The sequence below is a fragment of the Leisingera sp. ABM4_060 genome (genome assembly GCF_056158765.1).
In genome coordinates this window covers 3,355,001-3,410,465 of record NZ_JBSWTX010000001.1, presented here as the reverse complement: position 1 = coordinate 3,410,465, position 55,465 = coordinate 3,355,001, and the positions used below count along the sequence as shown (strand labels likewise).

55 protein-coding genes, 1 tRNA gene and 2 rRNA genes (2 of these 58 cut by a window edge) are annotated in these 55,465 nt (G+C 62.7%); 32 read left to right on the top strand and 26 right to left on the bottom strand.

Annotation, left to right across the window (positions count from 1 at the left end; genetic code table 11):
- On the top strand, positions 1–464 hold the 3' portion of the coding sequence (gene cbiB, locus ACXAEH_RS16380) for an adenosylcobinamide-phosphate synthase CbiB (RefSeq protein WP_475034262.1). 448 nt of this gene lie to the left of the window's left edge; only the last 464 of its 912 coding nucleotides appear in the window; its start codon lies off the left edge, out of view; it ends in the stop codon at positions 462–464.
- Positions 465–510: 46 nt separating this feature from the next.
- Positions 511–1,680, top strand: coding sequence for a lytic murein transglycosylase (locus ACXAEH_RS16375; RefSeq protein ID WP_475034260.1), 1,170 nt, complete (start codon positions 511–513; stop codon positions 1,678–1,680).
- 319 nt (positions 1,681–1,999) lie between these two features.
- On the opposite strand, the gene ACXAEH_RS16370 is transcribed toward ACXAEH_RS16375, so the two are convergent.
- The 4 genes from ACXAEH_RS16370 to ACXAEH_RS16355 all read right to left on the bottom strand — a co-directional run bounded on the left by ACXAEH_RS16370 (position 2,000) and on the right by ACXAEH_RS16355 (position 7,779).
- Positions 2,000–2,344: a hypothetical protein gene (locus tag ACXAEH_RS16370; protein WP_475034258.1), complete on the bottom strand. Its 345-nt coding sequence runs from the start codon at positions 2,342–2,344 to the stop codon at positions 2,000–2,002.
- A gap of 71 nt (positions 2,345–2,415) precedes the next feature.
- Positions 2,416–2,883: a YbjN domain-containing protein gene (locus ACXAEH_RS16365; RefSeq protein ID WP_475034257.1), complete on the bottom strand. Its 468-nt coding sequence runs from the start codon at positions 2,881–2,883 to the stop codon at positions 2,416–2,418.
- 66 nt (positions 2,884–2,949) lie between these two features.
- On the bottom strand, positions 2,950–6,405 hold the full coding sequence (locus ACXAEH_RS16360; protein WP_475034255.1) for a chromosome segregation SMC family protein: 3,456 nt from the start codon (positions 6,403–6,405) through the stop codon (positions 2,950–2,952).
- A gap of 165 nt (positions 6,406–6,570) precedes the next feature.
- Positions 6,571–7,779 (bottom strand): aminotransferase-like domain-containing protein, encoded by a 1,209-nt coding sequence (locus tag ACXAEH_RS16355; RefSeq protein WP_475034253.1) that lies wholly within the window; start codon positions 7,777–7,779, stop codon positions 6,571–6,573.
- Positions 7,780–7,934: 155 nt separating this feature from the next.
- Between ACXAEH_RS16355 and ACXAEH_RS16350 the strand changes: the two genes are divergently transcribed.
- Both ACXAEH_RS16350 and ACXAEH_RS16345 read left to right on the top strand, forming a co-directional pair.
- Positions 7,935–8,705: a FadR/GntR family transcriptional regulator gene (locus tag ACXAEH_RS16350; RefSeq protein ID WP_475034251.1), complete on the top strand. Its 771-nt coding sequence runs from the start codon at positions 7,935–7,937 to the stop codon at positions 8,703–8,705.
- Positions 8,706–8,885: 180 nt separating this feature from the next.
- Positions 8,886–9,233, top strand: coding sequence for a hypothetical protein (locus ACXAEH_RS16345; protein ID WP_475034249.1), 348 nt, complete (start codon positions 8,886–8,888; stop codon positions 9,231–9,233).
- A gap of 78 nt (positions 9,234–9,311) precedes the next feature.
- On the opposite strand, the gene ACXAEH_RS16340 is transcribed toward ACXAEH_RS16345, so the two are convergent.
- The 5 genes from ACXAEH_RS16340 to ACXAEH_RS16320 form a co-directional block, all read right to left on the bottom strand.
- Positions 9,312–9,869: a F0F1 ATP synthase subunit B gene (locus ACXAEH_RS16340; protein WP_475034248.1), complete on the bottom strand. Its 558-nt coding sequence runs from the start codon at positions 9,867–9,869 to the stop codon at positions 9,312–9,314.
- Positions 9,870–9,873: 4 nt separating this feature from the next.
- A complete protein-coding gene (locus tag ACXAEH_RS16335; protein WP_475034247.1) occupies positions 9,874–10,401 on the bottom strand; it encodes a F0F1 ATP synthase subunit B' in 528 nt (175 codons plus the stop codon).
- A gap of 83 nt (positions 10,402–10,484) precedes the next feature.
- A complete protein-coding gene (locus ACXAEH_RS16330) occupies positions 10,485–10,721 on the bottom strand; it encodes a F0F1 ATP synthase subunit C (RefSeq protein WP_008553903.1) in 237 nt (78 codons plus the stop codon).
- Positions 10,722–10,809: 88 nt separating this feature from the next.
- Positions 10,810–11,610: a F0F1 ATP synthase subunit A gene (locus tag ACXAEH_RS16325; protein WP_039132155.1), complete on the bottom strand. Its 801-nt coding sequence runs from the start codon at positions 11,608–11,610 to the stop codon at positions 10,810–10,812.
- 40 nt (positions 11,611–11,650) lie between these two features.
- Complete coding sequence (locus ACXAEH_RS16320; RefSeq protein ID WP_175392902.1) at positions 11,651–11,995, bottom strand: AtpZ/AtpI family protein; 345 nt, start codon at positions 11,993–11,995, stop codon at positions 11,651–11,653.
- A gap of 99 nt (positions 11,996–12,094) precedes the next feature.
- Between ACXAEH_RS16320 and ACXAEH_RS16315 the strand changes: the two genes are divergently transcribed.
- Positions 12,095–12,670, top strand: coding sequence for an NUDIX domain-containing protein (locus ACXAEH_RS16315; RefSeq protein WP_475034245.1), 576 nt, complete (start codon positions 12,095–12,097; stop codon positions 12,668–12,670).
- Here ACXAEH_RS16315 and ACXAEH_RS16310 read toward each other — a convergent pair.
- The gene (locus ACXAEH_RS16310) at positions 12,638–13,537 is read right to left on the bottom strand and encodes a DMT family transporter (protein WP_475034243.1); all 900 of its coding nucleotides are present in this window, start codon (positions 13,535–13,537) and stop codon (positions 12,638–12,640) included. The genes ACXAEH_RS16315 and ACXAEH_RS16310 overlap by 33 nt on opposite strands.
- An 88-nt stretch (positions 13,538–13,625) precedes the next feature.
- Here ACXAEH_RS16310 and ACXAEH_RS16305 point away from each other — a divergent pair, with 88 nt between their 5' ends.
- A complete protein-coding gene (locus tag ACXAEH_RS16305) occupies positions 13,626–13,961 on the top strand; it encodes an ArsR/SmtB family transcription factor (protein ID WP_475034241.1) in 336 nt (111 codons plus the stop codon).
- 64 nt (positions 13,962–14,025) lie between these two features.
- Here the strand turns inward: ACXAEH_RS16305 and ACXAEH_RS16300 are convergent, their stop codons facing one another.
- On the bottom strand, positions 14,026–14,928 hold the full coding sequence (locus tag ACXAEH_RS16300) for a DMT family transporter (RefSeq protein ID WP_475034240.1): 903 nt from the start codon (positions 14,926–14,928) through the stop codon (positions 14,026–14,028).
- Positions 14,925–15,803 carry a LysR family transcriptional regulator gene (locus tag ACXAEH_RS16295; protein ID WP_475034239.1) on the bottom strand — a complete coding sequence of 293 codons (879 nt, stop codon included), beginning with the start codon at positions 15,801–15,803 and terminating at the stop codon, positions 14,925–14,927. Before ACXAEH_RS16295 ends, ACXAEH_RS16300 begins: the two co-directional genes overlap by 4 nt.
- Positions 15,804–15,930: 127 nt before the next feature.
- Between ACXAEH_RS16295 and ACXAEH_RS16290 the strand changes: the two genes are divergently transcribed.
- Both ACXAEH_RS16290 and ACXAEH_RS16285 read left to right on the top strand, forming a co-directional pair.
- Positions 15,931–16,512, top strand: coding sequence for an FMN-dependent NADH-azoreductase (locus ACXAEH_RS16290; protein ID WP_475034237.1), 582 nt, complete (start codon positions 15,931–15,933; stop codon positions 16,510–16,512).
- Positions 16,513–16,631: 119 nt separating this feature from the next.
- A complete protein-coding gene (locus tag ACXAEH_RS16285) occupies positions 16,632–17,384 on the top strand; it encodes an aspartate/glutamate racemase family protein (protein WP_475034235.1) in 753 nt (250 codons plus the stop codon).
- Here the strand turns inward: ACXAEH_RS16285 and ACXAEH_RS16280 are convergent.
- Positions 17,381–17,908 (bottom strand): prolyl-tRNA synthetase associated domain-containing protein, encoded by a 528-nt coding sequence (locus ACXAEH_RS16280; protein ID WP_475034233.1) that lies wholly within the window; start codon positions 17,906–17,908, stop codon positions 17,381–17,383. The two genes, ACXAEH_RS16285 and ACXAEH_RS16280, sit on opposite strands and share 4 nt — an antisense overlap.
- 109 nt (positions 17,909–18,017) lie before the next feature.
- Positions 18,018–19,925: an elongation factor G gene (locus ACXAEH_RS16275; protein WP_475034232.1), complete on the bottom strand. Its 1,908-nt coding sequence runs from the start codon at positions 19,923–19,925 to the stop codon at positions 18,018–18,020.
- A 277-nt stretch (positions 19,926–20,202) separates the two neighbouring features.
- Between ACXAEH_RS16275 and ACXAEH_RS16270 the strand changes: the two genes are divergently transcribed.
- The 11 genes from ACXAEH_RS16270 (at position 20,203) to ACXAEH_RS16220 (ending at position 27,941) form a co-directional block, all read left to right on the top strand.
- Positions 20,203–20,730, top strand: a complete 528-nt coding sequence (locus ACXAEH_RS16270; RefSeq protein ID WP_475034230.1) for a hypothetical protein — start codon at positions 20,203–20,205, stop codon at positions 20,728–20,730.
- A 165-nt stretch (positions 20,731–20,895) separates the two neighbouring features.
- The gene (gene ffh, locus ACXAEH_RS16265) at positions 20,896–22,428 is read left to right on the top strand and encodes a signal recognition particle protein (RefSeq protein WP_475034228.1); all 1,533 of its coding nucleotides are present in this window, start codon (positions 20,896–20,898) and stop codon (positions 22,426–22,428) included.
- A 3-nt stretch (positions 22,429–22,431) separates the two neighbouring features.
- Complete coding sequence (locus tag ACXAEH_RS16260; RefSeq protein ID WP_475034226.1) at positions 22,432–22,977, top strand: GNAT family N-acetyltransferase; 546 nt, start codon at positions 22,432–22,434, stop codon at positions 22,975–22,977.
- Between the two features lie 149 nt (positions 22,978–23,126).
- Positions 23,127–23,693 (top strand): GNAT family N-acetyltransferase, encoded by a 567-nt coding sequence (locus ACXAEH_RS16255; protein ID WP_475034225.1) that lies wholly within the window; start codon positions 23,127–23,129, stop codon positions 23,691–23,693.
- A 61-nt stretch (positions 23,694–23,754) separates the two neighbouring features.
- Positions 23,755–24,357: a GNAT family N-acetyltransferase gene (locus tag ACXAEH_RS16250; protein ID WP_475034223.1), complete on the top strand. Its 603-nt coding sequence runs from the start codon at positions 23,755–23,757 to the stop codon at positions 24,355–24,357.
- Between the two features lie 114 nt (positions 24,358–24,471).
- Entirely contained in the window at positions 24,472–24,780 is a 309-nt protein-coding gene (locus ACXAEH_RS16245; RefSeq protein WP_475034221.1) for a chorismate mutase, read from the top strand.
- Between the two features lie 61 nt (positions 24,781–24,841).
- Positions 24,842–25,210 (top strand): 30S ribosomal protein S16, encoded by a 369-nt coding sequence (gene rpsP, locus ACXAEH_RS16240; RefSeq protein WP_475034219.1) that lies wholly within the window; start codon positions 24,842–24,844, stop codon positions 25,208–25,210.
- 4 nt (positions 25,211–25,214) lie between these two features.
- Entirely contained in the window at positions 25,215–25,853 is a 639-nt protein-coding gene (bluB, locus tag ACXAEH_RS16235; RefSeq protein ID WP_475034217.1) for a 5,6-dimethylbenzimidazole synthase, read from the top strand.
- Positions 25,854–26,004: 151 nt separating this feature from the next.
- Complete coding sequence (gene rimM / locus ACXAEH_RS16230; protein ID WP_475034215.1) at positions 26,005–26,508, top strand: ribosome maturation factor RimM; 504 nt, start codon at positions 26,005–26,007, stop codon at positions 26,506–26,508.
- Between the two features lie 174 nt (positions 26,509–26,682).
- Positions 26,683–27,486 (top strand): tRNA (guanosine(37)-N1)-methyltransferase TrmD, encoded by an 804-nt coding sequence (gene trmD / locus ACXAEH_RS16225; protein ID WP_475034213.1) that lies wholly within the window; start codon positions 26,683–26,685, stop codon positions 27,484–27,486.
- Positions 27,487–27,605: 119 nt separating this feature from the next.
- Positions 27,606–27,941: a YegP family protein gene (locus tag ACXAEH_RS16220; protein WP_475034211.1), complete on the top strand. Its 336-nt coding sequence runs from the start codon at positions 27,606–27,608 to the stop codon at positions 27,939–27,941.
- Positions 27,942–28,037: 96 nt separating this feature from the next.
- Here ACXAEH_RS16220 and ACXAEH_RS16215 read toward each other — a convergent pair whose 3' ends face one another.
- From ACXAEH_RS16215 to ACXAEH_RS16205, 3 genes are read right to left on the bottom strand one after another with little or no spacing between them, the layout of a single operon-like run.
- Complete coding sequence (locus ACXAEH_RS16215; protein WP_475034209.1) at positions 28,038–28,697, bottom strand: hypothetical protein; 660 nt, start codon at positions 28,695–28,697, stop codon at positions 28,038–28,040.
- 54 nt (positions 28,698–28,751) lie between these two features.
- Positions 28,752–29,276 (bottom strand): hypothetical protein, encoded by a 525-nt coding sequence (locus ACXAEH_RS16210; protein WP_475034208.1) that lies wholly within the window; start codon positions 29,274–29,276, stop codon positions 28,752–28,754.
- Positions 29,270–29,656: a hypothetical protein gene (locus ACXAEH_RS16205; RefSeq protein ID WP_475034206.1), complete on the bottom strand. Its 387-nt coding sequence runs from the start codon at positions 29,654–29,656 to the stop codon at positions 29,270–29,272. Before ACXAEH_RS16205 ends, ACXAEH_RS16210 begins: the two co-directional genes overlap by 7 nt.
- 349 nt (positions 29,657–30,005) lie before the next feature.
- Here ACXAEH_RS16205 and rplS point away from each other — a divergent pair, with 349 nt between their 5' ends.
- The 4 genes from rplS to ACXAEH_RS16185 all read left to right on the top strand — a co-directional run bounded on the left by rplS (position 30,006) and on the right by ACXAEH_RS16185 (position 33,742).
- A complete protein-coding gene (rplS, locus tag ACXAEH_RS16200; protein ID WP_039132117.1) occupies positions 30,006–30,380 on the top strand; it encodes a 50S ribosomal protein L19 in 375 nt (124 codons plus the stop codon).
- Positions 30,381–30,391: 11 nt separating this feature from the next.
- Positions 30,392–30,613 (top strand): 50S ribosomal protein L31, encoded by a 222-nt coding sequence (rpmE, locus tag ACXAEH_RS16195; protein ID WP_039132115.1) that lies wholly within the window; start codon positions 30,392–30,394, stop codon positions 30,611–30,613.
- Between the two features lie 114 nt (positions 30,614–30,727).
- A complete protein-coding gene (locus tag ACXAEH_RS16190; protein WP_475034204.1) occupies positions 30,728–32,821 on the top strand; it encodes a DEAD/DEAH box helicase in 2,094 nt (697 codons plus the stop codon).
- 111 nt (positions 32,822–32,932) lie between these two features.
- Positions 32,933–33,742: a division plane positioning ATPase MipZ gene (locus ACXAEH_RS16185; RefSeq protein ID WP_475034202.1), complete on the top strand. Its 810-nt coding sequence runs from the start codon at positions 32,933–32,935 to the stop codon at positions 33,740–33,742.
- Between the two features lie 17 nt (positions 33,743–33,759).
- On the opposite strand, the gene ACXAEH_RS16180 is transcribed toward ACXAEH_RS16185, so the two are convergent.
- Positions 33,760–34,992 (bottom strand): adenylate/guanylate cyclase domain-containing protein, encoded by a 1,233-nt coding sequence (locus tag ACXAEH_RS16180; protein WP_475034201.1) that lies wholly within the window; start codon positions 34,990–34,992, stop codon positions 33,760–33,762.
- 51 nt (positions 34,993–35,043) lie between these two features.
- Positions 35,044–35,484 carry a MarR family winged helix-turn-helix transcriptional regulator gene (locus tag ACXAEH_RS16175; protein WP_475034199.1) on the bottom strand — a complete coding sequence of 147 codons (441 nt, stop codon included), beginning with the start codon at positions 35,482–35,484 and terminating at the stop codon, positions 35,044–35,046.
- A gap of 72 nt (positions 35,485–35,556) precedes the next feature.
- On the opposite strand from ACXAEH_RS16175, the gene hmgA reads away from it, so the two are divergent.
- The 7 genes from hmgA to maiA all read left to right on the top strand — a co-directional run bounded on the left by hmgA (position 35,557) and on the right by maiA (position 42,580).
- Positions 35,557–36,912 (top strand): homogentisate 1,2-dioxygenase, encoded by a 1,356-nt coding sequence (gene hmgA, locus ACXAEH_RS16170; protein WP_475034197.1) that lies wholly within the window; start codon positions 35,557–35,559, stop codon positions 36,910–36,912.
- Between the two features lie 103 nt (positions 36,913–37,015).
- Complete coding sequence (gene fahA / locus ACXAEH_RS16165) at positions 37,016–38,272, top strand: fumarylacetoacetase (RefSeq protein WP_475034196.1); 1,257 nt, start codon at positions 37,016–37,018, stop codon at positions 38,270–38,272.
- 84 nt (positions 38,273–38,356) lie between these two features.
- Complete coding sequence (locus ACXAEH_RS16160; RefSeq protein WP_019296669.1) at positions 38,357–39,307, top strand: MBL fold metallo-hydrolase; 951 nt, start codon at positions 38,357–38,359, stop codon at positions 39,305–39,307.
- A 200-nt stretch (positions 39,308–39,507) separates the two neighbouring features.
- Entirely contained in the window at positions 39,508–41,118 is a 1,611-nt protein-coding gene (locus ACXAEH_RS16155) for an FAD-dependent oxidoreductase (protein WP_475034194.1), read from the top strand.
- Between the two features lie 5 nt (positions 41,119–41,123).
- Complete coding sequence (locus tag ACXAEH_RS16150; RefSeq protein ID WP_475034193.1) at positions 41,124–41,339, top strand: DUF2783 domain-containing protein; 216 nt, start codon at positions 41,124–41,126, stop codon at positions 41,337–41,339.
- Positions 41,336–41,878, top strand: coding sequence for a VOC family protein (locus ACXAEH_RS16145; protein ID WP_475034191.1), 543 nt, complete (start codon positions 41,336–41,338; stop codon positions 41,876–41,878). The genes ACXAEH_RS16150 and ACXAEH_RS16145 overlap by 4 nt, the downstream gene beginning before the upstream one ends.
- 57 nt (positions 41,879–41,935) lie before the next feature.
- On the top strand, positions 41,936–42,580 hold the full coding sequence (gene maiA / locus ACXAEH_RS16140) for a maleylacetoacetate isomerase (protein ID WP_475034189.1): 645 nt from the start codon (positions 41,936–41,938) through the stop codon (positions 42,578–42,580).
- On the opposite strand, the gene pdxR is transcribed toward maiA, so the two are convergent.
- Positions 42,563–43,984 (bottom strand): MocR-like pyridoxine biosynthesis transcription factor PdxR, encoded by a 1,422-nt coding sequence (pdxR, locus tag ACXAEH_RS16135; RefSeq protein ID WP_475034188.1) that lies wholly within the window; start codon positions 43,982–43,984, stop codon positions 42,563–42,565. The genes maiA and pdxR overlap by 18 nt on opposite strands.
- Before the next feature lie 274 nt (positions 43,985–44,258).
- Here pdxR and ACXAEH_RS16130 point away from each other — a divergent pair, with 274 nt between their 5' ends.
- Both ACXAEH_RS16130 and ACXAEH_RS16125 read left to right on the top strand, forming a co-directional pair.
- A complete protein-coding gene (locus ACXAEH_RS16130) occupies positions 44,259–45,455 on the top strand; it encodes an MFS transporter (protein WP_475034186.1) in 1,197 nt (398 codons plus the stop codon).
- Positions 45,456–45,480: 25 nt separating this feature from the next.
- Positions 45,481–46,197 carry a type 1 glutamine amidotransferase gene (locus tag ACXAEH_RS16125; protein ID WP_475034184.1) on the top strand — a complete coding sequence of 239 codons (717 nt, stop codon included), beginning with the start codon at positions 45,481–45,483 and terminating at the stop codon, positions 46,195–46,197.
- A 60-nt stretch (positions 46,198–46,257) separates the two neighbouring features.
- Here the strand turns inward: ACXAEH_RS16125 and ACXAEH_RS16120 are convergent, their stop codons facing one another.
- The 6 genes from ACXAEH_RS16120 to ACXAEH_RS16095 form a co-directional block, all read right to left on the bottom strand.
- Positions 46,258–48,306 carry a molybdopterin-dependent oxidoreductase gene (locus tag ACXAEH_RS16120; protein ID WP_475034183.1) on the bottom strand — a complete coding sequence of 683 codons (2,049 nt, stop codon included), beginning with the start codon at positions 48,304–48,306 and terminating at the stop codon, positions 46,258–46,260.
- 132 nt (positions 48,307–48,438) lie between these two features.
- Positions 48,439–48,771, bottom strand: coding sequence for a hypothetical protein (locus tag ACXAEH_RS16115; protein ID WP_475034181.1), 333 nt, complete (start codon positions 48,769–48,771; stop codon positions 48,439–48,441).
- A 502-nt stretch (positions 48,772–49,273) separates the two neighbouring features.
- Positions 49,274–51,373 carry a calcium-binding protein gene (locus ACXAEH_RS16110; RefSeq protein ID WP_475034179.1) on the bottom strand — a complete coding sequence of 700 codons (2,100 nt, stop codon included), beginning with the start codon at positions 51,371–51,373 and terminating at the stop codon, positions 49,274–49,276.
- Positions 51,374–51,842: 469 nt separating this feature from the next.
- Positions 51,843–51,957 (bottom strand): 5S ribosomal RNA (rrf, locus tag ACXAEH_RS16105).
- Positions 51,958–52,165: 208 nt separating this feature from the next.
- A 23S ribosomal RNA gene (locus tag ACXAEH_RS16100) occupies positions 52,166–54,994 on the bottom strand.
- A 418-nt stretch (positions 54,995–55,412) separates the two neighbouring features.
- Positions 55,413–55,465 (bottom strand) — tRNA-Ile (locus ACXAEH_RS16095); it runs 24 nt beyond the window's last position.

Genomic DNA, 55,465 nt, shown 5'->3' with positions numbered 1-55,465 from the left:
CGCCCGCCTTCTGGTTCCTGATTGCAGGCCTGCCGGGGCTGATCATCTACAAGATGGTCAACACCGCCGACAGCATGATCGGCTACCGCAACGCCCGCTATGAGGACTTTGGCTGGGCCTCCGCCCGGCTCGACGACCTCCTGAACCTGATCCCGGCCCGGCTGACCGGACTGCTGATCGCCCTGGCCGGCGGCCAGTTGCGCCACTGGGGCGCCATTGCCGCCGACGCCCGCCAGCACCGCTCGCCCAATGCCGGCTGGCCCGAGGCCGCCATGGCCCGTGCCCTGGGCACCTCGCTGGCGGGCCCGCGCTCCTATGACGGGCAGATGCGCGAGTTCCCCTGGGTCAACGCAGACGGCACCAAAAGCGCCAATGCCGAGACCATCACCCGCTCAGTCGCGCTTTTGTGGCAGGCCTGGGCGCTGGCCTTGACCCTGGCAGTTGCCATTGCCGTGATTTTCTAGCACATAAGGTCTTGTGGGAGCGGTAAGACCAAGGAGCGCCAGAACCATGCGCCTATTGCCCTTCGTCCTCGCAGCAAGCTTGCTGCCTGCGGCGGCAACAGCCCAATGCGGCGGCGGTTTTCAGAATTTCGTCAAGCTGATGAAGGATGAGGCGGTGCAGGCCGGCTATGATGCCGCCACGGTCAACGCCTTCTTTGCCGGCACCCGCCAGGACAACCGCGTGCTCAAGGCCGACCGCGGCCAGGGGGTGTTCCAGAAACCCTTCATCGAGTTTTCCCGCCGCCTGATTTCGCAAAACCGCCTGAAGCGCGGCCGCCAGATGGCACAGAAACACGACGGCACCTTCCAGCGGATCGAAAGCACCTACGGCATCGACCGCGGCGTCCTGCTGGCCTTTTGGGCGTTTGAGACCGACTACGGCGGCTACCAGGGCGATTTCAACACCCGCGACGCGCTGGTCACCCTGGCACATGACTGCCGCCGCCCCGGGCTGTTCCGCCCGCAGGTATTCTCGGCACTGGAGCTGTACAGCCAGGGCAATTTCGATCCCAAGCGCACCACCGGTGCCTGGGCAGGTGAAATCGGCATGGTGCAAATGCTGCCCGGCGACATCTTGGCGCATGGTGTCGATGCCGATGGTGACGGCCAGGTCAGCCTCAAGACCTCGGCCCCCGACGCGCTGATGTCCGGCGCCCGGATGCTGTCGCACCTCGGCTGGCAGCCAGGGCAGCCCTGGCTGCAGGAAGTCACGATCCCGCAAGACCTGGATCTGTCACTGACCGGCACCGGCCGCAAGAAATCGGTGGCGCAGTGGCGGGAGCTGGGTGTTTCCGCCCGCGACGGCAGGCTGCCTGAGAAATCCATGCGCGCCTCGCTGCTGCTGCCGCAGGGGCACAAGGGGCCGGCCTTCCTCGCCTACCCGAACTTCGACGTCTACTTCGAGTGGAACCAGAGCTTCACCTATGTGCTGACCGCCGCCTATTTCGCCAACCGTCTGCAAGGCGCCGAGGTCTATGACGCCGGCAAGCCCGAAAGCGGCCTCTCCGGCGCCCAGATGAAGCAACTGCAGCAGAAACTGCAAGCGCGCGGCCATAACGTCGGCGACATTGATGGCATCCTGGGCGCCCGCACACGGACTGCGGTGCAAAAGGAGCAAGCCCGCCTTGGCCTGCCCGCCGACGCCTGGCCCACCCCGGCGCTGCTGCAGCAGCTGTGAGGCGGGCGCTGCGTTTGCAAATCGGCAACTTCTGGGCTATAAACTTGCCTATGGAAAAGGTTGTTCAGTGTCCTCACCGAACAATGCGCCGGGTAGAGTTGCCGCTCTACCCGGCTTCTTATTCCGGGATCAAAGATGCTCCAGAACAAGTTTCAGGATGGAAACCAGCAGCGCAGCCGCTGTCAGCCTGACCATCCATTTGGAAAAGGTGTTTTGATCCAGTGTCATCACCTCCTTTCACCGCACGCGTTGCGGCTCGTTCAAATTAGAGGCAATTTGTTAGGAGCGCATTAACCCGGCGTGCGTCCAGGTCAGCCTGCTAGCGCACCGGGAAGCGCTCGCCTTTTTCGGTGATAAGGATCACCCGGCTGCCGTTGCGGACATACAGATCGCAGCGGGCAAACCCGTTGGCAAAGTCCACGCAGATGCTGCCATCGCCGGCAATCCGGTAGGTGCCCCAGGCAGTGCCGCCGCCGTTCTCCGGCGAATAGGTATAGGAATAGACGCCGCCGCTGCCATAGAGCAACTCGCCGCCGTCATAAAAGCGGAAGGACTGCCCCGGCAGCGCCTCCAGCTCCTCAGCGGCAAAAGGCCTGTCGCCGGGCTTCAGCGTCCATTCGCCGGCGGCAGCACTGCTGGCCAGCATGCAAAACAAAAGGGGCATGATCCGTTTCATGCCCCCCACACTAGCGATTGATCCGGCAACACGCTGTCACGTTCCAGTGACAGCCGGGCTCACCAGCCGATGAACTCTTCGAAGTCCTGCATCGAGCGGTTCCAGATGCCGACGGCCTGGGCGAAATCATCCGCGCTCATGCCGTTGCCGCCCAGGAACACATCCATCTCGATCCGGGCCGAGCCCTCTTCGGAGATATAGCCGCGCGCAAAGCGGTTGTCGCTGTTCCATTCGTTGATCTTGGCCAGCCGCACGCCGCCGTCGGTTTGATAGCCCGAGAAGAACTGGATCGCGGTACAGTTGGTGTTGCTACTGCAGCCGTAGTAGTAAACCGAGAAATCGTTGCCGTAGTATTCGACTTTGAGGTTCGGGTCGCCGACGCTGTCGGTGGTCACTTCCACCGTTGCGCCTTCATCCTTGAAAAAATTCGCCACGCTGTCGCCGGTCTTGGCGACCACATTCTGGGCCGCGGCGGCCACCGGCATCATCAGCACCGCGGCGGCGGCAATTGCTTTCAGCTTATTCATTTGTCACTCCACCAAAATTATCACTTTGCCAGGCAGCAGCGCCGATCCCCGCGGCGCCGCCTGCCCTTAAGCTACCATCGCCTCTGCCTTCTTCAGGTCAACCGAAACCAGCTGGCTGACGCCCTTTTCCTGCATGGTGACGCCGAACAGCCGGTCCATCCGCGCCATCGTCACCGCGTGGTGAGTGATGATCAAAAAGCGGGTGTCGGTCTGGCGGCACATCTCGTCCAAGAGGTCGCAGAAGCGGGTGACGTTGGCATCATCCAGCGGCGCATCGACCTCGTCCAGCACACAGATCGGCGCCGGATTGGACAGGAACACCGCAAAGATCAGCGCCATCGCCGTCAGGGTCTGCTCGCCGCCTGAGAGCAGCGACAGGGTCGACAGCTTCTTGCCCGGCGGCTGGCACATGATCTCCAGGCCCGCATCCAGCGGGTCGTCGCTTTCGACCATGACCAGATTGGCCTCGCCGCCGCCGAACAGATGAGTGAACAGCATGGCAAAGCTGTTGTTCACCTGCTCAAACGCGGTCAGCAGCCGCTCGCGGCCTTCGCGGTTGAGGCTGGCAATCCCGTCGCGCAGGGTCTTCACCGCGCCTTCCAGGTCCAGCTTCTCGGCCACCAGAGTATCATGCTCGTTCTGCACGCCGCGGGCGTCTTCCTCGGCGCGAAGGTTGACCGCACCCAAGCCGTCGCGCTGCCGCTTGTAGCGGTCCACGTCGTGCTCCAGGTCGTCCGATGCCGGCATCTCGTCCGGCGACACGCCGAGCTTCTCCAAGAGCGCCTGCGGGGTGATCTGCTGCGCCTCGATGATCCGCCCCGCGGCCTGTGTCACCGCATCCTTGGCGGCATCGCTGCGCGCCTCAGAGCGCGCCCGCGCTTCGCGCGCCTCTGAGGCCAGCCGCTCGCATTCGCGCTCCTTGTGGACCGCCTCGCGCAGCTCGGCCTCCGCCGCGATCAGCGCTTCGGTCGCAGCCGACTTGCGCACCTCGGCCTCAGAGATCGCCTCGTTCAGCTCTTCCCGCTTTTCCGCGATTTCCGCCGGAACCGCATTGGCCTCCTCCAGCTCCTCCTGCGAGGCTTCGCGGCGTTCGGCCAGCTCCTCGATCCGCGCTTCCGCGCTTTCCAAGCGGTGGCGCCAGCCCGACAGCTCCTTGGTCACTTCCTGCGCGCGCTTGGTGCGGGCCTCGCCCTCGCGGCGCAGCTCGTCGTGGCTGGAGCGGTGGGTCAGCATGGTGATCCGCGCCGCTTCAACCGCCTGCTTGATATCCTCAACCGCAGTGCGGGCCTGGTCCAGATCGCCCAGATCCCCCAGCGCCTTCTCCGCCTCTTTCAGCTGCAGGCCGGCGTTCAGCGCATCTTCGGCATGGCGCGACACCGCAATGCCCAGGGTTTCCAGTTTGGCCTCGGCCAGATTGCGGTCGGCCTCGGCACGGCTGAGAGCACGGGCCGCATCGGCCACCCGCTGATCCGCAACCCGGCGCGCTTGCCGCGCGTTCTGGTCGGCCAGCGTCACCTCTTCGAGCTTGCTCAGCAGCATCTCATGCGCCGCGCGGGCGCCGTCGGCCGTCGCACTGACGCGCTCCATCTCCTGCTTCAGCGCTTCCAGCTTGTTGAGCTGCTCCAACCGCAGCGCTGCCGCGCTTGGCGCATCTTCGGCCCAGGCGCGATAGCCGTCCCAGCGCCACAGGTCGCCCTCAGCCGTCACCAGCCGCTGGCCCGGGCGCAGCTGCGCCTGCAATCCCGCCGCCGCATCGCCATCCACCAGCCCGATCTGCGCCACCCGGCGCGACAAGGCATCGGGGCCGGACACAAACAGCGCCAAAGGCTGCACGCCCTCCGGCAAGGGCGCATCGCGGTCATAGCCGGACAGGGCCACCCAGCCGGTCGGCCCGTCCCTGTCCGCCAAGGGCGCCCGCAAATCGTCAGCCAGCGCCGCACCCAGGGCCTTCTCATACCCCGGAGCCACGCTCAGCTCATCCAGAACCTGGCCGCCTTCGGCGGTGTCGCGCTCCACCAGCTTGGCCAGCGCGGTCACTTCCGCGCGCAACGCGCCCAGCTCGCCCTCAGCCTCAGACCGCTGCGAGCGTGCCTCCGCCTCGCGGGCCTGGGTCTCGGTGCGCGCCTCATCCGCTGCTGCCAGCGCCTCTTCGGCCATCTCAGAGGCTTCACGCGCCTCCTCCTCAGCCGTCACCGCCGTCTCGAACTTCTCAAACGCCAGCTCCAGCGCCTCTTGCGCCTCAGCTTGGGCGCCGCGGGCTTTCCCCGCCTCGCTCTCGGACCGGGCCAACGCCCGCTGGCCATCCTCGACCGCGCGACGCGCAGACTGGTGGCGCGCGGCCAGGCGGGCCACATCCTCTGTTACCTGCGCCAGATGATCTTCGCGCGCCTGCAGGATCGAGCCCGCATCGCGCGCCAGTTCCGCGGCCTCCACCAGCTTGCCGTCATGCCCGTCGCCGGCCTTGGACAGCTCCCGCTGTTCCCACTCCAGCCGTTCGATGGTTTCGCCTGCGTCCTTGTTCAGGCCCGCCTCGCGTTCGATGTCGTTGCCCAGCTGCACAATCCGGTTGCTGAGCCGCTCGATGGTCTGGCGCGCCTGCGCTTCCTGATCACCCAGCGAGTCGCGCTGCACCGCCAGCCGCTGCAGGACCGCTGCCGCAATGGCCTCCTCCTCGCGCAGCGGAGGCAGTTTTTCCTCAAAGGTGCCGCGCTGCGCCGCGGCCGCGCGCACCAGCGCCTCGGCCTTGGCGGCCTGCTCGACCCGCACCCGCAGCTCATCCTCCGATGCCAGCCGTGCTTCATCCGCCTCGCGCCAGCGGCGGTAGAGCAGCATGCCCTCGGCCAACCGCAGCTTCTCGCCGATCTCGCGGTAGCGCTGCGCCTGCCGGGCCTGCTTGGCGAGCTGCGCCAGCTGCGCCGCCAGCTGCTCGATCACGTCATCCACGCGCAAGAGGTTGGCCTCGGTGTTTTTCAGCTTCAGCTCCGCCTCGTGGCGGCGCTGATAAAGCCCCGAAATCCCCGCCGCCTCCTCAAGGATTCTCCGCCGTGCCTTGGGCTTGGCATTGATCAGCTCGGCGATCTGCCCCTGCCGCACCAGCGCCGGCGAATGCGCGCCGGTCGAGGCATCGGCAAACAGCATCTGCACATCACGCGCCCGCACGTCCTTGCCGTTGGATTTATAGGCGCTGCCCACATCGCGGGTGATGCGGCGCACGATCTCCAGACCGTCGGCATCGTTGAAGCCGGAGGGCGCCAGCCGTTCCGAGTTGTCGATGTTGAGGCTCACCTCGGCAAAGTTGCGCGCCGGCCGCGAGGAGGTGCCTGCAAAGATCACGTCCTCCATGCCGCCGCCGCGCATCGCCTTGGCGCGGGTTTCCCCCATCACCCAGCGCAATGCCTCCAGAAGATTGGATTTGCCGCAACCGTTTGGACCCACAACCCCTGTCAGCCCGTCGGCGATGACCAGTTCGGTGGGATCAACAAAGCTTTTGAAGCCGTTCAGCCTGAGCTTGGAAAACCGCAAAGCTGCCCCTTCGTGATTCCGTATCGAGAAAGTTCAGCGGTTCCTACCCGTTGAGTTAACGCTCCGCACCCCCAAATCGGGGCGAATTCGCCTCAATCGCCACCATATCTTGTGGATAACCCCGGCGAAGCGGCGGTGTTTTGCCCAGTTGCAGATTGACAGGCTTCAGACGGACCGCAACAGCCGCCCCAGCCGGGCAATTCCCTCTTCAATCGCCGCATGATTGGAGTTGGAGAAACTCAGCCGGATCGTATTGGCACCGCTGCCGTCGGCAAAAAACGCCTGGCCGGGGACAAAGGCCACCCGCTCCGTCTCCAGGGAGCGGGCCAGCAAGGCTGCTCCGTCCATATTTTGCGGCAGTGCCATCCAGACAAACATGCCGCCCTCGGGCCGGGTCCACTCGACCCCCTCCGGCATATGTTCGTCCAAGGCCGCCAGCATCACATCGCGGCGGCGCTGATAGACCGCGTGCAATTGCTCGACGTGTTCATCGAAACAGGCCTGGGCCACCGTATGCACCGCCATCTGATTGATCGTTGACGTATGCAGATCCGCCGCCTGTTTCAGCAGCACCATCTGCGCGATCACCGGCTTGGCGGCCACCGCCCAGCCCAGCCGCAGCCCCGGCGACAGGGTCTTGCTGAACGACCCGCAATAGATCGTGCGGCAGCCTTCGATCGAGCCCTTCTGCTCCATCTCCAGCGCCAGCACAGGCGGCACCGGCGTGCCGTCATAGCGCAGCGACTGATAGGCCGCGTCTTCGATCACCGCACAGTCCAGCGTGTCCGCCAGTTCCAGCAGCCGCAGCCGCCCGGCCCGGTCCAGGGTCTCGCCGGTCGGGTTGGCGAAGTCCGGCGAGAGATAGGCGAATTTCACCCTGCTGCCCGCCTCCGCCGCAGCCTCGGCATAGTTTTCGGCCAAGCGGTTGGTCCTCAAGGCCAGCCGGTCATAGCGCGGCTCATAGGCGTTGAAGGCCGCCAGTGCCCCCAGGTAGGTTGGCCAGCCGACCAGTGCCGTGTCGCCCGGCGACAGGAACAGCTTGCCCAGGTAATCCAGCGCCTGCTGCGAGCCAGAGGTAATCAGCACGTTGTCCGCATCGCAAGCGATACCGATCTTTGCCATCTCCGCCACGATCCATTCGCGCAGTGGCAGATAACCCTCGCTCACCGAATACTGCAGCGCCAGCGCCTGGCGGTCCGGCGTCAGCGCGGTCTTGAACGCTTCGGCAAACTCATCCGCCGGGAACAACGCCGGGTCCGGAATGCCGCCGGCAAAGGAAATAATGTCCGGCTGATCCAGCAGCTTCAGCAGCTCGCGGATTTCCGAGGCCTTCATGCGTGTGTTCCGGGTGGCAAAAATCTGATCCAGCTGCATGGCTCTCTCCCCGCTCATGATCTAGCGTCACGCTACGGGCGCGCAAATTAATGTCAACAATGCTGACCTATTGTTACAACCTTCGTGAACAGCCCGCCTTGCGACGCCCTGCCAAGCGTGGTCATATGATTTGACCAATTTTCACGAGCCCGCCTATGCCGTTCCAGAAAGTCCAGCCCGAGAAACTCTCTGCCTCCGTCGTCAAACAGATCGAGCAGCTGATCCTGCGCGGCATCCTGACACCGGGCGAGCGCCTGCCGTCCGAGCGCGAACTGGCCGAGCGCCTGGGCGTCTCCCGTCCCTCCCTGCGCGAGGCCATCGGAGAGCTGCAGGAGCGCGGTCTACTGACCTCCAAGGCCGGCTCCGGCGTGTTTGTGGGGGATGTGCTGGGCTCGGCCTTTTCGCCTGCGCTGATCCAGTTGTTCGCAACCCATGACGAGGCGGTGTTCGACTACCTCTCCTTCCGCCGCGACATGGAAGGCCTGGCGGCCGAGCGGGCGGCCCGCTTTGGGTCGGATTATGATCTGCAGGTGATCCAGACGATCTTCGAAAAGATGGAAGCAGCCGGCAACCCGGCAACCTCCGAGGAAGCCGCACAGCTCGACGCCCAGTTCCACTCCGCCATCATGGATGCCAGCCACAACGTGATCATGCTGCATATGATGCGCTCGATGTTTGACCTGCTGCGCGAGGGCGTCTTCTACAACCGCCGCATCATGTTCCAGCAGCACACCACCTATGAGGCGATCCTGGAGCAGCACCGGGCCATCAACACCGCCCTGCAGGCCCGCGACCCGCAAGGAGCCCGCACCGCGGTCGAGGCGCATCTGGACTATGTGAAACAGGCCCTCACCGACCACCAGCGCGCCGAGCGCAACGCCGAAGTGGCAAAGCAGCGGCTGGAGCATGAGACGGGTAAGGGGTGACCTAAAGATCGATGGCAGCATTGCGGGACAATGCGGCGTTGTACTTTCGCAAAGTAATCAGCCCGACATGGTGCTGGCTTTTTTTGATGGTATTTTCGGGCAGGTAGGATTTAGAAAAAGGTTACTTCAACAGTGCTAAAGCAACTTCTGCGTTCGGAAATAAGAAAGCGCTTTCCTGAAATGGAGATCGAATTTGGCGGCGAGGATTTAAGCATTATCGCAATAGTTCCGGCCGTTCATGCTTCTTGGAAGCCAATTGTTATCCGTGACGACGGCCATGAAGTGACCGTGTTCTACGGAGATTTTACACATGACCATTACAAGTACTACGGAGAAGACGCGTCTGTCGCCTGCAAGGCACAGACTATTGCAGAAGACGTCATTGAAGACCTCGCGATGGTGTTTGATGATCAAGTTGAGTTTTGGCGTACCAGCTCCTCCGGCGGAATGGGACCTATTGGATCGGGAAAGACATTCTCAAAACTACAAATCAGCGCCAAACTTTGGTCAGGCAAGGACAGCCCTTAGGGTCTCTAGACATTCCCAAAAACAAAAAACCCGGCCGCATGGACCGGGTTCTTTTAACTTGTCGGGATCAGCCAGCGCTTAGTGCAGCTTGGCGTCCACATCCGCGATGGCGGCGTCGATCAGCTTGTTGGCCTCGGTCGCGGTCATCTGCTTGGAGATCACCTGGTCCGCAGCGGCAACAGCGATTGCAATCGCCTGGTCGCGCACTTCCTTCACAGCCGAAGCTTCTGCCGAGGCAATCTGCTCCTGCGCAGCCGCCAGACGGCGGGCGATGGAGGTTTCCAGATCCGCTTTGGCCTGCTCGGCTGCACGGGCAGCTTCGTCACGGGCGGCAGCCACGATCTGATCGGCCTGGGCCTGAACTTCCTGCTGCTTGCGCTCGTAGGACGCCAGAACGGTCTGGGCCTCTTCACGCAGGGCGCGCGCTTCGTCCAGTTCCTTCTGGATGCCTTCAGCACGGTTGTCGAGCTGGCCAGCCAGCAGCGACGGCACCTTGGCAAACAGCAGAATGCCGATGAACAGCAGGAATGCCAGCGCAACAACCAGGTTGGTGTTGGACAGGTCCATGCCGCCACCGGCCGCAAATGCGGGCGATGCTGCGCCAAGGGTCAGGGCAAGAGCGAGAATATTGCGCATGTCCTTATCCTTTCGTCCGCTCGGCAACTGCCGCGGCAATTGCGTCTGCGTCTGCGGAACCGCCCAGTGCGGTCACCAGCTCAGCAGCGGTATCGGTGGCAACAGCCTTCACGCTTTCCAGCGCGCCGGCCTTGATGTCGGCGATAGCCTTTTCGGACTCGGCCGCCTTGGCAGCGATCTGCTCGTCTGCTTTGGCAATTGCCTCGTCCAGCCCGGCCTGGATTTCTGCGCGGGTCTCAGCAGCGATGCGCTGAGCCTCGGCACGGGCATCCGCCAGAGCTTTGTTATATGCATTTTCGGCCTCGACAGCCTTGGCTTTCAGGTCTTCAGCCGCGGCGAGGTCGTTGGTGATGGTCCCCTGACGCTCGGCCAGCACCGCTGCAATGCGGGGCAGCGCGACGCGCGACAGGATGAGGTAGATCACGACCAGGGCGACCACGAGCCAGAAGATCTGGTTCCCGAAGGTCGAGAAGTCCAGCTGCGGCATTGCGGAACCGCCGCCGTGTGCTGCCTCTTGCGTATTTGATGCCATGTCGTCCTCCCAGGAACTTGCCGTTACACCGGGCAGCGCAGGATCTGCACTGCCCGGCCGTAAGGAAATAGGTTCCTAAGGTCTTAGACGGCGAACATCAGCAGCAGAGCGACCAGGAACGAGAAGATGCCCAGTGCTTCTGCAAACGCGATGCCGATGAACAGGGTTGCGGTCTGGCCGGCAGCTGCCGACGGGTTGCGCAGAGCGCCTGCCAGGAAGTTGCCAGCCACGTGGCCCACACCGATTGCGGCTGCGCCGGAACCGATTGCTGCCAGGCCTGCGCCGACGAACTGACCGAGTTGTGCGATATCGCCTTCCATGATTTCTCTCCTTACGATGGAATGTGGTGATTTCTAGTTTGGGCAGCCCCTTGGGGGCGCTGCCCGGTAAGCTTTTCAGATCCTGGCCTTAGTGGCTCGGGTGCAGTGCGTCCTTCAGGTACACGCAGGTCAGGATGGTGAAGACGTAGGCCTGGATGAAGGCCACCAGAACTTCGAGTGCGTAAACTGCGGTGATGGCAAAGATCGGCAGGAAGCTGAACATGCCCAGTGCTGCGGCAAAGCCTGCGAACACTTTCAGAACCGCGTGGCCGGCCATCACGTTACCAGCCAGACGGATGGAGTGGCTGACGGGGCGCACGAAGTAGGAAATCAGTTCGATGATGGCCAGGATCGGGCGGAGCGCCAGCGGCGCGCTCGACACCCAGAACAGGCCCAGGAAACCAACACCGTTCTTGACGAAGCCAACCACGGTCACGGTCACGAACACCAGCGCCGCGAGAACCGCAGTCACCGCGATGTGCGAGGTGGTGGTGAAGGAGCCGGGGATCAGGCCCAGGAAGTTGGCCATCACGATGAACATGAACAGGGTCATGATGTAGGGGAAGAACTTGACGCCGTCCTTGCCGGCCACGTCCTCAACCATCTTGTAGATGAAGCCATAGGCCAGTTCCGCAACCGACTGGGCGCGGCCCGGCACGATGGCGCGGCGCGAGGAGCCCAGAACCAGCAGCGCGAACACGGCGGCAACGGCCAGCGCCATCCACAGGGTCACATTGGTCGGGGTGTACCAGGAGATGTGATCGCCGAACAGCGCGCTCACCTGGAACTGATCCATCGGGTGGATCGCCAGCTTTGCTTCCGCCGGAGCGAAAATCAGACCCGACACAACCACCAGTGCCAGAGCTGCGAAAAAGAAAATTTTGCCCATCGGTCCGCTTCTCCTGTCGCCGGTCGCTGATCCCGTCGGATCAATCCCGGTCTTGCGCATTTTTGTCGGCCTCTTCGGCCAGTTTCTCTTTCTGGATCTCCTGCGCGGTGCGAAGCATCGTCTTCACCCCAGCCGCCAGGCCCAGCATTATGAACAGCACCATGAAGATGGGCAGGGTTCCAAACAGGTGGTCCAGCCCGTATCCGATGCCAAAGCCGATCCCGAGACCGGCCACCAATTCGATCACCATCCGCCAGGCCTGGTTGGCCAGGGAATAATGCTCATCCGCGCGCGGCTTGGGCTCCTGGGCCTTACGCGCCGCCGCCAATTTCTCCTCCAGCTGCGCCATGCGCTGCTTTTGGTCGTCATCGGTCACGGGCGCCATCCTCACGCGAATTTCTACGGAGGGTGCTAAGGCCAAGGGGCGAAGGAGTCAATTACAAGGATTGAAGATTCAGAGCATGCGTAAGCATCTGTTTTCACTATGTATTTAAAGGGAGTATCAATACCGCGCCCATCTGCCGCGCCGCCGGTTGGTGCCAAACCCTGGGGAATCCGATATTCAACCAAAAGGTTGATTTTAGATTTCCCCCGCCTGTGTTCTGGTCTGCTGCCGTTTCCCAGCCTGAACACAGCCGTCAAATTGGAGACCAATGTGGCTGATTACGCCTGCGCCCTGATCGTGACCCAAGACCGCTTGCTGCTGGGCCGCCGTGCCCCCTACCGGAAAACCTATCCGGACAAATGGGATGTGATCGGCGGCAAGGTTGAGCAGGATGAAAGCTTAGAGACCGCATTGACCCGCGAACTGGGTGAAGAGATCGGGATCACACCTCTCAGCGCTTCATTTTTCTGCACCCTGCCCGACACCCACCTCAGCGCCTCTGCGCCGCCCCGTTACCACGTCTATCTCGTCAAGGATTGGAGGGGCAGTCCGGCAATCTGCAATCACGAGCATACCGAGCTGAGATGGTTCCCCTTTATGCAGGCCGCCGCTCTGCCGGACCTGGCCCTGCCAGAGTATGCCTCAATGTTTTCGCGTTTGCGGCCTCTGTCTTAAACGCACGATCCGCCCGTCGATCAGCAGCAGCCCCAAGAGGATCGCCGCCATGCCCCAAAGATGCTCCGCCAGCAGCGTCTCGCCCAGGATGTACGTCCCAAGAAACAGCGCCGACACCGGCGCGATCAGCGTCGGCATGGTGATGTTGGTCGGCCCCACCTTGGGCAAGACCCAGTAAAAGGCGATAAACGCCGCAGAGGTCAGCACAAAGCCGATCACCAGCAGCGACGCCCAGGTCTCGGCCCTGGTGATCACCGGCAGCCCCTCGCTCCACAGTGCCAGCGGCGCGATTGCCGCGGTGGAACCGGTCAGCGCAATCGCCACCAGAACCACCGGCTCCATATCCCGGAAGCTGCGCGCGATATTGACAGAGAAGGCATAGCACAGCGGCGCGCACAGGGTGATCAGCACCGCCCATGCCTCGGACGGCTGCCCGCCCTCCAGGATCGGCAGCGACAGCAGCACAATGCCCAGGAAACCGCACAGGACCCCCAGCGACTTCAGCACCGTCGCCCGCTCGCCGCCGGGCCAGAAATGCGACACCACCACCGCCAGCGCCGGCGTGGTGGCATTGACGATCCCGGCCACACCGCTGGCGATATGCTGCTGGCCCAGCGCATAAAAGGCAAAAGGGCCGGCATAGCTGAGCGCGCCGAACCCGAACAGCGCCAGCCAGCGCCCCATGCCAGCGGGCACCTTCTTGCGCGCCGCCAGAACATAGATCCAGCAGCCCAGCGCGCCAAAGCCCACACGCCCCATGGAGACCGACAGCGGCCCCAGCTCGCGCAGCAGGATGGCGTTGAACATGAACGACATCCCCCAGCCGATGCCGAGGATGAAAATCACCAGCCAGTACTTCAATGCCATGCCGCCAATCCCCTCGCGCCTGAAAGGCGCCACCATGACGGCTCAGCACAGATTGTCAAACCTGCAGGCGATGGATAGGAGTGGAGGCATGAGTGATCCTCTCGACACCGTCTTTGCGGCCCTGGCCGACCCGACCCGCCGGGCGATCCTCACCATGCTGCTTGAGGACGACATGGCGGTGACCGATGTGGCCGAGCCGTTCGAGATGTCGCTGGCGGCCATTTCCAAGCATCTGGCCATCCTGACCCGGGCCGGGCTGATTGCACAGGAAAAGCGCGGCCGGGTGAAATGGTGCAAGCTGCAGCCCGATGCGATGCGGGCGGCGTCGGTCTGGATGCAGGGTTTCGGCCAGTTCGAACCGGTCAACCTGGATGCCTTCGAACGCTTCCTGGAATCGGAACTTGGCGAGGCAGAGTCCCGCTAGACCAGGCGCACCGGAAAAATGCGATTTTTCCGGACCGGAATCCGGACCGGATTCCGCGCCCGCTTCAAACCTTGGCGCGCAGCGGCTTGGCGTCGCCTTCCAGCAGCATCCCCAGCGCCACCACCGACATCGCCACCCCGATCAGCACCATGCCCGGCGGCGCGCCGCGGCCCAGCGCGATCTCCCACAGGATCACCCAGCTGGGGGTCAGATAGGTATAGGCCATCACCTTGGCCGCTGGCAGCCGCAGGGTGGCATACTGCAGCAGCACGAAGGTTGCGGAGCTTGCGCAAATGGCCAGGTAGAACAGCCCGATCCACACGATCAGCGGCAGGGCGGCCCAATCCGCCGCCATGATATCGCGCCAGCCAAAGACCAGCAGCACGGCGGCGCCCGCAATCAGCATGCCAAAGGTGAACGGCAGCGCCGGTTCGCCGCGGTTCAGCTTGCGCACCATCGGCGTGTAGATGGCATGCAGCACACAGCCCCAGAAATAGATCATCTCGCCCTGGCCGATCCCGAATGCCAGCAGCGTCCCGATGTCCCCCCGCACAATCACCCAGACCGCGCCCGCCGCCCCGATGGCCAGCGCCAGCGCCATCCAGCCCGAGGTCACCTGCCGCAGCAGCAGCCAGCCGAACACCGCGCTCATCACCGGCACCAGGGTAAAGACCGCCGAAGCGCTCACCGGTGCCGCCGTCTGCAGCCCGTAGAACATCAGCACGAAGTAACCTGCAAACAGCCCGCCCAGCACGGCAAAACGCCAGGGGGCCCGGTAATCTTCACGGTGGAACCCCCGCGTTGCCAGCACCGCCGCGCCGATGACAACCGCCGCAATCAGGAACCGCGCCGCGTTCAGCGCCGCCGGGGCAATCTCATTGGCCACCATCACCCCCAGCGAGAACGACCCCGCCACCAGGGCCGAGAACATCAGCATCGCCAGATGGCCGCGCAGGGCTTCGCTCACAGCTGCCAATCCTTCACCTGCTCCTTCAGGAACTTCAGAAAGGCCTGGACCTTGGTGGTGCGGTGCAGATCCACATGGGTCACCAGCCACAGGGCGCCTTCCCACTCCGGCAACGGCGCCATCATCTCCACCAGATCCGGCTGGCGGCGCGCCTCCCAGGCCGCCATGAAGCCGATCCCGGCGCCGCTGCGCACCGCTTCCTGCATGGTGAACCCGTTGGTGCAGCGGAACGCAATCGCCTCCTTCGGCGCATGCTCCCGCAGCCAGCGCGAAAACGGCGCCCGGCTGGTCTCGTCATCCTGGCCGATAAAGCGGTGGTTCGGAAAATCCTCCAGCCCCTTGAGCGCCCCGAAACGCTCCACATAAGCCTTGGAGGCATAAAGCCCCACCTGCAGCTTCATGAAGGGCTGCACCACATTGTCGGGCTGGTCCGGCGCGTTGCCGGCACGGATTGCCACATGCGCCTCACCGTATTCCAGCCGGAACAGCCGGTCGCCGGTCAGGTAGCGTATGATCAGACCCGGGTGCATGTCCTGGAACTCTTTCAGCGCCGGCACCATCATCGGGGCAAAGGACGCCAGCGAGGTCACCACCAATTCGCCCGAGACGTCGTCGCCCTGCCCTTTCAGCCGCCCGACCAGCTGGCTGAATTGGTCATCCGTCGCCTGCGCCACCCGCAGCAGATCCTGGCCCGCCTCGGTCGGCGTATAGCCGCGGGCGTGGCGCTGGAACAGCTTTACGCCCAGCCGTGCCTCGATGGCGTCGATGTGGCGGATCACCGTGGCATGGTGCACGCCCAGAACCTCGGCAGCACCGCTGACCGTACCCATGCGCGCCACCTGATAGGCGGTGCGGACTTCATCCCAGTTTTCCATGGCGGTCTCCCAGGTATTACCAAAAGGACATGCGCGCCAGCGCACAATTCATGTGACGAAAGCTGCGTTGCGTTCGAAAATGCAATATCCCAAATTCTTGTCAGCAACAAGCACAGGAACACGAAAAATGACCCGCACCGTTCTTCATATCGACTCCTCCGCCCGTTCCGAAGGTTCGGTCACCCGCAGCCTCTCGGCACAGATCGCCGCCCGCCTCGGCGCCGGCCAGGTGATCCGCCGCGATCTCGCCGCACCGCTGCCGCTGCTGGACGGCGCCTGGGTCGGCGCCAACTTCACCCCGGCCGATCAGCGCAGCGAGGAACAGAAGCAGCTGCTGTCCCTTTCCGACGCTCTGGTGGCAGAGCTGAAACAGGCCGATACCATCGTGATCGGCTCACCGATCTACAACTTCTCGGTGCCTGCCGCCTTGAAGGCCTGGATCGACCTGATCGCCCGCGTTGGCCTCACCTTCCAGTATACTGAAAACGGCCCCATCGGCCTGCTGGAAGGCAAGCGCGCCATCATCGCCGCAGCCTCCGGCGGCACCCAGGCCGGATCGGACATCGATTTTGCCACCACCTACCTGCGCCACGTGCTGGGCTTCATCGGCATCACCGATGTCGAGGTCGTGGCCGCGGATGCCATGTCGATCGACGCCGACGGCGCGCTGGCCAAGGCGCAAACCCAGATCGAGGCCCTGGCCGCCTGATCCCCTCGCCGGCAAAAGCCGCCAGCCTGCCCCCGGGCTGGCGATATTTTTTACGTTTGGCACCGCCCCCGCTGCCATGCAACTCTGCCTGAAACGGCAGTTCAAAGGCGGGCAGCGTGATGAAGAAGATCGGCATTCTCGGCGGTGTCGGCTGGGCCTCGACCCTCGACTACTACCGCGCCATCTGCGAAGGCGCCGGCCGCTTCTTTGCCGCCCAAGGCGCCCTTTCGCCGCTGCCTGTGCCGCCGGTCACCATCGAATCTGTGGTTCAGGCGCAAACCCGGTCCTTGCGCGGCCGCCCCGGCGATGAGGCCAGCTGGGCCGCCTTCGATGCCGTCTTCCGCGAGGCCCTGCTGACGCTGGAACGCGCGGGCTGCGACTTTGCCGTCATCGCCTCCAACACCCCGCACGCAAGGCTGCATGCCATCCGCGACGGGGTGATGATGCCCGTCCTCAGCATTTTTGATGCGGCAGCCGCGGCCACCGCCGCCACCGGCGCTGCCAACGCCCTGGTGCTTGGCACCGCCGTCACCATGCAGGCCCGCAACTATGCCGCCGTCCTGGCGGAACACGGGGTACAGGCCAACCGCCCGCTGCCAGGGGCAGAGATCGCCGAAATGCAGGCGATGATCGACGAGGATTTCCACGGCGGTGCCTCGGCCGCCGCCCAGGACCGCCTGCTGCGTTTCTGCAGCAAACACGCCCGGCCCGGCAGCGCCATCCTGCTGGCCTGCACCGAGCTGCCGCTTGCCTTCCCCGGTCATATCGACGACGTGAGCTTCGAGGCCGGCGGCTTCCTGTTCGTCAACCCGTCAGCCGCCCATGTTGCCGCGGCGCTGGATCAGGCGCTGGAAGACGAAGGCGCCGGTTAAACCCAGCGCACCTCAACACCTGCCTTCTCAAAGAACGCCATCACATCGGCGCGCTTCATCGATACCGTGCGGTCATTGACCAGCGGGTGCATATAGATCACGTCGGCCTCTTGCGCCTGCGCGTCCATATAGAAGGCCACACCCTTCTGCGCCCCGGTGATCATCGCCAGCGGGCTGACCGCGCCGGGGCGGATGCCGAGGTTCTCCAGCAGCCGGCAGGCCGAACCAAACGACAGATTGCCGATGCCCAGCTCAGCGCCCAGCGCCTTCAGGTCGATCTCCCGGTCCTGCTGCAGCGTCACCAGGTAGTTCCGCTTCTTCTTGTCCCGCAGATAGAGGTTTTTCAGCCGCAGCGCGTTTTCGCCGGGCACCATGAACTGGTCCTCGACCCCCTTGGCATCCTCGACCGTGCGCAACGGCACATGGCTGTGCAGGATATAGGGAAAGCCCCACTCATCCAGCTGCGCCAGCAGCGCATCCGAAGAAACAGGCAGGCTGTCCTGATAGGCAGATGAGGCGTCCATGATCTTGCTCCGCAAACCGTTTCCAATTTGCCAAGCAGATCGCGCGGAACTGCAGGGAATTGCAAGGGGCCCAGCGCCCCTTGCAGGTTGTTTTGCGTCACGCGGGGCCTCAGGCCTCGGCGAAATCAGCGCGCCGGGCCTCCTCATAGTGATCGAAACCGGTGCTGAACCAGCCGGTGCCGCGGGTATGGCTGGCAAGCGTGTTGCACAGCTCATCCTGCGCCGCCATCGGCAGCAGCGTCTCGAACACATCCCAGCCCGCGACGCCGTCTTCGGCTTCAAAGCCCAGGATCTGCCCCTTCATGCCGCTCACCACCGGCACCAGCCCGCCGGTGAACACAGACGGCACATGGATCTGCACCCGCATGATCGGCTGCAGCAGCGTGGCGCCGGCCTCGGCCATCGCCTCGCGCACTGCGTTCTTGCCTGCGGTGCGGAAGGCATAATCGGAGCTGTCCACCGAATGGTGCTTGCCGTCCTTCAGCGTCACGCAGACATCCACCACCGGATGGCCGTTGAGGCCCTGCGCCAGCGCCTCGCGCGCGCCGGCCTCGACCGAAGGGATGTAGTTCTTGGGCACCGCGCCGCCCTTCACCGTCTCCTCGAACACAAAACCACTGCCGCGCGGCAGCGGTTTCACCTCGATCACCACATCGGCAAACTGCCCGGCGCCGCCCGACTGCTTGCGGTGGCGGTGATGGATCTGCACCGGCTTGTTGATCGTCTCACGCAGGGCCGGCGGCACCATCTCCTCTTCGACCTCGACCCCGAACTCCTCTTTCAGCGTGTGCTTGATGCGGCGCATGTGCAGCGGCCCCTGCAGGCTGAGCAGGGCATGGCCGCTGGCCTCATCCTGGCCCACCTCCAGCGCCGGATCGATCTCCGCCAGCCGCTCCAAAGCGCCCGACAACCGCGCGTCGTCGCGCTCATGCACCGGGGTGATCACCCGCCGGAAGGTCGAAGGCCGCGGCTGCGCCCAGTCCGGCAGCGGCGCCGCGCCATCCGGCCCATAGGCATAGCCCAGGTTCAGATGGTCCGATTTCACCGCCTGCCCCACATCGCCGGCATCCAGGTGCCCGTTCGCACCGCCGGCCACTCCGCTTAGGGAGCCCAGCGCAGCGCCGCCCACCGGCACCCCGTTGTCCACATCCGAGCCCATGGCGCGCACCAGCACCGTCTTGCCCAGATGCTTGACCAGATCCGCCATGCAGCCAACCGCAACCACTTTGCCGTCCTGCGAAAGCCGCTCCAGTGCAACCCCCACATCCGGCGCCTCGTGGCGCAGCGACTTCATCAGCCGCAGGATGCCGTTCTTGTGCTCGCCCGAGCCCATCAGCGCCGGGATCAGGTCGTTGTGCTGCAGCACCTTGGTGGCCACGTCATAAACCTCATCCGCCATCACCTGCTGATCCTCGATCAGCTCTTCCAGCAATGTGTCGTCAAAATCCGCCAGCGCCTCCAGCAGTTCGGTCCGCGCTTCCTGCTCGCGGGCATACATCGCCACCGGCAGTTCAATCAGCGCCGAGGGCTGCCCTTCCTGATACTGCCAGGCGCGTTCGGAGATCAGATCCACAGCACCCACAACCTGGCCCTTCTCGCGGATCGGCACCTGCCGCAGAATGATGTTGTGGCTGCAATAGGCCTGCAGCGCGGCAACGATTTCCGCCACCCGGTCCGCCGCCTGGTCCATGCGGTTGACAAAAATAAAGGCGGGGATGCCCGCCTCCTCCAGCTTGCGCAGATACGGCGCGCTCAGCACCGCAGCGCCGGCGTCAGCCGGCACGCAGAGGACGGCAGCGTCGCTGGCTGCCAGTGCCGGCCCCGCCTGCGATAGATTGTCGGCGCCGCCCGCGATGTCGATCGCAGCCCAATCCTCGCCCATGAATGAAAAAGGCTGCAAAGCGGCGACGCCTGCAACCTCCTGCCGCTTGCCCGCAGCGCTGTCCAGATTGGCCAGCGCCGTGGCCAGCGTAGACTTGCCGGACTGCGACGGTCCCAGAATAGTGAAAACGCGCATGTTCTCAGATCCTCCCTTAGCTGATACGGCTGCCCGGAGAGGTGCGCGGCCCCATAGGGGCGCGTGGAATGCCTGCGCTGAAGATCTGCCTCGGATGCTCTTCCAAGCGGCCCGGCCGGTGAGTGGACGGCATGGGGCCAGAGTCCCGATGCTGCCCAAGCCACCCCCATTGAGTCAAGCGTGCAGAGGGCTCAGTTGCGCCACTACCTGTTCATATTTGACGCCAAAGCTGCCAGTTTCCCCTCACCGGGTTTGCGCGGCCCGCTAAGCTGGCCCCATGAAGATCACGCGCAACACCCCACAGCAGCTGATCCTCGCCGACACGCCATGGCTCATCGGGATCATGCTTGTCTTTTTCATCCTCGTCTTTGCAGGCGCAGGCCTCGGCATGCTCAGCCAGGGCGGCGACCTGATCTGGCCAGGTCTCCTCTTCACCTTCGTGGGCGGCGGCATGGGGGCATTGGCCTTCTGCCTGTTCGTGCGCCGGGTGCAGGTGATCTTCGACCGCCCCGGCGGGCGCATCGTGATCCGCCGCCAGTCTGTGTTCGGCTACAGCGAGATTGAGCACCGCCTGGCCGATCTCTCTCACGCCGAAGTTGAAACCACCACCAGCCGCAGCGAGGGCCGCACGCGCACGCTTTACCGCCCGGTTCTGGTGCTGGACACCGGCATGAGCGCCGGCCGCCATCCGGTGGTGCAGGCCTACACCAATGGCCGCGGCCCGCAGCGGCTGGCGGATGCGGTCAACGCATGGCTGCCGGCCGATGGCCCCGCAAAGGTTGACTCTGCCCCCCATTCCGCGTAACGCCTGCCCAAACATCCGGAAGCAAGTGAGTTTTCCGGTCCCTGCCCGTGCCAGGGATCGCCCCCCACCAGCGTTATACGCCCGTGGGGGCATTTGCGCATGGACCGCATGTCCCCTACATACGGGGGCGCCACATAACGTAACCGGCATCAGGAGGCCGCAGGCATGTTTGAAAATCTATCCGAACGCCTTTCCGGCGTCTTTGACCGGCTGACCAAACAGGGCGCCCTGAACGAGGAAGACGTCAAATCCGCCCTGCGCGAGGTGCGCGTCGCCCTGCTGGAAGCCGACGTCTCGCTGCCGGTTGCCCGCGACTTCATCAAGAAGGTGCAGGACCAGGCCACCGGCCAGGCGGTCACCAAATCCGTGACCCCGGGCCAGCAGGTGGTGAAAATCGTCCACGACGCGCTGGTCGACGTGCTGCGCGGCGAGGAAGACCCCGGCAAGCTCAAGGTCGACAATCCGCCCGCCCCCGTCCTGATGGTCGGTCTGCAGGGCTCTGGTAAGACCACCACCACCGGCAAGCTCGCCAAACGGCTGAAAGAGAAAGAGGGCAAGAAGGTCCTGATGGCCTCGCTCGACGTCTACCGCCCGGCGGCGATGGACCAGCTGGCCGTCCTCGGCACCCAGATCGGCGTCGACACCCTGCCCATCGTGCCCGGCCAGAAACCCGTCGACATCGCCAAACGCGCCAAGCAGCAGGCGACCTTGGGCGGCTATGACGTCTACATGCTCGACACCGCCGGCCGCCTGCACATCGACGAGACCCTGATGCAGGAGGTCGAGGACGTCCGCAACGTGGTCTCCCCGCGCGAGACCCTGCTTGTGGTCGACGGCCTGACCGGCCAGGTCGCGGTTGAGGTGGCCGAAGAATTCGACGCCAAGATCGGCATCTCCGGCGTGGTCCTCACCCGGATGGACGGCGACGGCCGCGGCGGCGCCGCCCTGTCGATGCGCGCCGTCACCGGCAAGCCGATCCGCTTTGTCGGCCTGGGCGAGAAGATGGACGCCCTGGAGACCTTCGAGGCCGACCGCATCGCCGGCCGCATCCTCGGCATGGGCGACATCGTCGCGCTGGTCGAAAAGGCCCAGGAAACCATCGAGGCCGAACAGGCCGAAAAGATGATGAAGCGCATGATGAAGGGTCAGTTCAACATGAACGACCTGAAGATGCAGCTTGAACAGATGCTCCAGATGGGCGGCATGGAGGGCATGATGCAAATGATGCCCGGCATGGGCAAAATGGCCAAGCAGGTGCAGGATGCCGGCATGGACGACAAGGTGCTGAAGCGCCAGATCGCCATGATCCAGTCGATGACCAAGAAAGAACGCGCCAACCCCGCCCTGCTGCAGGCCTCCCGCAAGGAACGCATCGCAGCCGGCTCCGGCATGGAGGTCTCCGACCTCAACAAGCTTCTGAAAATGCACCGGCAGATGGCCGATGTGATGAAGAAGATGGGCAAGATGGGCAAAGGCAAGATGCTGAAACAGGCCATGAAGGGCATGTTCGGCAAAGGCGGCATGCCGGACATGGGCGGCATGGACCCCAGCCAGATGGACCCCAAGGCGCTGGAAGCCGCGGCCAAGGCAATGGGCGGCGGCAAAGGTCTCCCGGGCGGCCTGCCCGGCGGCCTCCCCGGCCTCGGCGGCGGCATGGGCCTGCCCGCAGGCCTCAGCGGCTTCGGCAAGAAGAAGTAAGCCATGACCGCCGCCATCCCCACCATTGAGACCGATCGCCTGATCCTCCGCGCCCCGGCGCTGGCGGATTTCCAGGCGCTGTGCGCGTTCTATGCCTCCGAACGCGCCGCTTTCGTGGGCGGTCCGATGGATGCGGAAGACGTCTGGCGCCACCTGGGGCTGGAAATCGGCCACTGGCAGCTGCGCGGCTACGGCCGCTGGGCGGTCGAGGAAAAATCCTCGGGCAAGCTTGCCGGCGTCATCGGCCTGTGGAACCCCCACGGCATGCCCGAACCTGAAATCGGCTGGGACCTGCTCGAAGGCTTCGGCGGCAAGGGCTACGCCACCGAGGCCGCCACTGCCGCGCGCAGCTATGCCTATGAAACCCTGGGCTGGACCACCGTTGTCAGCCTGGTCGACCCGCAGAACCACGCCTCCGCCGCGGTTGCCAAACGCATGGGCGCCACATTGGACGGCACCGTGCACCGCAAACGGTTCGGCGAACTGCAGGTCTGGCGCCATCTGAGCCCGGATGATCTGGCTGCCGGCGGGATGGAGGCCTACGCATGAGCTTTCCTCAAATTTGCGGTAACCAATCAGGCGCAATTGCGGCAGCGGCACCCCGTTTAACTGAAAATTACGCAGTCACCCCGATACTCCATCATTGGATGGGTGAATTTCATGCCGGGCGGTCCTCCACCCGGACAGAGGGGTGTAAAATGACTGACGAGCGAAAGCCGTACCCGCGGCTTGTATCCAAACGGCTTATGCTGATTTCTCCGGCCGACCCGGAGTTCGACGCCAATGCGGCCTTCCTGAACCCGGGCGCCGCGCGCTTTATCGACGCGGCAGAGGATCCCGATTCTCTGTGGTGGTCGATTGCCACCATCATCGGCCATTGGCACCTGCACGGCTACGGGCTGTTTGCCGTCGTTGAACGCAGCACCGGCACCACCGTCGGCCTTGTCGGCCCCTGGTTCCCCAAGGGCTGGCCGGAGCCGGAGCTGTCCTGGCACCTGATGGAAAGCGGCCAGGGCAAGGGTTATGCCAGCGAAGCCGCACAAGCCGTGCTGAACTGGCTGTTTTCTGAGGCTGGCTGGGACTCGATTGTCTCTTACGTGCCGGAAGAAAACGACGCCTCCATCGCGCTGGCCCGCCGTGTCGGTGCACGGCCCGAGAAACCTGTTTCCTTCCGCCTGCAGCCCGCGCCCAACATCCGCGCCTGGCGCCACATGCCGCCGCCGCGCGTCTCCGGCTCCCCGGCGGCTCGGGGCCTGCTGCACTGATGCGCCGGATCGGGATCACATCCCGGCGATGCCGCGCCCTTCCTTCGGAAGGAGCGCGCTGATGCCGTTTGACATCCCGGTGATCGAGACCGAACGCCTGGTGCTGCGCGGCCCCGAGGCGCAGGACTACCCCGATTTCAAGGCCACCTTCAGCTCCTACCGCTCGCGCTTCATGGGCGGGCCGCTGAACACCTATGAGGCCTGGATGCTTTATGCCGCCGAGATCGGCCACTGGCAGGTGCGCGGCTTTGGCATGTGGATGATCCACGACAGGGGCACGGATGAAACCTATGGCATGGCCGGCGGCTGGCAGCCCGCAGGCTGGCCGGAGCAGGAGATCGCCTGGATCATCTGGCCCGGTGCCGCCGGCAAGGGCTATGCGCTGGAGGCTGCGCACGCCGCACGCGGACATTTTTATTCAAATCTGGGCTGGGAGACCGCGGTCAGCTATATCGACCCCAAGAATCTCGACTCGATCCGGCTTGCGGAACGGCTCGGCGCCCGCAAGGACCGCGATGCCGCCACCATCGACGGCAACGACGCGGTCTACCGCCACCCCGCCCCGGATGCCCTGAAGGACAGCCAGATTGCCCATGGCATCGAAATGGAAATCGGACATTACGCCGACCCGCTCTTCAAACCGGAGGGCTGGGCCATTGACTGATATGCGCGCGATCTCCCGGATGCTGCGCTGCGGCGGTGCACAAAGGGTGCACAGCCGGTGCATGCCCGGCACCGCCATGACGCCCCCCCGCCCTGCTGCACTGCGGAGACCCCGATGACGACAGATACCAAAGACCCCGCCGCCCGCGCAGCCGCGCTGCTGAAGGGCCACCGCGAAAGCATCGACCGGCTGGATGCGATCCTCGTCTATACTCTGGGCGAGCGGTTCAAGCACACCCAGGCGGTGGGCCGGCTCAAGGCCGAACACGACCTTCCCCCGTCCGATCCAACCCGCGAAGCGGCGCAGATCGCACGGCTCGAAGAGCTGGCGCAACAGGCCGATCTGGACCCTGAATTCGCCAAGGCTTTCTTGACCTTCATCATCGGTGAAGTCATCCGCCACCATAAGAAACACCAAGAATAACAACCGACAACAGGAACAACCGGGGCATACCCCGGACAACGCCATCAAAGGAGATGTACCCATGGCAATGAAAATCCGTCTGGCCCGCGGCGGCTCGAAAAAGCGCCCCTTCTACCGCATCGTGGCTGCCGACAGCCGCATGCCGCGCGACGGCCGCTTCATCGAGAAGCTGGGCACCTACAACCCGCTGCTGCCGAAAGATTCGGAAGAGCGCGTGAAAATGGACATGGAGCGCGTGCAGTACTGGCTGAGCCAGGGCGCCCAGCCGACCGACCGTATCGCCCGCATGCTGGAAGCAGCCGGCGTCCGCGAAAAGGCCGCGCGCAACAACCCGAACAAAGGCACCCCGGGCAAGAAAGCCCAGGAACGCGCCGAAGAGAAAGCTGCAAAGGCCGCTGAAGCCGCCGAAGCAGCTGCAGACGCGGAATAAATCCGTGGAGCTGCGGGGTGCTTTTCCCGAAGGTTTCCGCAGCCAGCTTGATCTGCTGATGCGGCTCCGGCGCGATGTGCGCCGGTTCCGCACCGATCCGGTTGACGAGGCAGTGCTGACGCGCTGCCTCGCTGCCATTCCGCTGGCCCCCTCGGTGGGGCTGAGCGAACCCTGGCGCATCCTGCGGGTGGAGAGCAAACCCGCCCGCGCCGCCGCCTTGAAGAATTTCCAAGCCGCCAATGCCGAAGCCCTGAAGGGCTATTCCGGAGACCGCGCCGAACGCTATGCCGGGCTGAAGCTGTCGGGCATGCGCGACGCGCCGGTGCAGCTGGCCATCTACTGCGACGATGAAACCGCCCAGGGCCACGGCCTGGGTGCCGCCACCATGCCCGAGATGCGCCGCTATTCGGTGGTCACAGCCATCACCCTGTTCTGGCTCGCCCTGCGGGCCGAGGGGCTGGGTTTGGGCTGGGTCTCCGTCCTTGATCCGGAACAGCTGAACCGCGACCTGAATGCGCCTTCCGGCTGGCAGCTGATCGGGTATTTCTGTATCGGCTACCCGGAACGTCAGTCGGAGACGCCGGAACTGGAAGAACAGGGCTGGGAAAGCCGGATGGCGGATCTGCCGCTGGAAACCCGCTGAGGCAGCATGGGACGGTTGATCCGGCTTGTGTTTTTTGTTGCAGTTGCCTTTACCGCGGGCATCTTCTTTGAACGCAACCATCAAAGCGAACTCTGCGAACAATCCGGCGGCCAATGGCTGCGCGCGGGGTTCTGTGCAAAGGAATGACACCATGAGCGATCTGATCTGCGTGGGCGCAGTGGCCGGCGCCTTCGGCGTGCGCGGCGAGGTGCGGCTCAAGAGCTTCTGCGCCAACCCCGAAGACATCGAGGACTATTCGCCGCTCAGCAACGAAGATGGCAGCCAAAGCTATTCCCTGACCATCACGCGGCCGGTCAAGAACGGCTTTGCAGCCATTTTGGGCGGGGTTGAGACCAAGGAAGAGGCAGACGCCATCAAGGGCCTGCGCCTGTTTGCGCGGCGCGGCCAGCTGCCCAAGCTGCCGGATGATGAGTTTTACCACACCGACCTGATCGGGCTGGAGGTCTATGACACCGGCGGCACCCTGCTGGGCACGGTGAAATCGGTGCAGAACCACGGCGCCGCCGACCTGCTGGAAATCCATGGCCCCGGGTTGAAGGACGCGGTCCTGCTGCCCTTTACCCTGGCGGCAGTGCCCACGGTCGACCTGGAACAAGGCCGCATTATCGCCGACCCGCCGGATGGGCTGTTCTGAACGGGGCCTCCGGAAAAGGGGGCTTTGCCCCCTCGCGCCCGAGGCGCTCACCCCCAGAGTATTTGCAACCAAAAAGAAGCCGGCTTCTTCTGGCTGGAAATATCCCGGAGCGCGAGGCAGAGCCTCGCATTTATCCGGCTTCCCTCTGCCACGCCCTTTGCTTATGACGATGGTATGACCGATACGCCCTCCCGTTCCCATGGCCGTAAGGCCATCCGCCCGGCTTTGAAACCGCGCGAGCTGATGACGCCCACGCCGGATCTGGCAGGGGTCTGGAAAGCCAAGATCATCACCCTGTTTCCCGGTGCCTTTCCCGGCGTGCTGGGCGAAAGCCTGACCGGCAAGGCGCTGCAGGAGGGCCTGTGGCAGCTGGAGACCGTGGACCTGCGGGAGTTCGGCGCCGGCAAGCACCGCAATGTGGATGACACGCCGGCTGGCGGCGGCGCCGGCATGGTGCTGCGCCCGGATGTTCTGGGTGAAGCGATCGAACACACGATGGCGGAGACCCGCGGCAACTGGCCGCTGATCTACCTGTCTCCGCGCGGGCGGCGGATGGACCAGCAGATGATGCAAGGATTGGCGCAGTGCGACGGCGTCACCCTGCTGTGCGGCCGTTTTGAAGGCGTCGATGAGCGGGTTCTGGAGCATTACGGCATTCAGGAAGTCTCCTTGGGCGATTTTGTCATGACCGGCGGCGAGCTGGCGGCGCAGGCGCTGATCGACGCGACCGTGCGGCTGATCCCCGGAGTTCTGGGCAACCAGGCCTCAACCGAGGAGGAAAGCTTCTCCTCCGGGCTGCTGGAACACCCGCAGTACACCCGCCCCGCCGAGTGGAAAGGCCGGGAGATCCCGGAGGTTCTGATGTCCGGCCACCACGGCAAGATCGCCGAATGGCGCCACGGAATGAGTGAAGAGATCACCAGGGCGCGCCGTCCCGATCTGTGGGAGATCTACAGCCGCGCCAAGGACCGCACGTAGCCTTCTGCCGCCGCCAAGTGACGCGCCCGCCCGGCTTTTCCCCCAAGGGAAGCCGTTGCCGCAATGGCAAAGCCGTGTTTTACTCCTCCTGCATAAGTTAATTGACAGGAGTGAACAGGGTGGCTGGGAAATTTGAACTCTACGAAGACAAGGCCGGGGAATTCCGCTTCCGCCTGAAGGCAGGCAACGGCGAGAACATCCTGGCCAGCGAAGGCTACAAGCAGAAGGCCAGCGCCGAGAACGGCATCGAGTCGGTCCGGAAAAACGCCGGTGACGATGGGCGTTACGAGCGCAAGGAAACCTCGGCCGGCAAGCACATGTTCAACCTTAAGGCCACCAACGGCCAGGTGATCGGCACCTCGCAAAGCTATACCAGCGCTTCGGGCCGCGACAACGGCATCGAGTCGGTCAAGAAAAACGCGCCGGACGCGGCCCTGGACGATCAGACCGGCTGATTGATCGGCCGCCCGGCTGAAAGGCGGTTTCATCCGCGGCTCCTATTGGCCGCGGATGAAAGGATTGAAGCGCATCACGGCGGCGGCCCCTGCAATTTACTTCTGCCGCCATTTCGAACACCGGAAATGGATCACCCACCCCTTTTCGATCGGCGTGCCGGATGCCGTCCGGGCTGATTTGCCAAAAGCCTGGGCGAATTCAGGCTGAGCCATGTTCCGGGTCACACTGCCGCCGTAGCAATGGGTTTTCATCAGCACTTCACGCGCAAGCCCGATTGCCGCCTCACGGTTCCTTGGTGCAAGGAACCGGCCGAAAAACCGGTACTCATTCCCTGTTTTCAATGTCCTGTAGGAGCTTCGGGGCAAACGGACATCCAGGTTAGGGTTTATCGGCGGGTCAATGCGGACCGATACCGGCACCGCAGCGCCCTTGCCCCCTTGCGAATACCGTTTGTGGACATGCAACTCGTAAAGAGGCTCGATCGACGAATAGCCTTTTGAATGTTTCACAATCAGGCTGAGGCCCGAACCTGCATAGGTGCTGTTGCGGACCGGAAGGTCATGGGGCACGTCCTTCCGGCTGAACTCTGCCATATCCAGAGGTGTGCCATGCGTTTCGGCACTGATCCCAAGCACCTTGTGCCGCTGCTCCTGAAATACGCTTGCAGGTTCGAGACTGAAATCTCCGCCAGAGTGGCTGCAGGCCATCAATGCAAACAAACACCCTAGTGCTGTAAGATGCTTTGTTATCTTCATCCTTTACAGCCGCTCACATTGCGGTTCATTTTCTCAGTTCTCCTCTGTTTCAGTTTACTTACAGCCGAACCTGTCGCGGTCGAAATTGAATTCAACCGGCGCTTCACATCGTTCAAGCCTGCGGGGGACACTTCCAGACCGCAAGTTGAATGGATCGCCTCTCAGGCTCGCAACAGTGCTCTTTTGAGACAGGCTGAGAGACTGACAGGAAAAGGCGCCGCCGGTTTTTTTGGTCACCGGGTTATAGCTGTTAGACGGGTGCCGCCAGCAAACCGCCCTTTGTCCTGCTACGGTGTCCAGTTTCCATTCTTCGGGAAGGGCGGCAGAGTTGCCGGGATACCAGAGCCAGGCCTTGCCGCCGGAACCGATGTAGTTCACCTGAAAGCCATGGGCGTGGTTGAATGACAGGTAGGTCCGCCCCGCTGCAGGATAGCTGGGAAACCGGTTTTCCCGCGATGTGACCTCGGCAATGGCTGCAGCAGCGCTCGTGCTGCTGGACGGCGCCGGGGCGCTGCATGCCGCCAGGCCAGCAGACAGCCCCAGGCAAACCAGGGTTTTAAACAAACCGGGCATCAGCATTTGAGGTCAACAACCCAGGGCGGAACATCTCCTCCCTTGTGTTTCGCAATGCCAAGATTCAAATGCTCGGCGAAACCGTTTAGGCCAGCCAGGGCCCCGGCCCGAAAAGTGCCGGCGCAACCGGTTTCTGCACGGGCAATTGCTTCCAGATCCTTCGCTGTAAATTTGAACCCCTTGGTCTTTGGCAAGATCTGCATTGACGACGTTTTCCTGTCATAAACGTACTCAAACACATTGCCTTGATAGGTAACATCCTGCCGCTGAGCCCAAACGTCGTCCGGCTGATCGTTTACAGCCGTCTGTTCGGGTTTGGGCTTAGGTGCAGGAGCGCCGCATCCTGCCACCACAGCAGCCAGGCCAAGCGCAATAAACTTCTTCATGTTATTCTCCTGAAAATTGCAGTGAACTCACTGCCACACCCAAAGTGAACACGCAACTGCGGGCATGCACCGGTTTTCGCGGGTTTCGATGCGCCCGGCCCTTGATTCACTGAGCTTTGCACCGTATGTAGCGCCGGTCTGGATTCGCATTTGCGGCTCCGGGCCGCTGGCTGTTGGATCAACCACCTGAAAACCTTCTTCGGCTTTCTCAAGGGATCCGGCTTCCGGCAGCAAGGAACAGACGGCGTGATCTCTGGCGGGCGCAGGTGCGGACCCGGTGAAGACCAGGAGCTCTCATGACGGCACAAACCTCTGCGGAAAGAACCGCAGGCAGATTAGGAGAGTTGCGATGGACCTGATCGCACAGCTGGAGGCGGAACAGATCGCCGCCCTGGGGAAAGAGATCCCCGACTTCAAAGCCGGTGACACCATCCGTGTCGGCTACAAGGTGACCGAAGGTTCGCGTTCGCGCGTTCAGAACTACGAAGGCGTTTGCATCAGCCGTAAAAACGGTTCGGGCATTGCCGGTTCGTTCACCGTCCGCAAGATTTCGTTCGGCGAAGGCGTGGAGCGTGTGTTCCCGCTGCATTCGACCAACATCGACAGCATCACCGTTGTGCGCCGCGGCCGCGTGCGCCGCGCCAAGCTGTACTACCTGCGCTCGCGCCGCGGCAAGTCCGCGCGTATCGCAGAAGACGCACACTACAAGCCCAAGAAAGCCTGAGGAGCGGTATCATGAAAAAAGACACTCATCCCGATTACCACTTCATCGACGTCAAAATGACCGACGGCACCATCATCAAGATGCGCTCCACCTGGGGCAGCGAAGGTGATCAGCTGGCTCTGGACATCGACCCGACCGTGCACCCGGCCTGGACCGGCGGCACCTCGCGCCTGCTGGACGCCGGCGGCCGCGTGTCGAAGTTCAAAAAGAAATACGAAGGCCTGGGCTTCTAAGCCAGTCCGCGCATTTCGGCAAACTCCCGAAGGCTGCCCCGGACGGGCAGCCTTCTTTCTTTTTCTTCTGACGCTGGGGCCGGATCATTGCCCCGCGGGAAAGACAGCCCTCTCGTGAAACAAGCCCTGGCCAACGCACTGCAAGAACGCGGATATGAAACCCTGACCCAAGTGCAGGAGGCCGTGACCCAGCCCGAGGTGGAAGGGCGCGACCTGCTGGTGTCCGCACAGACCGGCTCCGGCAAGACCGTCGGCTTTGGCCTGGCTTTGGCCCAGGATCTGCTGGGCGAAGACGAGGCGTTCGGCGAGGCCGCGGCGCCGCTGGCGCTGGTGATTGCCCCGACCCGCGAACTGGCGCTGCAGGTAAAACACGAACTGGGCTGGCTTTACCGCGGCGCGGGCGCACGGATTGCCTCCTGCGTTGGCGGCATGGACATGCGCGACGAGCGCCGGGCGCTGGAACGCGGCGCTCACATCGTTGCAGCAACGCCGGGCCGTCTGCGCGACCATATCGCGCGCGGCTCCATCGACCTCAGCCAGGTGCGCGGCGTGGTGCTGGACGAGGCCGACGAGATGCTGGACCTCGGCTTCCGCGAGGATCTGGAATTCATTCTGGGCGAAGCGCCCGAAGACCGCCGCACCCTCTTGTTCTCCGCCACCGTGCCGCCGGCAATCGCCAGCCTGGCCGAAACCTTCCAGCGCGACGCGATGCGGATCAAGACCGCGGGCGAGACCAAGCAGCACGCCGATATCGAATACCGGCTGATGAGCGTGGCGCAAGCGGACGCGGAAAACGCCATTATCAACGTGCTGCGCTACTATGAGGCGCCCAGCTCCATCGTTTTTGCCAACACCCGCGCGGCGGTAAACCGGCTGGCCGCCCGGCTGACCAACCGCGGCCTGCCGGTGGTGACCCTTTCGGGCGAGCTGTCCCAGACCGAACGCAGCCACGCGCTGCAGGCGATGCGCGACGGGCGCGCACGGGTCTGTGTGGCCACCGATGTGGCGGCACGCGGCATCGACCTGCCGGGGCTGGAACTGGTGGTTCACGCCGAGCTGCCCTCGAACCACGAAACCCTGCTGCACCGCTCCGGCCGTACAGGCCGCGCAGGCCGCAAGGGCGTCAGCGCGCTGATTGCCCCGCCCAAGGCACGCAGCAAAGCCTTGCGCCTGCTGAAATGGGCCAAGCTGACCGCTGAGCATTGCGAAGCACCCTCGGCCGACGACGTGCTGGCGCGCGATGAAGAGCGCATGCTGGCTGATCCGGTCTGGCAGCAGCCGGTGGAAGAGAACGAGGCCGCAGGTGTGCAGACCCTGCTGGACACCTTCACACCCGAACAGATTGCCGCCACCTACTTGCGCCTGTTCCGCACCCGTCACTCGGCGCCGGAAGATCTGCGCCCGGCCGACGCGCCGGAACCGCGCAAAGAGCGCAAGGAACGCAAAGCCTTTGGCCCCTCTGTCTGGTTCTCGCTGTCCGGCGGCCGCGAGGCCGGTGCCGACCCGCGCAAGGTGCTGCCGATGCTGTGCAAGGCCGGCAATATCGACCGCGATGCCATCGGTGCGATCCGGGTGCAGGACAATGAGACCTTTGCCGAAATCAGCGAAGGCGCAGTCGAGGGCTTCCTGAAGGCGCTGGACGGCAAAACCGAGCTGGAGCCGGGTGCCGTGCTGACGCAGCTGGCTGAGGCACCAAAACTGGCTCCCGCGCCGCGCCGCGGACCCGGCGGGCCGAAGGGCGGCTTCAAAGGTGACCGCAAACCGCACCGCGGCAAGGACGATGGCGCCAAGCCCTACCGCGCCAAAACCGGACCTCGCGAAGACAGCCGCCCGCCCCGCAAGGAATGGAGCGACACGCCTGAGCGCCAGGAGCGGAGCGATAAGCCTGCCCGCAAGGACTGGGGCGACAAGCCCGCGCGCAAGGACTGGGACAGCAAACCGGCCCGCAAGGAAGACCGCCCCAGCAAGCCCAAGCCGGCCGTGACCGCCAAGCCCAAGGGTGCCTCGGACCCCTCCAAGCGGATGGTGAAGCCCGGCGCGCCTGCGGGCAAGCCGTTCAAGGCCAAGGGCCCCAAGCCGCCTGTCGGCAAGCCCAACAGCAAAAAGAACAAGGCCCGCGCGGCTGCATCCGCCATGGCTCCGAAGCCGGGGAGAGGCGGCGATGCGCGCCCGAAACGCAAGGGCACGGGTCCTTCAAAACACAGGTGAAACACTAAATTCACCAGCCTGCGCACACTGCTTTTCTTGGCCGGAACCAGAGCCTATACAGGGGCTCAAAGCTAAAGACGTGCGAAAAAGCACGAACAAAGGGACCGGTACATGGCGCATATCATTGTCGTCGGCAACGAGAAGGGCGGCGCAGGCAAATCCACTGTCTCCATGCATGTCGCAACCACCCTGGCCCGGCTGGGCCACAAGGTGGCGGCGCTGGACCTCGACCTGCGGCAGCGCTCGTTGGGGCGCTATCTGGAAAACCGCAAGGACTTCTGCGCCAAGGCAGGGCTGGACTTGCCGATGGTGGAAATGCACGAGCTGCCCGAGATTGATCCGGCCAGCCTGCAGCCCGGCGAGAACATCTATGACCACCGGCTGTCCGCAGCTGTTTCGGCGCTGGAGCCCGGTCACGACTTCATCCTGATCGACTGCCCCGGCTCACACACCCGGCTGAGCCAGGTGGCGCATTCGCTGGCCGACACATTGATCACCCCGCTGAACGACAGTTTTGTCGACTTTGACCTGCTGGCGCATGTGGGCCAGAAGGGCGAGAGCATTACCGGCCCGTCGGTTTACTCCGAAATGGTCTGGAACGCCCGCCAGCTGCGGGCGCAGGCCGGGCTGAAGCCGATCGACTGGATCGTCATCCGCAACCGGGTCGGCACTCAGCGCATGGTCAACAAGGAAAAGATGGAACGCGCCATCAACATGCTGTCCAAACGGATCGGCTTCCGCGTGGCGCCGGGCTTTTCGGAGCGGGTCATTTTCCGCGAGCTGTTCCCGCGCGGACTGACACTGCTGGACCTTAAGGACATCGGCGTCAAGCAGCTGAATATCTCTAACGTCGCCGCGCGGCAGGAGCTGCGTGACATGATGAAGGAAGTGAACCTGCCGGGGGTCGAGATCAGCATCTGATCCCGCCCCAGGGCCGTTCAGCCATCGCAGCCGCAGCTGCCGCGGTAGATGGTGTAGAGCTCGATCGGCTCAGCCACACCGCGCAGCATATAGCGGCCGAGCGATACCAGATCATGCTCGGTGCCCTTGGCCGCCTTCATCACATCCTCGGACATGATGATGTTCTGCCCCACCGAACGGTGCATCCCGGCAATCCGCGCGGTCTGGTTCACGGTCTGGCCGATCACGGTGAAATCCAGCCGGTTCTTGGCCCCGATGTTGCCATAGAGAATGTCACCGGCATGCAAAGCCAAAGTGAACCCGGCGGTTGGCAGCCCTTCAGCCTCACGCTCTGCATTGAAGGCGCGGATTTTTCCGCAAAGCTCATTCGCTGCGGCAAGCGCTGCATGGGCATCTTCCTCGATGCTGCCAAGATTGAACATGGTCAGCATGCCATCGCCCATGAACTTGAGGATATTGCCGCCATGGGCCTGGATGGTGGCAACCGCCAGGCCGAAGTAACCGTTCAGCATGTCGATAAGCTCTTCACCTGGCAGCCGTTCGGCCAGCTGTGTAAAGCCTTTCAGGTCGAACAGGCAGATCACGGCATCGATTTTTTGCGAGGAACCGCGCCGGATTTCGCCGGACAGAACCCGGCGGCCCGCGTCGCGGCCCAGGTAGATCTGCAAGAGATCGCTTGCAATTTGCCGGTTCGATGAGGATTTCAGCGCCAGCCCCAGATGCGGCAGCGTGGTGCGGATCAGGTCCAGCTCGCGGCTGGAAAAACCGCCCTTGCGGTCGGTGGTCCAGGACACCAGGATGCCTTCGCCCGGGCGCCGCGGGTCTGGCTGTTTTTCTTCTGGCGGATGAAACCGGAGACCGGCCGCAAAATAATCGGTTGCGCCGGCCTCATAGAGTTCATCAATAACCGGGAAGTCAAACGGCGGGCCAGCCTCCATCTGCACACGCAGGTCCGGCAGTTCCTGTTGCAGCAGCCGGTAGAACGGGCTGTTCAGCCAATCCTCGCCAGGATTTTCCTGATATTCGTAGTGATGGCTGGTGATGCTTTCACCGCGGATCCAGCGGATGCCGATACCGCCGAACTCCGGGTGATAGGCCCGCTGCGCCAGGTGAAAGCGCATCAGCGGCACCCCGGCTTCGGTCAGGCGCTGGCAGTATCCGTCCAGCAGCTGCTGCTGGCTGGTGCCCTGCAGGCCCTGCTCCATCAGCCAAGCAATCAGCGGTCCGGAATTGACATCAATCTGTATCATGCATTCACCTTTTGTCCCGCTGCACTATCTGGGTATTGCCCGCCTGGATGTCTATGGGTCGATCTCTGCTAAATTGCGCAGCATATAGCGCAAAATTGCAACCTCGCCGGAGGTGAAACGGGCGCACATCTTTGCGTCAAACTCCAATGCATGCTCCCGCAGGTCCAGATAGGCGGCCTCCCCTGCCGGGGTCAGCGCCAAATGCTCGGCGCGGCGGTCGTTTTCGTCGCGGGTGCGGGTCACGAAACGCTTCTCGGACAATTTCGCTACCGCCCGGCTGATCTTGGTCTTGTGGATCTTGGCGCGGCTGCCGATCTCCTTGGCCGTCATCTGCCCGTAGTTGCCCAGGTGGAACAGCACCCGCCACTCGGTCCGCAGCATGCCATAGCGGTTCTTGTAATGCTTCTGAAAGCCCAGCGAGCTTTCCTCTGCGGCCCGGTTCAGCAGATACGGCAGGAAATCCTGCAGAGCAAAATCATCTTTTTTGTCCATTTGGCGTCCCCTCTCTCTTGTTAGTTACAAAAACAACTAATATTCCGCAAGCAGAGACAGGAGGAACGCGCGATGAATCGGCCAGCCGATCCCCATGAAATGATGCAGGCTCCCTCAATTGCGGGGCCGAACACGGGCTATATGCCCGGCTTTGCCAACGACTTTGAAACCGAGGCGCTGTCCGGGGCGCTGCCGCAGGGCATGAACAGCCCGCAGAAGTGCAATTATGGTCTTTACGGCGAACAGCTGAGCGGCACTGCTTTTACCGCCGACCCGCCGGAGCGGACCTGGACCTACCGGATCCGCCCCTCGGTCAAGCATTCGCATCGCTACGAGAAAATCGACCTGCCGCATTGGAAGTCGGCGCCTTGCGTCGACCCGGATGTGATCTCGCTGGGCCAGTACCGCTGGGACCCGGTGCCGCATTCGGATGAAGGCCTGACCTGGCTCACCGGCATGCGTACGATGACCACCGCGGGCGACGTGAACACCCAGGTCGGCATGGCCAGCCATATCTACTTGGTCACTGAAACGATGGTAGACAGCTATTTCTTCTCTGCCGATTCCGAACTTCTGGTGGTGCCGCAGGAAGGCCGCCTGCGCTTTGCCACCGAACTCGGCATCATCGACCTGGCGCCGCAGGAGATCGCCATCATCCCGCGCGGGCTGGTCTACCGCGTGGAAGTGCTCGAAGGCCCTTGCCGCGGCTTTGTTTGCGAAAACTACGGCCAGAAATTCGAACTGCCAGGCCGTGGGCCGATCGGCGCCAACTGCATGGCCAACCCGCGCGACTTCAAGGCGCCGGTGGCAGCATTTGAGGACCGCGAGGCGACCTCCACCGTGACCATCAAATGGTGCGGCCAGTTCCATGAGACCAGGATCGGGCATTCGCCGCTGGACGTGGTTGCCTGGCACGGCAACTACGCGCCCTACAAATACGACCTGACCACCTATTGCCCGGTCGGCGCGATCCTGTTCGACCACCCGGACCCGTCGATCTTTACCGTGCTGACCGCGCCGTCCGGCGTGCCGGGCACCGCCAACATCGACTTTGTGCTGTTCCGCGAGCGCTGGATGGTGGCCGAGAACACCTTCCGCCCGCCGTGGTACCACAAGAACATCATGTCGGAGCTGATGGGCAATATCTACGGCCAGTATGACGCCAAGCCGCAAGGGTTCGTGCCGGGTGGCATGTCCTTGCACAACATGATGCTGCCGCACGGTCCGGACAAGAATGCGTTTGAGGGCGCCTCGAACTCCAACCTCGGGCCGGAGAAGCTGGAGAACACCATGTCCTTCATGTTCGAAACCCGCTTCCCGCAGCATCTGACCGCCTTTGCAGCCAAGGACGCACCGCTGCAGGATGATTACATCGACTGCTGGAGCGATATCGAGAAGAAGTTCGATGGCACGCCCGGGTTGAAATGACGGTGAAGGGGCGCTGCCCCCTCTGGGCCTGACCGGCCCATTCACCCCCGGAGTATTTCCGGAAAGATGAAAAGGATCTGCGGATCCGGAAACTGGAGACACAATGCCTCTGCTGAAATCCTGGGTGGCCTCGGCCAATGATGCGAACCACCCGTTCCCGCTGAACAACCTGCCTTATGGCGTGTTTTCCGTTGAGGGCGACGACCCGCGCTGCGGTGTCGCCATCGGCGACATGATCCTGGACATGCAGGCCGCTGAAGAGGCCGGGCTGGTCCAACTGGGCGATGCGCCCCTGTTCGACGTGCCCTATTGGAACGATCTGATGGAAGAAGGGCCTGCCGTCTGGGCTGCATTGCGCGAACGGCTGACAGCACTGCTGTCCGAAGCTGCGGCTGACCAGGAAAAGGCTGAAGCCCTGCTGGTCGCCGCCGCCGGTGCCGAGCTGCATATGCCCTTTGCTGTCAGCGAATACACTGACTTTTACGCAGGCAAAAACCACGCCTTCAACGTCGGCACCATGTTCCGCGGCCCGGAAAACGCGCTGCCGCCGAACTGGCTGCACATCCCGATCGGCTACAATGGCCGCGCGTCCTCGGTCGTGGTCTCCGGCACCGATGTGCGCCGCCCCTGGGGCCAGCTGAAAGGCCCGAATGACGACAAACCGCGGTGGGCACCCTGCGCACGCTTCGATATCGAGCTGGAAATGGGCGCGATTGTCGGCACGCCCTCCGATGGCCCGATCACCGTGCAGGAAGCGGATGACAACATCTTTGGCTATGTGCTGCTGAACGACTGGTCGGCGCGTGACATCCAGGCCTGGGAATACCAGCCGCTTGGCCCGTTCCAGGCCAAGGCCACTGCCAACACGATCTCTCCCTGGATCGTGACCAAGCCGGCGCTGGAGCCGTTCCGCTGCGACACGCCGGAACGCGAGGTCGAGCTGTTGGACCACCTGAAGGACTGCGGTCCGATGCTCTATGACATCGGCCTCGAAGTGACTCTGGCGCCGGAAGGCAAAGAGGCCACAACCATCGCGCGGACCAACTACAAGGAAATGTACTACTCCGCCGCACAGCAGCTGGCGCATCACACCACCTCAGGCTGCCCGATGAACGCGGGCGACCTGTTGGGCTCCGGCACCATCTCCGGTCCGGTGAAGGAAAGCCGCGGGTCGCTGCTGGAACTCAGCTGGGGCGGCAAGGAGCCGCTGACGCTGGACACCGGCGAGGAGCGCTCCTTTATCGCTGATGGCGACACGCTGACCCTGAAGGGCGCGGCCAAAGGAGACGGCTACACCATCGGCTTCGGCGACTGCACCGGCACCGTGCTGCCTGCACTGGACGACCCGTTCAAGAGATAAGCTCCGCTTTTCTTCTGGCTGAAAATATCCCCGCCGGAGGCTCCCGCACTGGCCTCCGGCGCACCGCTCAAAAGGACCGAACACATGGCTAAGGCATTCGCATCCCAAGGGGATCTGACCGAAAAAAAGATCACCTTTGATGAGATCGGCGAGGGGCTTTATGCCTTCACCGCCGAGGGCGATCCGAACTCCGGTGTGATCATCGGCGATGACTCCGTGATGATCGTCGAGGCGCAGGCGACCCCGCGGCTTGCGAACAAGGTGATCGAATGCGTGCGTTCAGTCACCGACAAGCCGATCACCCATGTGGTGCTGACCCATTATCATGCTGTCCGCGTTTTGGGCGCGAGCGCGTTCGGCGCGCAGCAAGTGATCATGTCCAACGCCGCATACAACATGGTGCTGGAGCGCGGGCAGGAAGACTGGGACAGCGAATTCCAGCGGTTCCCGCGGCTGTTCGAAGGCCACGAGAGCATTCCGGGGCTGACCTATCCCACCACAACCTTCACCGATCAGATGACTGTCTTCCTCGGCAACCGCCGGGTCGACATCAAACAGATCGGCCGCGCCCATACCGCGGGCGATGCGGTGATCCATGTGCCGGACCAGAACGTCATGTTCACCGGCGACATCGTCGAATACCACTCCGCCTGCTACTGCGGCGACGGGCATTTTGCCGATTGGGGCCAGACTCTCGATAACATCAAGGCCTATGACGTAGACGCCATCGCGCCGGGCCGCGGCGATGCGCTGGTGGGCAAGGAGATGGTCAACGCCGCCATCGAGAACACCCGCGATTTCGTCGAAAGCACCTACCGCCCTGTTCAGCGCATCGCAGCACGCGGCGGCTCGCTGAAAGAAGCCTGGGATGCTGTGCGCGCGGAATGCGATCCGAAATTTGCGGATTACGCAATCTACGAGCACTGCCTGCCTTTCAACGTCGCCCGCGCCTATGACGAGGCCCGCGGCATCGCGCACCCGCGCATCTGGACCGCCCAGCGCGATCTGGAGATGTGGGAGGCTTTGCAAGGGTAAGGCCCGTCCTGGAAACTGTCCGGGGGGACAGTTTCAGGGCCGAACGGGCGGAGCCCAGGCAAATTTGCAACCGGGGCGGTTTGATCCAGATCGTATCGCCCCGGCGGAACCTGTGAGACGCTAGACCATCCTCCCGGCACCCCTTGCCGGGAAACGGTGAAGCTGTGCCTGACGGCACCCGGAAATTGGGAGGAGACCTGATGAACAAGATCTTTGAAGTCCCGTTGTACCCCTACGCGCGCCATGCGGATCAGGATGCCGCGGCACCTGTGCGCCGCAAAGTGGTGGTGATCGGAGCAGGCCCCATCGGCCTGGCTGCCGCCATCGACCTGGCGCAAGCCGGCACCGAAGTGGTGGTGCTGGATGACAACGACAAGGTGAGCTTCGGCTCCCGCGCCATCTGCTTTGCCAAACGGCCCCTGGAAATCCTCGACCGGCTCGGCTGCGGCCAGCCGATGGTGGACAAGGGCGTGCAGTGGAACGTCGGCAAGGTGTTCTTTGACGACCGTCAGGTCTATGACTTCAACCTGCTGCCGGAGGAGGGCCACAAGCGCCCTGCCTTCATCAATCTGCAGCAGTATTATTTCGAGGAATATCTGGTGAACCGGGTCCGCGAACTGCAGGAACAGGGCGCACCGATTGAAATCCGCGGCCGCAACAAGGTCTCGGCCATTGGCACCCATCCCAGCCATGTAACGCTGGAAGTCGACACGCCCGAAGGTCCCTACAACCTGGAAGCCGACTGGCTGATCGCCTGCGACGGCGCCGGCTCCCCCACCCGGCAGATGCTGGGACTGGATTTTGTCGGCCGGGTGTTCGAGGACAACTTCCTGATCGCCGATGTGATCATGGAGGCGGACTTCCCGACCGAGCGCTGGTTCTGGTTCGACCCGCCCTTCAACAAGGGCCAGTCGGCCCTGCTGCACAAGCAGCCCGATGGCGTCTGGCGCATCGACCTGCAGTTGGGCTGGGACATCGACAAGGAGCGCGAGAAGCGCCCCGAAAACGTGATCCCGCGCTTGCAGGCGATGCTGGGCGAGGACGTGAAGTTCGAGCTGGAGTGGGTCTCTATCTACACCTTCCAGTGCCGCCGAATGGAGCAGTTCCGCCATGGCCGGGTGCTGTTTGCCGGCGACGCCGCGCATCAGGTCTCCCCGTTTGGCGCCCGCGGCGCAAACTCCGGTCTGCAGGACACCGACAACCTGTGCTGGAAGCTGCAGCTGGTGATGGACGGCAAGGCGCCGGAAAGCCTGCTCGACAGCTATGATGTTGAACGCATCCACGGCGCGGATGAGAACATCCTGAACTCCTCGCGCTCCACCGATTTCATCACGCCCAAGTCGGAGATGAGCCGGGTTCTGCGCGACGCGGTTCTGGACCTGTCCGAACAGTATGAATTCGCGCGCCCCTTGGTGAACTCCGGCCGCCTGTCAGTGCCCTGCACCTATGACGGCTCGCCGCTGAACTCAGCCGATGCGCTGAACGGGCCGGAGCGCACCCGCCCCGGCTCCCCCTGCCCCGACGTGCCGCTGGCCGACGGGTTCCTGCTGGATCAGCTGGGGGACAGGTTCACCCTGCTGACCATCGACGCCGATGCCCCCGATGAGATCGAGGAAGACGGCATCAAGGTCACCCGCCTGGCGCTCTCCATCAAGGACGACAAGACACTGGCGCTGAAGGACCGCTACCTGGGCAGCAATGACAGCGGTGTTTACCTGATCCGCCCTGACCAGCATGTGGCCGCCCGCCGCCCCGGCTTTGACGAAAACCAGTTCCGGCACGCAATCCGCCGGGCCATCGGCAAGGAGTGATCAAGATGACCGAAGACCAACTGATCCTGACCGCCAACCTCGAACGCGCCGACGATTTCTATGCCGATCTGCTGGCCGCGCATGAGGACCTCAGCAAAGCCGAAAGCGATGCGCTGAACGCACGCCTGGTGCTGGTGCTGGCCAACCACATTGGAAAACGCGCGATCCTGAAACAAGCGCTGGCGGCTGCCGCGCTGAAACCTGGGGAGGATACCGCTTGAAAATAGAACAAATCCACCACGTCGCCTACCGCTGCAAGGACGCCAAGCAGACGGTGGAGTGGTACAATAAGATGCTGAAGATGGACTTTGTCCTGGCCATTGCCGAGGACAAGGTGCCGTCGACCCATGAGCCCGATCCCTACATGCATATCTTCATGGATGCAGGCAACGGCAACGTGCTGGCCTTCTTTGAGCTGCCGACCAAGCCGGAGATGGACCGCGACCGCAACACGCCGGTCTGGGTGCAGCACATTGCCTTCAAGGTGAAGGACCGCGAGACGCTGATCCAGTTCAAGGAGCATCTGGAGGCCAATGGCGTCGAAGTGCTGGGTGTGACCGATCACTCGATCTTCCACTCGATCTATTTCTTCGATCCGAACGGCCACCGGGTGGAACTGGCCTGCCCGGACCCGGAGGAAGAAGCCATGCTGGCCAAGCTCGATGCGGTCAAATGGGACATGCTGGAGGAATGGTCCAAGACCAAGAAAGCCCCCCAGCACGCCGACTGGCTGCACGCCAAGGAACTGAGAAAGGCCTGAATATGGCCGGCACGAAAGGCAGCCCCGCGGCTGCCTTTTTCAAAAGGGAGGACGCCGATGGGCGACACGGTTCTGTACGACTACTGGCGCTCGTCCGCCAGCTACCGGCTGCGCATCGCGCTGAACCTTGCAGGGATCGAATACACCGCGGTTCCGGTAGATTTGGTCAAAGGCGAACATAAAGACGAGGAGCATCTGGCCCGCAACCCGCAAGGCCTGGTGCCGGTGCTGGAAATTGATGGGCTGCGGCTGACCCAGTCTTTGGCGATCCTCGATTATCTGGATGAGACACGAAACCTCGGCCTGCTGCCCAAGGATCCCGGCCAGCGCGCCAAGGCACAGGCGCTGGCCCACTCTGTGGCGGTGGATGTGCATCCGGTCTGCAACCTTCAAGTGGCCCAACAGGCTACCCAACTGAGCGGCGGGGCCGAGGGAATGCCCAAGGCCTGGATGCAGCACTTTATCCGCCCCGGCTTGCAAGCCTTCGAGACGCTGCTATCAGGGTTCGCGCAGGCGTCCTTCTGCACAGATGATACACCGGGCCTCGCTGACATCTGCCTGATGCCGCAGCTTTACAATGCCCGCCGCTGGGAAGCGGAATTTTCGGATCTGCCGCGGATCTGCGAAGTGGAAGCAGCCTGCGCAGCGCACCCGGCCTTTGCGGCAGCACACCCGGACGAAGCGCTAGCCGCCAGCGGCTGATGTACTCTTCTCAAGGCATTGCTTCAGCACGTCCAGCGCGGGTGACATCTCCGCTTCGGAAAACCCGCAAAAGCCAAGCAGCAGCCCGTTGGGCCCTTCTCCGCTGGCTGAGAACTTGGACAACGGCTGCACCGTTACCCCTTGGTCTGCCGCGCGGCGGGCAACATCCTTGTCGTTCACGGAACGATGCAGGTGCAAAACTGTCTGCATGCCCGCCTGATGATCGCGGAACCAGCCAAACCCGCCAAAATCCTGCACCAGCCGGTCCAGCAGGAACTTGCGCCGCTCGCCATAGGTCCGCCGCACCCGCCGCAGATGCCGGTAGAACTCGCCTGAATGCATGAATTCGGCCAAGGCCTGCTGCGGCATGTAGCTGGCGCGCAAGCCCGAACGGCCAATGGCAGAACGGAACTGCTCCAGGAGGGTCTCGGGCACGACCACATAGCCCAAGCGCAGGGAGTTGGAGAATATCTTGGAAAACGAGCCCACATAGATCACCCGGCGCAGCTGGTCGAATCCCGCCATCGCCGGGATCGGCCGCCCGGCATAGCGGAATTCACTGTCGTAGTCGTCTTCGATCACCCAGCCTCCAGTGGCTTGCGCCCAGGAGATGAACCTTTGCCTGCGGTTTGGCGACATCGCGCCGCCAATCGGGAACTGATGCGATGGCGTAAGGATCACCAGCCGCGGGAAAGGCTCTGCCTCCGGCAGCCTGGCGCCCTGCTCATCAAGCTCCAGAAAGGCGGGCTGCAAGCCGTGAAGCCGGGCAAAATGGCGAAGCGGTGCGTAACCGGGATCCTCCAGCCCGATTGCCCCGCCCCGGCTGCTTAGCACCCCCAGGCAGAGGTCGAGGGCATCGGTGGAGCCGGCAGTTATGAGGATCTGGTGCGGCGAGGCCTCAATACCCCGCCACTCCGCCACATGCGCAGCAATGGCCTTGCGCAGCTCAAAGTTCCCCGCCGCAGTGCCGCCCATCAGCATCAGCTGCGGGTTGGTGCGGCAAACCCGGGCCACCGCCTTGGCCCATTGCCGGTGCGGGAACAGCCGCATGTCCGGCTGCCCGGCCTCAAAGGGCAGCGGCAGCTTCACCTGCGCCTCGTCTTCCGTCTGGGGCCGGTGTCCGGGCTTTGCTGCCAGTTCCGCTTCGCCCACGGCGCAGACCGTAAAGCCGGACCCCCGCTGGCTGTGCAGGTAGCCTTCTGCCACCAGCTGCTCATAGGCCGTGACTGTTGTCGAACGCGACACCCCCAGTTCAGTGGCCAGCACCCGGGTCGGCGGCAGCTTGTCCCCCTCTGTCAAGCTGCCCGAGATAATGCTCTGCCGCAGCGCTTCGCATATTTGCTCGAAAACCGGTTTCTTTGACTTCCGGTCGATCGAAAAGGCCAGCCAGGGAAACGTCTTCATCGCTTTGGTATGCTCATTAAGTTCAATTTTGGACGTTAATAACACTCCAAATCCATGGCAATCCACCCTGGTCATCAATTTGAGGAAGACCGGCGATGCCTGTGCCTATGGCTTTTCTGGATGTTCATTGGGCCGTGACGCGCGGGGCTTACATTGTTCCTTTGGAACCGCCCCGGGACCCAGCTCCGCAATCTGCGCCGGCCTGGCCCCTCCAGCGGGCCAAGAATGCATCCGCTCCGAAACACCTCCCCCTGAAAGAAGAGGAGACAGCCTGATGCCCCGGCTGACCATGTTTGCACTGTTCTATCTGGCCAGCTTTCTGCAGGCCGGCGCCTATGGGCTGACCTTCCTGCTGCCGCGCCTGTTCGAACGGTTCGGCGCCAATGAAAAAATGGTGGGGCTGATGCTGTTCGTCACCGCAGTTTCAACCCTGGCGACGGTCTATTTCGCAGGCCATTTGTCGGACCTGTTCGGCCGGGTCCGCACCCTGGGCGCGGCCTGCCTCTGCATTGCGGCTGCTTTGGCGGCTTACGGTATGGCTGACGGCGCCGGGGGGCTGCTGGTTTTTGCCAGCATCACGCTTGGCGCCGGCTGGGGGCTGACCTATGCGCTGTCGCCGATCGTGCTGACCCGCTTGGTCCGTACAGAGGAGCGGGTGCGGTACTTCGCGCTTCTTTCCGTCGCGGTGATGGCCGGTTTCGGGCTGTCGCCGGTGATGGCCGCCATGATGGAGTCCGCCGGTCTCACGGTGAATGACGCCTTCTATGCCACGGCTGGCCTCTGCACGCTGGCAGCGTTGCTGTTTTTTGCCGTGACCGGCGCAGTGCGCCACTTTTCCGGGGGCGCCGGCCCCGGGACCCGCTCCTCCCTGTCCCTGTCCGCCGTTGCAGCCGTTCTGCGCTCTCCCGCCAGATTGCCGGTCATCATGGTTTGCATCGGGGCCAGTGTCTTTGCCGGCATGAACAACTTTCAAACCGTTTTCGCAGGCGAACGGGGACTCGATTATGCGGGTTACTTCCTCGCTTATACCATCACCGTGGTGGTGTTCCGGGTTGTGCTGGCGCGGTTCAAGGGCGGCCGGAACCCCTATCTGACCATCGCACTGCTGCAATTTGTTATGTGCGCCGCCGTGATGCTGTTCCTTGGCAGCGGCAGCAGCCTGCCTGCTTATCTGGCGACTGCCTTCCTGTTCGGGATCGGCTACGGGGTAAGCTATCCGGTGCTGGCGGCAATGGCCGCCAATGACGCCAAACCGGAACTGCTGCCGCAAACCCTGCAGGTCTTTGCCCTGACCTATTTCATCGGGATCTTCGGTTTCCCTCTGCTGGCGGGCTGGATGATTGTCGAGATGGGCTCTGCCGCACTGCTGGTCCTGGTGGCGGTTTTGGCCGGGATTGAGGCCACCATGGCGCTGATCCGGGCGCTGTCCGTACGCTCCGCCACGGCTGCAAACGCGGCCAATCCGCGGTAATCTTCTTCAACAGGAAAGGAAGCCAATGAAACTTCTCGTTTTTCAGCATGTTGCCTGCGAGCATCCGGGCTCACTCCGGACGTTTCTGGAACGTGACGGTATCGAATGGGATGTGGTTGAGCTGGATGAGGGCGGACAGATCCCCGACCTGGCGGACTACAGCGCGCTGTGGGTGATGGGCGGCCCGATGGATGTCTGGGATGTCGAAGAGCACCCCTGGCTGATCGCCGAGAAGGCCGCCATCCGCAGCTGGGTGCGCGACTTGAAGAAGCCCTACCTGGGCCTGTGCCTGGGCCATCAGTTGCTGGCCGACGCCTTGGGCGGCACCTGCGGCCCGCAGCGACCGGCCGAGATTGGCGTGCTGGATGTGGAGCTGACAGAGGCGGGCCGCGCCGATCCGCTGATGCAGGGGCTGCCGGCGCAGCAGAAGTGCCTGCAATGGCATGGGGTCCGGGTGGCGCAGGCTCCGGACGGGGCCGAGGTTCTGGCCAGGTCCCCGGGTTGCCCGATCCAGGCCATGCGGATCGGCACCAACGCCTGGTCGATGCAATACCACGTCGAAGTGGAGCCGGACACGGTGGACAATTGGGCGGCGATCCCAGCCTATCACGAGGCCTTGGTGAGTACCCTGGGCAGCAATGGAACTGCTGAATTGCGGGCGGCAGCCAGTGCACAGATGCCGCAATTCCTGAAGTCTGCCGAAGCACTCTACGGCAACTTCATGCGGGCCGTCCGGAGCTGACGGCGCTGCGGCGCGGGCCTTTCCAAGCCTGCGCCGTCCGCGTATCCAGCACCGGAAAACTCAGCCGGCTTTCACATCCACAAAGGTTTCGTTGTAGCAGGCGCCATCTTCAACATCCGTGCGGATATTGGCGGGGATCAGCGCGTTCACGGTAAATCCGGTCTCTGACGTCGCCCGCCAGGTCCCCTTGGGAGAATACAGCACGCCCGGCCGCGTGGCATCACTCACCTTCAGCTGCAACGCCACCTCGGCCTGGCGATTCCAAACGGTCACCTTCTGCCCGTCCTCCAGGCCTTTGGCCGCCGCATCCTGCGGGTGCATTTCGACAATTTCCGGCCCTTGCGAGGCGGCATGGCTGCCAAAGGTGGCATTGGTGCGTTTATCCGAGCTGGGGGTGATCAGCACAAAGGGCTGGTCTGGCTGCACTGCCTCATAGCGCGGCACGCCAAAGCCGAACCGGTCCTCGTACTCCTGACTGAACAGTTCAATCCTGCCCGATGGCGTGGCCGGCATCACCGTCTTGCACATGACCATCGGCGCGCTGTCTGCGGCCGTCATCTCAATTGCCTGATTGACCGGAATCTCACTGGGCCGGAGTCCTTCCAGCTGCGGGTGCGCAGCGTCGATGGCTTCATCGATCAGCTGTTTGTCAGTGGCCTTAAAGACCGGATCATCATAGCCGAAGCGCGCTGCCAGCCGGCGAAAGATCTCGGTGTTGGGCAGGCTTTCTCCCACGCATGGGATAACCGGCTCGGCCCTTTGCAGGTAGTTCTGGCCATAAGCGCCGTAGATATCGTCGAACTCGAAATGGCTGGCGGCGGGCAGGATCACGTCGCACAGCGCCATACTGTCGGTCATGGCAACGTCACAGCCCGCGATGAACAGATCTTCACGCATCAGAGCTTTGAGCAAATTGGCCTGATCCGGATGGGTCGCGACCGGGTTGTGATTGTAGATCATCGTGGCCTTGACCGGCGGATCCAGCGTCTTGTCCTGAAGCTTTTCGGCCAGGTCGACAATGTTGAAAACCCGGGTCTCCGGGTGCATCAGGTGATTGCCGTGCAGCCGGTCCTGCGTCTTGGGCGTGGCAATGCCGGATTTGGCGAGAACCCCGGCCCCCAGCCGCCCGTGGTGGCCGGTGAGCGCAGGCAGCGCCATTGCCGCCCGCAAGCCGGAGCCGCCGGAACGGCCCCGCTCGATGCCGTTGCCAAAGGAACAGGCCATAGTCCTGGCCGCCTGAACCAGGTCCGCCAGCGCGTGGAATATACCGGCCGGAACACCGCAGATGCGCTCAACCGCCTCCGCGCTGTATTGCCGGGCCTGCGCCATATAGGCATCAAACCCATCGACCCATTCAGCAATGAAACTGTTATCCAGCGCGTTCCGGCGTTCCAGCTCAGCGGCGAGGCCCATGGCCAGCACCACGTCGGTGCCAGGCTTCAGCTGGATATGCATGTCGCATTGCTGGGCGATCTTGATCCGCTTGGGGTCGATGATCACCAGTTTGCCGCCCTTGGCCCGCATCCGCTTCAGCAGCGGCGCCAGGTGCAGGTTGGACACGGTGACATTGTTGCCCCAGACAAGCACCAGGTTCGAGTGCAAAACCTGCATCGGCGGCATACCGGGTGCGGCACCGAACAGGCTGGCATAGGCGCCGCCCCGCACCGCCCCGCAAAGCGGCCCGCGGTTCAACAGGGTCGCCCCCATCCTGTAAAAGAACCGGCGATCCATAGAGCCCGCCGCCAGCTCGCCATGCGGCCCGGCATAGTTGAAGGGCAGCACGGCTTGCGGGCCATACGCCGCGATTGCCTGGCTGAAGCCTTGGTGAATCTGATCCAGCGCCTCTTCCCAGCTTATCCGCTGATACTGCCCGGAGCCCCGGGGGCCGGATCGTTTCAGCGGGTGTTTCAGCCGGGCCGCCCCGTGCACGAAGTCAGGGTAATAGCGGGCGACCTTGTTGCAGATCACGCCATCGGTGAAGGGATTCGCAAGGGACCCCTTTACACCGGTAACCTGGCCGCCCCGGGTATGTACGGTCAGGCTGCAGGTGTCCGGACAGTCCAAGGGGCAAACACTGGGCAAGCATTCTGTGGAAGCTGACTGGGTCATCGCGGGCCTCAGGAAAATGGTTTCGCCTGAGGTTACCCCGGAAAGGAGGCCTTTCCGAATATCCAAAAACTAAGAAAATGGACAGGCCAATTTGCCACGGCCGGCTGTTTCTCCAGCAGCCAGCCGCAAGCCCTACGAGCGCAGCAGCACCTTGCTGGAATTCAGCGCCTGGGCAATCCGCTGGTAGTGCACCGCAACGTCGCTGGTGCCCTCGGCCGAGCGCAGCAAAACCGTTGCGGTTTCATCGAGAATGGCCAAAGCCTTGGCATTGATTGCTGCGGCAGTTTCCGGCTTCACCGCAGCGACCGGGCGGCGGGATGCCTGGTTGTCTCCCTGTACGGTGATTTGCAGACGCGGCTGGCTGTTGTCGCGGTTCTGGCGGGACAGGTCCGCCAGGCTGTCCGCCGCTTCAGCCAGCGCCTCCCGTGCGGCTGCGTAATCACCGCGGGCCGGCAGCTGCTTCACCAGCGCTTTCAGCTCCTTGGCCAGGCAATCAGTCCGGTATGCCGGGCCAACAGCCCCGCAAGCAGCTGTTGAAACGCTGATCGCTGCAACAACGCTGCTGGTCACCGAATTTGAAACCGAAGCGGGCCCGGCGGGCCCAGCCGTGCCGGTCTCGCCACGGTCAGCGGCAGTGCCGCCGCCGCCGGACACCCCACCGGATGACGTGCTCCCGGCCGGGCCGCCGCGGACTTGCGCCAGGTGAACATAACCCGCAATCCCGCCTGCAAGTACTCCACCTGCCGGAGCAGCCGCGGCCGAAGCCATTGCCGGCGCAAGCACAAGCGCGGCTGTAAGCATACCGGAAAAAACCACTGTGTATCTCGGTCCGTTCATGGGAACCTCATTTCTTGCCTGCCGCCGCCGGTTCATCCTGCAGCTATGCCCGTTCCTGCACAAAGTGCCAAGCTGGAAGCAATCGAATGTCCGTTCCTTTTGTTTCCAGCCGCCAAATCTCGATCGCGTCCTAGCCGATCCCGAAGAAATTGTCAGACGTCAGCTCAACCTCGCCCAGGATCAGAACTTCAAAGTCTGCATCAAACAGCGAGCGCACCGGGTCCTCGCTGAGGTTCTCGGCTGTCAGCAGGACACCGTCATCATGGTCTTCAAGAGTGATGACGATCTCAAAGGGCGAGTCCTCTATGGGCGGCGTGATATCGAAACCACCCTCATCAAGCGACAAGCCTATATAGGCGTCCTCCACTGTGATCATACTGATGTCGATCTGGTCCGCGGTATCATCAAAGTCGGTTATGACGTCGCGCAGCGTTTCACCGGACCGGCTTTGAGCAAAGCTGTTGAACACGAAGACATCCGCCCCGGCGCCGCCGGTCAAGCTGTCCGTGCCCAGTCCGCCTGCCAGGGTGTCGGCACCGCCGCCGCCATTCAGCGTGTCGTTATCCTCACCGCCTGACAGCGTGTCACTGCCGCTGCCGCCAGTCAGGCTGTCGGCACCGGACCTGCCGTTCAGCTGGTCGGCGCCGTCGCTGCCTGCAAGGGTGTCGCTGCCATTTCCCCCGAACAAAGTGTCGTCACCATTGCCGCCGGTCAGTGAATCCGCGCCGTCATTGCCATTAAGCCGGTCATCGCCAGTGCTCCCCCGCAGAACATCATTGCCGGTTCCGCCGTTCAGCGTGTCATTCTCATCATCACCTGACAGCGTGTCACTGCCGCTGCCGCCATCCAGGCTGTCTTCACCGTCACCGGCATTGAGCCGGTCGGATCCGCCGCTTCCGAGAAGCGTATCATCCCCCTCGCCGCCAAACAGCGTATCGCCGCCGCTGCCGCCGGTCAGGGAATCCGCGCCGTCATTGCCATTCAGCCGGTCATTGCCGGTGTTCCCCCACAGAACATCATCACCGGTTCCGCCATTCAGCGTGTCATTGTCATCATCACCCGACAGCGTGTCACTGCCGCTGCCGCCAGTCAGGCTGTCCGCATCCGCCTTGCCGAAAAGCCGGTCATTGCCGCCACTCCCCAGAAGAGTATCCCGGCCTTCCCCGCCAAATAGCGTGTCAGTGCCGCTGCCGCCATTCAGGGAATCCGCACCGGAGTTCCCTGTCAGCCTGTCACTGCTGCTGCCTCCGCTCAGGGTGTCGTTGCCATCCCCTCCGCTGAGCGTATCTGAGCCGGACCCGCCATTCGCATCATCCCTGCCATCACCGCCGCGGAGAAGATCTGCACCTGCACCGCCCAAAAGCGTATCGGCACCGCTGCGCCCGTTCAAAGTATCGTTTCCGCCTTCACCGGCCAGCCTGTTATCCGCCCCGGCCGCACCATAGATCATGTTGTTCAGCCCGTTGCCGGTTCCCTCCCGGCTCCCGGAGAGGCTGCTGTTGGCCTCAAGGTAAAGGGCTTCCGCATTGTCCGTCAGGCGGTAGCTTGCAATCGCACTGCGCACCTCGTCCTGCCCCGCCCCCTGGCCTTCGGTCACCAGGTCATCCGCGGAATCGACATAATAGGTGTCATTGCCTGTGCCGCCCGCCATCCGGTCACCGCCCGTACCGCCGGCAAGCTCATCATTTCCGCTTCCGCCCTCCAGGCTGTCGGTGCCGCTGCCGCCCCGCAGGATGTCCGCCCCCTGGCCGCCCTCCAGGCTGTCAGCCCCCTCACCGCCTTCCAGCGTATCCGCGCCCAAACTGCCGGACAGCACGTCGCTGCCGTTGTTGCCCTGGATAAGGTCATCGCCGGACAAGCCATCGATCGTATCATTCAATTCCGAGCCGATGAAGGTGTCGGATCCGCCATAGAAGAGCTCCAGGAAGGCTTCAGTTGTGATATCCGGGTCCGCGACAACCTCATTGGCGTCAAGAAAAAGGCCGGTGACAGTGAACACAGGATCGGTCCAGCTGAACGGCTGGTATTGCCGGTATGACCCGATGGTTCCGGTGATCGAAAACGAGTTTCCCGATCCCACGATCAGCTGGAAGGAAGATCCTTCAGCCGCCGTATATTCGGCCTGAAAGCCGTTCTCGCCGGTGAACCGGATTCTGTCACTGAACACCGTGAACTGCGCCACGATTTCCGTGCCGATCGCAAAAGGTTCAAAAAATCTGATCGTCGCCATCCTGGCCTCACCAAGGTTTACCCGGTGCCAAAACTGCACCCTCCGAAGCCCCCGGCTGTACCCGGGAGAAAAAGCACAACATAATATTCCGGCCGGTGCCGTCTATGCTTTCCGTAATTTTAACTGAGCCGCGCGCAATCCTCTACGCAGCACAGCCGGACCAGCTCCGCGGCGGCCTGGGCGGTGCAAAAAGGACACCACAGGGTTGTGAGCAGGCCGTCGGCGGCCATTCGTGCCTGGTCGCGTCTTGTTGCGGGGGTTTCAGGCGCCGTGGGGTGATGGCGGGCTTTGCGCGGTGCCTGCGGCGGGGCGTATTTGGAACCGGAAAGAACCAGGGCCTCCGGACCCGCGGCCGCGCCGGAGGAACAGTTCCGTTTTCACGCCCGGGGCAAAAGAAACCCCGCCGCTGCGGAGGCAGGGCGGGGGTTTTCTGTTTCATCGTATAAGAGAGTTTTTTGGATTTTACTAGGTTTGGCGGTGACCTACTCTCCCAGGGCTTGAGCCCAAGTACCATCGGCGCGGCAGTGCTTAACTTCCGGGTTCGGGAAGGGACCGGGTGTTTCACTTGTGCTGTAGCCACCAAACCGAGAAAAATCCAGATGCCTTCGGCATTTGGATTTTCTCGGTTCGCGGTCGGCAGCGTGTTTACGAAGTAAATACGCGAGAGACCGCCCAGGAGTTATGTCACGAAGACGTTTCCAAATGCAGGAGGCAATACAATCAACATGTCCAAGTGTTTGTTAGGGATGTGTTTGCTTGTTTGGTTTTGAGTAACACTGTCTGTTACTGGATCAAATCAAGCCTATCGGGCGATTAGTACCGGTCAGCTGAACGCATTGCTGCGCTTACACCTCCGGCCTATCGGCGTGGTGGTCTTCCACGGCCCTCAGGGATACCTTGTTTTGAGGGGGGCTTCCCGCTTAGATGCCTTCAGCGGTTATCCTGTCCGATCATAGCTACCCTGCACTGCTGCTGGCGCAACAACAGGTCCACCAGTGGATCGTTCACCCCGGTCCTCTCGTACTAGGGGCAACTCCTCTCAAGTATCCTACACCCACGGCAGATAGGGACCGAACTGTCTCACGACGTTCTAAACCCAGCTCACGTACCTCTTTAAACGGCGAACAGCCGTACCCTTGGGACCTGCTCCAGCCCCAGGATGAGATGAGCCGACATCGAGGTGCCAAACACTGCCGTCGATATGGACTCTTGGGCAGTATCAGCCTGTTATCCCCGGCGTACCTTTTATCCGTTGAGCGATGGCCCTTCCACGCGGGACCACCGGATCACTATGGCCGACTTTCGTCTCTGCTCGACTTGTCAGTCTCGCAGTCAGGCTGGCTTCTGCCATTGCACTCAACGAGCGATTTCCGACCGCTCTGAGCCAACCTTCGCGCGCCTCCGTTACTCTTTAGGAGGCGACCGCCCCAGTCAAACTACCCGCCACGCAGGGTCCCGGATCCGGATAACGGACCGCGGTTAGACATCAAGAGTGCGAAGGGTGGTATCTCAAGGGAGGCTCCACCGGGACTTGCGTTCCGGTTTCGATGCCTACCACCTATCCTGCACATCACAATCCTGATGCCAGTGCGAAGCTGTAGTAAAGGTGCACGGGGTCTTTCCGTCTAACCGCGGGAAGCCTGCATCTTGACAGGCAATTCAATTTCGCTGAGTCGATGTTGGAGACAGCGGGGAAGTCGTTACGCCATTCGTGCAGGTCGGAACTTACCCGACAAGGAATTTCGCTACCTTAGGACCGTTATAGTTACGGCCGCCGTTTACCTGGGCTTCAATTCGGAGCTCTCACCCCTCCTTTTAACCTTCAGGCACCGGGCAGGCGTCAGACCCTATACGTCGCCTTGCGGCTTCGCAGAGCCCTGTGTTTTTAATAAACAGTCGCCACCCCCTGGTTTGTGCCCCCGGATCCAAGTTGCCTTGAACCCGGGCCTCCTTCTCGCGAACTTACGGAGGTATTTTGCCGAGTTCCTTCAACATCGTTCTCTCAAGCGCCTTGGTATTCTCTACCAGTCCACCTGTGTCGGTTTAGGGTACGGTCTGACAGGAGGGCTATTTCCAGGGACTGATCAGCAGCCCGCTCAATCCGATAAGAGCGAACTACCTTCACAATCCGTCACCACTCCACGGCCCAGGAATATTAACCTGGTTCCCATCGCCTACGCCTTTCGGCCTCGGCTTAGGGGCCGGCTTACCCTGCTCAGATTAGCTTTAAGCAGGAACCCTTGGACTTTCGGCGAGAGTGTCTCTCACACTCTTTGTCGCTACTCATGTCATCATTCTCGCTAGTGATCTCTCCACCGGATGGCTCACGCCCCGGCTTCATCGAAAGCCTCTCTCCTCCAATGTATCCGAAGATACTAAGGAGGAATGAGACTATGTCACACTACGCTCTGCTACCATGCACTATGTGCATCCTCGGCTTCGGCTCATGGCTTGAGCCCCGTTACATCTTCGCCGCAGGACGTCTTATTTAGACCAGTGAGCTGTTACGCTATCTTTAAAGGATGGCTGCTTCTAAGCCAACCTCCTGGTTGTTTTGGACATCCCACCTGCTTTCCCACTTAGCCATGAATTGGGGGCCTTAGCCGGAGGTCAGGGTTGTTTCCCTCTCCACTACGGGCGTTAGCACCCGCAGTGTGTCTGCCATCCAGTACTCCCGGGTATTCGGAGTTTGGTTAGGATCAGTAAGCCTGTGGGGCCCCATTACCCATCCAGTGCTCTACCCCCCGGGGTATTCGGATGACGCTCTACCTAAATAGATTTCGCAGAGAACCAGCTATCTCCGAGTTTGATTGGCCTTTCACCCCTAGGCACAGCTCATCCCGATCTTTTTCAACAGATGTGGGTTCGGTCCTCCAGTGCGTGTTACCGCACCTTCAACCTGGCCATGCCTAGATCACTCGGTTTCGGGTCTGATCCCACGAACTCATGCGCCCTATTAAGACTCGCTTTCGCTGCGCCTCCGCCTAGCGGCTTAAGCTTGCTCGTGAGACCAAGTCGATGACCCATTATACAAAAGGTACGCTGTCAGCCCTCAAGGGGCCTCCAACTGATTGTAGGCGTTCGGTTTCAGGTACTGTTTCACTCCCCTCGCCGGGGTGCTTTTCACCTTTCCCTCACGGTACTGGTTCGCTATCGGTCAGTAAGGAGTACTTAGCCTTCGGAGGTGGTCCTCCGGTCTTCGAACAGGATTTCACGTGTCCCGCCCTACTTAATACGTCCCTCAGAGCTTCCCATACGGGGCTGTCACCCGCTCTGGCTGCGTTTCCCAACGCATTCTGGTCACTCATCAGGCTCGGCTGGTCCGCGTTCGCTCGCCACTACTAACGGAGTCTCTATTGATGTCCTTTCCTCCGGGTACTTAGATGTTTCAGTTCCCCGGGTTTGCTCTTAAAGACCTATGTATTCAGTCCTTAAGTACCTGGTTAAACCCATTATTGATCACCAAAGGTAACAATAACGGACTTTCAGGTGGGTTCCCCCATTCAGAGATCCTGGGATCAAAGCCTATTCCCGGCTCCCCCAAGCTTATCGCAGGGTATCACGTCTTTCATCGCCTCTTACTGCCAAGGCATCCGCCAAACGCCCTTCTCGCGCTTGATTTGATCCAGAAAAAGACAGTGTTTCATGCCACGGTGCGGAAGCTGGTAAGAAACCGCACCCTTATTCTGAACCAAAAAGCAAACTATCCCGCTCCCGGTCATGTCGGTGACCAGGAACTTGTTGCATGATCGTCAGATCATGCGGGTTAGTGTACTTGACTTGGACAACACTGCCGTTTCAGCAAGGCAAACCAAGGGGCGTCTGAGGAAAGCGACGCGGTCCAAGGCTTGCATCATACCCGAAGGTAATCAGCACCTCACTGAGGCCTCTCCCACACTCGGGCGGCCAACAGTATTGTTGATTGTATCTCTCTAAACGATGTCAATTTTCGTCCGGTTGGACGTTCAAACCGTTCCGCAGAACCGCTTGAAGATCTAACCGATACGGCCATCCCCGCCCCTGCTTCCTTAGGGGGGGATGGTGGGTCGAGGAGGACTTGAACCTCCGACCTCACGCTTATCAGGCGTGCGC

Coding starts and splice junctions, on each gene's coding strand:
- ACXAEH_RS16285 (WP_475034235.1), top strand. CDS start 16,632: ATGAAGAAGATCGGCATTCTCGGCGGTGTCGGCTGGGCCTCGACCCTC.
- ACXAEH_RS16175 (WP_475034199.1), bottom strand. CDS start 35,484: ATGGACAAAAAAGATGATTTTGCTCTGCAGGATTTCCTGCCGTATCTG.
- trmD (WP_475034213.1), top strand. CDS start 26,683: ATGACCGATACGCCCTCCCGTTCCCATGGCCGTAAGGCCATCCGCCCG.
- ACXAEH_RS16370 (WP_475034258.1), bottom strand. CDS start 2,344: ATGCCCCTTTTGTTTTGCATGCTGGCCAGCAGTGCTGCCGCCGGCGAA.
- rplS (WP_039132117.1), top strand. CDS start 30,006: ATGGACCTGATCGCACAGCTGGAGGCGGAACAGATCGCCGCCCTGGGG.
- ACXAEH_RS16270 (WP_475034230.1), top strand. CDS start 20,203: ATGAAGATCACGCGCAACACCCCACAGCAGCTGATCCTCGCCGACACG.
- ACXAEH_RS16255 (WP_475034225.1), top strand. CDS start 23,127: ATGACTGACGAGCGAAAGCCGTACCCGCGGCTTGTATCCAAACGGCTT.
- ACXAEH_RS16330 (WP_008553903.1), bottom strand. CDS start 10,721: ATGGAAGGCGATATCGCACAACTCGGTCAGTTCGTCGGCGCAGGCCTG.
- ACXAEH_RS16160 (WP_019296669.1), top strand. CDS start 38,357: ATGGCTAAGGCATTCGCATCCCAAGGGGATCTGACCGAAAAAAAGATC.
- ACXAEH_RS16185 (WP_475034202.1), top strand. CDS start 32,933: ATGGCGCATATCATTGTCGTCGGCAACGAGAAGGGCGGCGCAGGCAAA.
- ACXAEH_RS16120 (WP_475034183.1), bottom strand. CDS start 48,306: ATGACCCAGTCAGCTTCCACAGAATGCTTGCCCAGTGTTTGCCCCTTG.
- ACXAEH_RS16125 (WP_475034184.1), top strand. CDS start 45,481: ATGAAACTTCTCGTTTTTCAGCATGTTGCCTGCGAGCATCCGGGCTCA.
- pdxR (WP_475034188.1), bottom strand. CDS start 43,984: ATGAAGACGTTTCCCTGGCTGGCCTTTTCGATCGACCGGAAGTCAAAG.
- ACXAEH_RS16245 (WP_475034221.1), top strand. CDS start 24,472: ATGACGACAGATACCAAAGACCCCGCCGCCCGCGCAGCCGCGCTGCTG.
- ffh (WP_475034228.1), top strand. CDS start 20,896: ATGTTTGAAAATCTATCCGAACGCCTTTCCGGCGTCTTTGACCGGCTG.
- ACXAEH_RS16340 (WP_475034248.1), bottom strand. CDS start 9,869: ATGCGCAATATTCTCGCTCTTGCCCTGACCCTTGGCGCAGCATCGCCC.
- ACXAEH_RS16180 (WP_475034201.1), bottom strand. CDS start 34,992: ATGATACAGATTGATGTCAATTCCGGACCGCTGATTGCTTGGCTGATG.
- ACXAEH_RS16260 (WP_475034226.1), top strand. CDS start 22,432: ATGACCGCCGCCATCCCCACCATTGAGACCGATCGCCTGATCCTCCGC.
- ACXAEH_RS16375 (WP_475034260.1), top strand. CDS start 511: ATGCGCCTATTGCCCTTCGTCCTCGCAGCAAGCTTGCTGCCTGCGGCG.
- ACXAEH_RS16325 (WP_039132155.1), bottom strand. CDS start 11,610: ATGGGCAAAATTTTCTTTTTCGCAGCTCTGGCACTGGTGGTTGTGTCG.
- ACXAEH_RS16290 (WP_475034237.1), top strand. CDS start 15,931: ATGACCCGCACCGTTCTTCATATCGACTCCTCCGCCCGTTCCGAAGGT.
- ACXAEH_RS16275 (WP_475034232.1), bottom strand. CDS start 19,925: ATGCGCGTTTTCACTATTCTGGGACCGTCGCAGTCCGGCAAGTCTACG.
- ACXAEH_RS16130 (WP_475034186.1), top strand. CDS start 44,259: ATGCCCCGGCTGACCATGTTTGCACTGTTCTATCTGGCCAGCTTTCTG.
- ACXAEH_RS16280 (WP_475034233.1), bottom strand. CDS start 17,908: ATGGACGCCTCATCTGCCTATCAGGACAGCCTGCCTGTTTCTTCGGAT.
- ACXAEH_RS16310 (WP_475034243.1), bottom strand. CDS start 13,537: ATGGCATTGAAGTACTGGCTGGTGATTTTCATCCTCGGCATCGGCTGG.
- ACXAEH_RS16110 (WP_475034179.1), bottom strand. CDS start 51,373: ATGGCGACGATCAGATTTTTTGAACCTTTTGCGATCGGCACGGAAATC.
- maiA (WP_475034189.1), top strand. CDS start 41,936: ATGGGCGACACGGTTCTGTACGACTACTGGCGCTCGTCCGCCAGCTAC.
- ACXAEH_RS16345 (WP_475034249.1), top strand. CDS start 8,886: ATGGAGATCGAATTTGGCGGCGAGGATTTAAGCATTATCGCAATAGTT.
- fahA (WP_475034196.1), top strand. CDS start 37,016: ATGCCTCTGCTGAAATCCTGGGTGGCCTCGGCCAATGATGCGAACCAC.
- ACXAEH_RS16205 (WP_475034206.1), bottom strand. CDS start 29,656: ATGAAGAAGTTTATTGCGCTTGGCCTGGCTGCTGTGGTGGCAGGATGC.
- ACXAEH_RS16295 (WP_475034239.1), bottom strand. CDS start 15,803: ATGGAAAACTGGGATGAAGTCCGCACCGCCTATCAGGTGGCGCGCATG.
- rpmE (WP_039132115.1), top strand. CDS start 30,392: ATGAAAAAAGACACTCATCCCGATTACCACTTCATCGACGTCAAAATG.
- ACXAEH_RS16305 (WP_475034241.1), top strand. CDS start 13,626: ATGAGTGATCCTCTCGACACCGTCTTTGCGGCCCTGGCCGACCCGACC.
- ACXAEH_RS16320 (WP_175392902.1), bottom strand. CDS start 11,995: ATGGCGCCCGTGACCGATGACGACCAAAAGCAGCGCATGGCGCAGCTG.
- ACXAEH_RS16215 (WP_475034209.1), bottom strand. CDS start 28,697: ATGAAGATAACAAAGCATCTTACAGCACTAGGGTGTTTGTTTGCATTG.
- ACXAEH_RS16315 (WP_475034245.1), top strand. CDS start 12,095: ATGTATTTAAAGGGAGTATCAATACCGCGCCCATCTGCCGCGCCGCCG.
- ACXAEH_RS16365 (WP_475034257.1), bottom strand. CDS start 2,883: ATGAATAAGCTGAAAGCAATTGCCGCCGCCGCGGTGCTGATGATGCCG.
- hmgA (WP_475034197.1), top strand. CDS start 35,557: ATGAATCGGCCAGCCGATCCCCATGAAATGATGCAGGCTCCCTCAATT.
- ACXAEH_RS16150 (WP_475034193.1), top strand. CDS start 41,124: ATGACCGAAGACCAACTGATCCTGACCGCCAACCTCGAACGCGCCGAC.
- rpsP (WP_475034219.1), top strand. CDS start 24,842: ATGGCAATGAAAATCCGTCTGGCCCGCGGCGGCTCGAAAAAGCGCCCC.
- rimM (WP_475034215.1), top strand. CDS start 26,005: ATGAGCGATCTGATCTGCGTGGGCGCAGTGGCCGGCGCCTTCGGCGTG.
- ACXAEH_RS16335 (WP_475034247.1), bottom strand. CDS start 10,401: ATGGCATCAAATACGCAAGAGGCAGCACACGGCGGCGGTTCCGCAATG.
- ACXAEH_RS16355 (WP_475034253.1), bottom strand. CDS start 7,779: ATGCAGCTGGATCAGATTTTTGCCACCCGGAACACACGCATGAAGGCC.
- ACXAEH_RS16250 (WP_475034223.1), top strand. CDS start 23,755: ATGCCGTTTGACATCCCGGTGATCGAGACCGAACGCCTGGTGCTGCGC.
- ACXAEH_RS16155 (WP_475034194.1), top strand. CDS start 39,508: ATGAACAAGATCTTTGAAGTCCCGTTGTACCCCTACGCGCGCCATGCG.
- ACXAEH_RS16210 (WP_475034208.1), bottom strand. CDS start 29,276: ATGCTGATGCCCGGTTTGTTTAAAACCCTGGTTTGCCTGGGGCTGTCT.
- ACXAEH_RS16350 (WP_475034251.1), top strand. CDS start 7,935: ATGCCGTTCCAGAAAGTCCAGCCCGAGAAACTCTCTGCCTCCGTCGTC.